Raw genomic sequence first — 57,671 nt, 5'->3', positions numbered from 1 at the left:
TCCCACTTGATGAAGACCGGGAGCGACAGGCCGATCGTCCGGATCACCTCGGTGGGGATGAGGCACATCCACCAGCCGTTGTAGTCCACGTCCGCGCGCCGGTGCAGCCACGAGGTGGCCCGGAGCCCGCTCTCGCGGAAGTCGTGGCCGTTCTCCATGTCCGGGTGCGGGACGCCGGGCTGGATGCGCCACGGCTCGACGATCTCGCCGAAGGTGTGCAGGACCGAGCGGTTGTACATGTCGAACATGTGCCCGCCGACGAGCGTCGGCACCCGCGTGAAGTCCGCGAACGTCACGAGCCGCAGGATGCTCTCCGGCTCGAGGACGATGTCGTCGTCGAGGAGGATCACGTAGTCGCTGCGGCCGGCGGTGACGGTCTCGTACATGGCGCGCGAGAAACCGCCCGAGCCGCCGATGTTGGCCTGCTTGATGATGCGGAGCTGGTCGCCCATCTCCGCCGCCACGTCGGCGAAGCCGTCCTCGTCCTCGACGCGCTGCGACCCCTGGTCGACGATGATCAGCTCGTCGAGGAGCGCACGTACGGAGTCGTTCTCGGCCACGCTGCGGATCGTCTCGAGGCAGAAGTCCGGTCGGTTGAACGTCGTGATGCCGAGCGACGTCCGGCCGTGCCGAGCCGCCTCGTCCTCGACCTCCCACACCGCGCGCTCGAGCACCAGGGGCTCGGTGCCGCCGATGAGGTCGAACCAGTACCACCCGCCGTCACCGAACCGGTCGAGCGGGAGGTCCACCGAGATCGTCTGGCGCCCCTCCACGTGGAACGACTCCACCCGGTGCTGGGCGCCCTTCGCGTTCGAGCGGTAGACCGTGAGGTTCCCGTTGCCCACGAGCTCGGCGGTCAGCCGGACGGAGCGCACCACGGTCCACCGGCGCCAGTACCCGGCGGGGAACGCGTTGAAGTAGCTGCCGAACGAGACGCGGCGCCCGGCCCGGACGCTCATCGACAGACGGCTGCGGATGTCCTGGGCACGGACGGACTCGGAGACGCGGGGGGCCGCGCCCGCGCCCGCGCCCGTCCGGAGCGACTCGAAGTCCGTCTTGGACGGTGCCGGTCGCGCCTCCCCCGCCTCGACGTAGAGGGCCAGGCTGTCGGAGTCGGACTCCACCGGGAAGATGACCCGCTGGACCGTCCGCATGGTCCCGCTCTGCGTCGTCGTCTGCTGCTCCTCGGTCGCCGTCACGCGTCGACCCCTCCGCTCTCGATTCGCGTGCCCCCGCCGAAGTGCGGCGCAAGCTTGTTGTCGACCACGGAGAGCGCTGCTCCGATGGCCATGTGCATGTCGAGGTACTTGTAGGTACCGAGCCGGCCGCCGAAGATCACGTCCGTCTCCCCCGCCGCGAGGTCGCGGTACTTGAGGAGGCGCTCCCGGTCCGCCGGCGTGTTCACCGGGTAGTACGGCTCGTCGGCGCGGTCGGCGAAGCGGGAGAACTCCCGCATGATCACCGTCTTGTCCGTGGGGTAGTCCCGCTCGGGGTGGAAGTGCCGGAACTCGTGGATGCGCGTGTACGGCACGTCCGCGTCGGCGTAGTTCATCACCGGGGTGCCCTGGAAGTCACCGACCGGGAGGACCTCCTCCTCGAAGTCGAGCGTGCGCCACGACAGGTCGCCCTCGGCATAGTCGAAGTAGCGGTCGACCGGCCCCGTGTAGACGACCGGCACGTTCCCCACCACGTTGCCCTTGCTCACCGGCTGGGACTCGTCGAAGAAGTCGACGCCCAGACGCACCTCGATGTTCTTGTGGTCGGCCATGCGCTCGAGCCACGCCGTGTAGCCGTCGACCGGCAGACCCTCGTGCGTGTCGTTGAAGTACCGGTTGTCGTACGTGTACCGCACCGGCAGCCTCGAGATGATCGACGCGGGCAGCTCGCGCGGGTCCGTCTGCCACTGCTTCGCCGTGTACTCGCGGATGAAGGCCTCGTACAGCGGGCGCCCGATGAGCGAGACCCCCTGCTCGTCGAGGTTCTCCGGCTTCTTGCCGCCGAGCTCGGCGGACAGCTCCTTGACGAGCGCGCGCGCGGCGTCGGGGCCGTGCGCCGAACGGAAGAACTGGTTGATCGTGCCGAGGTTGATCGGCATCGGGAAGACCTCGCCACGGTGCGTGGTGTACACGCGGTGCACGTAGCTCGTGAACGCCGTGAAGCGGTTGACGTACTCCCAGACCCGTTCGTTCGACGTGTGGAACAGGTGCGCGCCGTAGCGGTGCACCTCGATCCCGGTCGACTCCTCGGCCTCGCTGTAGGCGTTGCCACCGATGTGGGACCGGCGGTCGATCACGAGGACCTTCCGGTCGAACTCTGCGGCGATCCGCTCCGCGACGGTCAGGCCGAAGAAACCCGAACCGACAACGACAAGGTCGGCGTCCACTCAATCTCCTTAGGTAGCACGCTGGCCGGGACAGCCTACGTGACCGGCACGGCCGGGAATGCCTGCAGCGGGTCGCGGGGAACGGTCAACACGGAACGTTCACGCGCCAGGACTACCCGCAGGACGTGATCGCGTACACCCGCGCCGACCCGCCCTCGTCGACGAGCTCGAGACCGAGCGGCAGGTCCTCGGGGTCGTCGAGAAGAGCCTCGTAGCGGACCTGGTTCTCGTTCTCCGGCCAGTAGGGCCGGGAGTCCGTGTAGAGGTGCGTCACCCCGGTCCGCTCCAGCGCCGCGCAGACGTCGTCGACGTCGCTCCGCGAGTCGAGCTCCGTCGCGAGGAGCAACTCGTCCGGCCCCCAGCTCCCGCTGATGTGCGGGAACACGACGTCGTGACCGGTGAGCCCGTAGACGAACGGCGCGCCGGTGAAGGGGGACCCCAGCACGACCGCGTCGTCCGGCAGCTCGTCCTCGAGGCGGTCGATCATGTCGAGCTCGTCCTGCGTGACCATGCCCCAGCGGCCCTCGGGGTCGGCGTAGTAGAGGTCGTACATCCACTGCCGTCCGTCCGCGCGCAGCCACCCGCTGCCGACGACCACCGCGACGAGGGCGACGGCGGTCACCACCTCGGCCGCGACCGCGGCCCGACCGGCACCGCGGCCGTCCAGGGCGCGGCGGACCGCCTCGCCCGCACCCACCAGACCGAGCGCGGTCAACGGTGCCATCACCACCACGCAGAGCGCCCCGATGCGCAAGGGGTCCGAGTACCACGGGCCGACGACCCACTGGAGCGCGGGCAGCGGCGCGACGGTGAGCGTGTACATGCCCAGCACGATCAGCAGGCTGACCGTGAGCCACCGCCCCCGGCGCAGCAGGAACGTCGTGAGGATCCCCAGGACCACGAGGCCGAGCAGCCACCAGGCGCGGTCCGTGTTCCCGTAGAGCATGGCGCCCTGCTGGGAGTCGGTGACGACGCTGAGGACGGCGTCGAGGCGCCCTTCGAGATGCTCACGCCGGTACGACGACACCGAGCGGACCAGAGGGGAGAACAGGAGGACGACGGCGAGCACGACGACCGCGACGGGGATCCCGACCACGACCGACCGCACCGCCCGGGAAGCCTCGCGGTAGCCGCGTGCGGCACGCCACCACGCCGCCGCCCACAGCGGGGCGCTGAGCACCACGTAGGCGAGCAGCCCGTTGGGGTGGCAGACCGTGACCCCGCCGAGCACGGCCACGAGCCCCGTCAGCACCGCGGGTCTGCTGCCGGGGTCGGCCCCCGGCAGCACGGCACGTCGCATCCCCGTCAGCCGGACGGTCAGGGCGAGCGCGACCGGCACGAGCGCGAAGGCGAGCGCGTTGGGCCAGAGCGTCCCGACCGACTGGATACGAGCGGGGAACGCGATGAACGCACTGCCCAGGCACATCGCCACGACAGGTGCGAGGCGGCTCGTCGGCACGACCGCACCGACCAGGCAGGCCAGCCCCAGCGGCCAGACGACCGCGGCCACCACGATGGCCGTGACGTTCACCGCGGCGGGGATCGAGTCGCCGACGACGAGCGCGACGAGGTCGTGCCACCCGGCCGGGTAGAAGCGCTCGACCTGCGGGTTGCTCGACACCGCGCCGAGGTGGAGCGTCGACCCGTCACCCGTCTCCAGGATCCATCGCACCGCGTTCACGTGGAAGGGCGTGTCCCACGTCTGGGCGGGCATCCCGGGGTCGATCATGCCGCGCTTGATCGGGAGCGCCGCGAGGGGCGCCGACACGACGAGACCCACGAGGGTCCACAGCGTGGAGGGCGGGGAGGCTGCGTCGGTCGGCCAGCGGCTGCCGAGCAGGCGTCGCAGACCCAGCACGCACACCACCGCGACCACCGTGACCACGAGCGCACCGAGCCGGCCCCACGGCATCCCGACGAGATCGAGGAGCACCGCGCCGGCGCCGAGGACGGCGACGCTCGCCGCAGGGGCGACAGCGAGCAACCAGACGCGCCGCAGGCCGAGCGCCGCGCCGACGGCGAGGCCCGGCCCGAACAGGAACAGCAGCGCCCACCCGAGCTCGTCCAGGACGGACCACCAGCTCACCGAGCCCTCGATTCTTCACTCACGACGGGACCTCGCCCGGCGGTTCGCGTGCCGGGCGGGCATCAGCGGCTCCCGTCGGACCGCCACCGCGACCCATGCCCGATACAGGGCACGCCGGACCGGTTCGCCCAGGACACGATATCCGCCCCGGACGAGAACGTTGCGCACGAACTGCGCGAGCGTCGTGAACCCGATCGCCCGCATCCGCCGCTGCAGCTCGATCTCGGACCGCAGGAGCCGGCGTCCGCCGCGCCGTCGGTAGGCCCCGGCGTCGACGCGGTACAGCACGAGGGGGTCGGGGACGTTCGCCACCCGGGCACCGCGCGCGATCATGCGGGCGAAGAGCCAGTAGTCCTCGAGGAGGTCGAGGTGCTCGTAGCCACCGGCCTCACGGACCGCGCTGCGACGGAACACCACGGTCGGGTGGTTGAACGGGGACGCGAACCGGGCCCGTCGCACGATCTCCGCCTGCGTCGTGGGAGGCACGCGGACGAGCCCGTCGCCGGGCCGGCTGTCGTCGAGCTCCTCGATGGCGCTGCCCACGAGGTCGAACCCGCGCTCGAGGAGCGGCAGCTGGGCGGCGAAGCGCTCCGGGCGCGAGACGTCGTCGGCGTCCTGCCGGGCGACGACCTCGTGACGACAGCGCACGAGGCCGGCCTCCAGGGCGCGGGCGAGGCCGACGTTCGCCTCGAGCCGGACATGGTCGACCGGGACGGCGGAGGCGGCGACGAGCGCGAGGACGGCCTCGTCGAGCTCCGGGCCCGTCGGGCCGTCCTGCACCAGCACCACCTCGTCCGGCGGGAGCGTCTGGTCGGCCGTCACAGAGAGGAACGACCTCCGCAGGTGCTCGGGGTCGTCGCTGCGGTAGTACGGGAGAAGGACGGAGAACGGCGTCGTCGTCACGCCGTGGACCGTTCGAGCCGCTCGACCGAGGCGCTGACCGGACCGAGCCCGGCGAGGACCCGGCTGTTGGGCCGCGGGCGGCGGAACACCCCGTCCCGCAGCCCCTTCACCCCGGCCGCCAGGAGCGTGCGCCGGTCCTGCGAGCGCGCGGCGGTGCGCAGCCACCGTCGTGCGCTGGCCCCGGCGTACAGCACCCGCTCCGACGGCGAGAGCGACGACGAGCGGGTGAGCATCCAGATCTTGTTGCGCACCTCGTAGTAGAACCGAGGACCGGGGTCGGCGTCCGTCGCCCCGAAGGTCTTCGTCCGGTGCTCGACGACGCTCCGCGGCACGTGCAGACCGGTCCCCGAGCGCAGCAGGCGGGCGGAGTACTCGAAGTCGTCGTTCCAGATGAAGTAGTCCGCCACGGGCAGCCCGTGGTGCCGGACCGCGCGCGCGTCGACGAGCATCGAGACGAACGAGGAGGACCGTACCGGCACCGCCGCGACCGAGGCCGCGGACCGCACCTCGGCGCCCGCCGCGCCCGGCCGCCGCCGCGGCGTGTTCATCGGGTGGTCGCGGCCGTCGGTCCACACCACGCGGCTCCCCAGGAGCGCGACGGGCCCCCCGTAGCCGTCGCGCGCGGCCAGGAGCTCCTGCAGCGCCCCCGGCGTCGGGATCGTGTCGTCGTCCATGAGCCAGACCAGGTCGGCGGCCATCTCCTCGACCGCGTGCGCGAGGCCGACGGCGAAGCCCCCGGCACCGCCGGTGTTGCGTGCCAGCTCCAGCACGGTCGGCGCCACGCCGTGGGTCGCGGCGACGACCGCCGAGTCGTCCGGCGACGCGTTGTCCACGACGAGCACCGCGTCCACCGGCCGCGTCTGGACGGCGAGCGCGTCGAGCGCCTCCACGAGCAGGTCCCGGCGCGCGTACGCGACGACGACCGCGACGACCCGCGCCGGCGCGCCGTCCGAGGTGGTCACGCCGTCCCGCCCCCGAGCACGATGCGCGGCGTGCCGGACCAGCGCGCGGCGTCGGTGACCCGACGCCCGTCCACGACGAGGCGGACCCCCGGCAGGCGGTCCGGACCCAGCTCCGCGTACTCCGCGTGGTCGGTCTGCACGACGGCGAGGTCGGCGGCGTCGCCGTACGCGTACGGCTCGAGGCCCAGCGACCGCAGCTCGTCGTCGGAGTAGAGCGGGTCATGGACGACGACGGTCGCGCCTCGCTCCTCGAGCGCCCGGGCGGTGGCGAACACGCCGGAGAACGCCGTCTCCTTGACCCCGCCGCGGTACGCGGCCCCGAGGACCACGGCGCGCAGCCCCGAGAGATCGCCCAGCACCTCGGCGGCGCGCTCGACCACGCGGTCCGGCATCGCGGCGTTCACGGCGCGGGCCTCGCGGACGATCGACGCCTTCGGGTCGACCGACAGGTAGAGGCGGGGATACACCGGGATGCAGTGACCCCCGACCGCGATGCCCGGGCGGTGGATGTGGCTGTACGGCTGGGAGTTGCACGCCTCGATCACGGAGTACACGTCGATGGCGTGCTCGTCGGCGAACAGGGCGAACTGGTTCGCGAGGCCGATGTTGACGTCCCGGTAGGTCGTCTCGGCGAGCTTGGCGAGCTCCGCCGCCTCGGCGGACCCCAGGTCCCACACCCCGTTCGGACGGGCGAGGTCGTCGCGCTCGTCGAACGTGAGGACCGCCTCGTAGAACTCCCGGGCCCGCTGCGCACCGGCCTCCGAGAGCCCTCCGACGAGCTTCGGGTAGCGACGCAGGTCCGCGAACACCCGTCCCGTCAGCACGCGCTCCGGCGAGAAGACGAGGTGGAAGTCCTCGCCCTCGCGCAGGCCGGAGACCTCCTCCAGGAGCGGCTTCCAGCGGTTGCGCGTGGTGCCGACGGGCAGCGTCGTCTCGTACGACACGAGGGTCCCGGGGGTCAGGTGCTCCGCCAGCGACCGCGTCGCGGCGTCCATCCAGCCGAAGTCGGGCTGCGCCGTCTCCTCATCGACGAAGAGCGGCACCACCAGCACGACGGCGTCCGCACCCGGCACCGCGTCCCCGTAGTCGGTCGTCGCGCGCAGCCGGCCCGCGGGGACGAGCTCCGTGAGCTTCTCCTGGAGGTGGGCCTCGCCGGGGAACGGCTCCACCCCGGCGTTGACCTTCTCGACGACGGCGGGATTCACGTCGACGCCCACGACGTCGTGCCCCTGGTCGGCGAACTGGACGGCAAGGGGAAGCCCGATCTTGCCCAGTGCGATGACAGCGATGCGCATGGTGATCCTCAGTGGTGCGTCGTCAGGATGGTGGTCCGAGAGAACAATAGGCGTGCTCAGCGCGTCGCCAGAAACGAGGCCGCCATGAGTCGTGGCGGGGCCTCGCGGGCGAGGAGCCGTGTCAGGTCGCGCGGTGCCACCGTGTCCGGTCGCCCGTGCCGACGCCGACCGATCGATGCGGCGATCAAGGCCTCCGCGGCGACGTCGGGCGCGCGCACCGCGTCGAGGAGGCGACGGTCTGCGAAGGAGAGCACACGGTCGAAACCCGGAGCGGCCTCGTGCAGCGCGACGGCGACGGCCCGCAGGTGCCGACGCTCGTCCGTCGTCCAGAACTCGGGGGCTTGCCGGTGGAACACCGCCCCGAAGACATGGATCCTGAGGATCTTGACCGCGACCGACCGACGCGCGGTGAGGTCCAGCGCGGCGAACCACGGCATCGTCAGCAGGTCGCCGACGAACGCGAGCTCGTCCCCGATCGACCGGGGCGCGTACGTCACCCGCTCGACGGCGTCGTCACCGATCACGTACGAGGGCCCACGCCGGTCCAGCGCCACGCGGGCGCCCGCCCACAGCGCGGTCGCGAAGGCGACGTCCTCCCCGACCGGGAGGCCTGCGCGCATCCGCAGGCCCAGGCGGTCGATCGTCGGTCGTGCCATGAGCCCGAGCGGCGCGCTGCGGTACGCGAGACGGTCCTTGACGAGGTCCAGGTCCCGGGCACGGCCGGGCCGTGCGGGCGGTGTCGGCACGCGGCTCCCGCTCGCGTGCCTCAGGCGCGGTACCACCGCCTCCGCCCCGGTCGCCCGCGCGAGCGCGAGCCATGACGCCAGGGCACCCTCCTCGAGCCAGTCGTCCGAGCCCATGATGCCCACGAAGGGTGCTTCGGCGTGGTCGAGACCGAGGTTGAACGGTCCGGCAGGACTCGGGATGCCGTCGTGCAGCTCGAGCAGCCTGACGCGGCCCCCGACCTCGTCGAGGATCCCGCTCCCCAGACCGTCGGCGATGCGCGCGCGGTCGATGTTGTGGCACACGACGGTGAGCCGGACCCGCACGTCCTGGTGATCCAGCACCGACGCGGCGGCCCGGGCCACGGGCCGCCTCGCGTCGTGGACGGCGACGACGACGTCGACCTCGGGAGCAGTCACCGCCGCGTTCCGCCGCGTGTCCGCAGGGCGTCCCGGTACGCCCCCGCGTAGCCGTCCTGCACGGCCTCCGGGCTGAACCTGTCCCCGATGGTGCCCGCGATCTGCGCGGCGTCGAGCACGCGCGTCCGGTCGTCCGTCGCGAGGATGGCGTCGGCGTAGGCCCCGGCGTCCTGGACTCCCACGAGGCTCCCGACCTCCGGCTCGATGTACTCGCCCTGGCCCCCGGTCGCGCCGACCACGACAGGCCGCCCGTGCACCAGCGCCTCAGCCGCCGAGACGCAGAAGTTGTCCGCCCGTGTGGGCAGGAAGAACATGTCGGCGTCCGCGAGGACGCGCGAGACGCCCCGGGCGTCCTGCACGCCGGCCAGGTGGACGCGGTCCGCGACCCCCAGCTCGCGGGCGCGCTCGAGGACGCGGTCGCGGAGCGGGCCCGAACCGACCCAGGTGAGGTCCGCGACGACGTCGCGCTCCCGGAGCGCGGCGATCGTCTCGACCGCGAGGACGGGGTCCTTCCTGTCGATCAGACCGCCCACGGCGGCCAGCCGCAGCGCCTCGGTCCGCGCGGGGCGCCCAGGGAGCGGCCGGGGAGCGGGCACGATGCACGGGACGATCACGGTGCGGCCCGTGCGGACCGCACGGATCGGCCGCGCCAGGTAGTCGCAGACGGCGGTCACGACGTCGGGCCGCGCCAGGAGCGGCCGCAGCGCCGGGAGCGCGACCCGCCATGACGCGGGGAGCGTGGACGGGTTGGTCAGGCCCGACCAGTGCTCGGTGTGGACCCACGGCACGTCCGGACGACCCAGCCCGAACGGGAGGAGCGCGGAGAACGCCATCGTGTGGACGAGATCGGCGCCCCGGAGCAGAGGTCGGAGCTCTCGCGCCGCACGCACGACGTGATCGGGCCTCTGGGTCGACATCACGACGCGTCGCACCGTGACGCCGTTCCGCTCGACGACGGCCTCGCCGTCGTGGTGCGAGGGGGGCACGAGATGGACGACCTCGACCTCGTGGTCACGCGAGAGCACCTCGACGTCCTTCTCGACGAAAGCACCGAGGGAAGGGCTCGACCCGGTCGGATACCACGTGGTCACGGCGACGATCTTCATCACGGAGGACGGTACCAGGGCGACCGGATAGCATCGTCGCCCGTGAAGCTCCTCAGCGTCGTCGGCGCCCGCCCCCAGTTCGTCAAGCTCGCCCCGATCGCTCGCGCCGCGTCCGCGGCGGGTGTCGAGCACGTCATCGTGCACACCGGCCAGCACTACGACCCGATGCTGTCCGACGTGTTCTTCCAGGACCTCGAGATCCCGGACCCCGACGTGCACCTCGGCGTCGGGTCCGGGAGCCACGGCGTCCAGACGGGCGCCATCCTGGGAGCTCTCGACGGCGTCCTCGAGGAGCACCGCCCGGACTGGGTGCTCGCCTACGGAGACACCAACTCGACGCTCGCCGCCGCCGTCGCCGCCGTCAAGCTGCACTTCCGGCTGGCGCACCTCGAGGCAGGTCTGCGGTCCTTCAACCGACGCATGCCCGAGGAGCACAACCGGGTTCTCACCGACCACGCCGCGGACCTGTGCCTCGCACCGACCGAGGTCGCGATGGGGCACCTCGCGGCCGAAGGGCTCGCCGAGCGATCGGTCCTCGTGGGTGACGTCATGACCGACGTCCTGTTCCAGGTCCGCGACGCCGTCTCCGGCCAGCCCGCCGACCTCGTGACGGAGCTCTCCCTCGAGCGGGGCGGGTACTACGTCGCGACGCTCCACCGCGCGGAGAACACCGACGACCCGCAGCGCCTCCGCGCCATCGCCGACGCCCTGTCCTCGTTGGACCGCCCCGTCGTCCTCCTGGCGCACCCTCGTGTCGTCGCCAAGGCCGCGCTCCACGGCGTGACGCTGGACCAGGGCTCCCTGCGGGTGCACGCCCCGCTCGCCTACCCCGACCTCGTCGCCGCCGTGCTGGCGAGCGCCGGTGTCGTGACGGACTCGGGCGGTCTCCAGAAGGAGGCGTTCCTCCTGCGGGTGCCGTGCACCACCGTCCGCACCGAGACCGAGTGGGTGGAGACGGTCGACCTGGGCTGGAACGTCCTCGCGGACACGACCGAGGAGATCGCGGCAGCCGTCGGCCGTCCGGCGCCTCGGCCCACGGAGGCGGCGCCCTACGGCGACGGCGCGGCCGCCCGCCGGGTCCTGGAGGTCCTGGCGTCGGCGTAGCCGCCCGCGCCTCCCCCTAGTCCGGGACGTGCGGGTCGATCCACGCGTCGAGCAGGACGCGGGCGCTCATCTCGCCGTCGTGCACGGCACGGACGAACTCGCGCCCCGCGACCGCGACCTCCGACCGTCGGCTCGCGTCACGCGCGAGGTCCTCGACGACCGCCTCGATCACGTCCGGCGCCGCCTCCACGACCGGGAGCTCACGACCGGCGGCGGCACGCACGGTGGCTCGGACGTCGTCCAGGACGTGCCCGACGACGACGCAGCCCGCCGCCATGGCCTCGCACGCCGCCACGCCGTAGGACCCCAGCCGGAACTGGTCGAGCACGATGTCCGCGTCGGCCCAGAGCGAGGGCATCCGCGACGACGGGACACCGGAGATCTCGCGGTACTCGATGATCCCGCGGTCGTGCAGGCGCTGCATCGCCGGGCGGATCAGCTCCGTCCCCTTGATGCCCGCGTTGCTCGGGACGTGCGCGACGACGGGGACGGATCTCTCGTCACCTCGGGCGACGGACCAGCGGTCCGGCTCGACGACGACCGGTACCCACGCCGCGCGAGGCAGGTCTGCCAGGAGGTCCGGCGTCGAGACGAAGAGCGGTCGGCCCAGCCGGTCCAGCAGGTCGATGTTCCGCCGCGCCTCCGCCTCGTGGCGAGCGACGTACATGTCGGGGTCCAGGTAGGGCGACCAGGGCGTCCGCCGGACGTGCCGAGACGGCAGCCTGACGTCCGTGCCGTGGGCGAGGTAGGCCGTGGACACCCCTGCGGCGGCGAGCTCGGCCCCCTCCGCCTCGACGTCACGCCAGAACAACCGCCCGAACAGCGGTCGCTCCGCCTCGACCAGCGCGTGGGTGAATCGACGCACGGCGGCGAGCTCGGCCTCCTGCCAGGCACGGGACCTGTGGTACACCGCCTCGGGCACCTCCGTGTCGGAACGGAAGGCGAAGCCTCGCGGGACCTCGACGCTCATGTTGCGCGCGCCGACGTCGGGCCGGGCCCGCTCCAGGGCGCGCGCCCACGCGTACCCCTGCTCCGAGTAGTTGACGGGACCGATGTAGACCCGCGTCGGGGTCGGCGGGAGCGAGGTGGGCGGAGGCACCGCGTCGCGACGGACGGTGCCGAAGCGCCACGCGGCGACGCGTCCGGGGAGGCTGCGGGGGTGGTCCGCGACGTAGTCGACGGCCGCGTTGACGCGGGGTGGGAGCTGCGTGCGCGGGGGCAGTCCCTTGCGAGCCCACGCCGCACGGAGCGCGGTCGCCGTCGTGGGCGGGCGACCAGCGCGCGACGGCTCGGGCGACCCCTCGGTACGGGCGCTGCCGGGCGCTCGGACGGTGGCGCGTCGAAGGACGACCGCTCGCCGGCCCGGGCCGTCGACGTCGATCGTGCGCCACGGCGAGCGCGTCAGCGCGCGGTCGACCGGTGAGCCGTCGAGCCACCGGCGGGCAGCCGCCGCGACCACGTCGGCGCGGCGGCTGCGGGCCGCGCGGAGCAGCCGCGCGTCGGCCACGGACACCGCACCGGCCACCCGCGGCGCGAGCCGGACGATCCCCCGCACCACCCGGTCGAGGCACGCCAGGTCGTCGTCCTCCCACGCCTCCCGCTCCGGGCGTCGGGTCATCGCCGGGACGACGTGGAACCGCACGAGCTTGATCGCGACCGCGAGTCGTACGCGCGGGCCCAGCGACGCGACCGTCGAAGTCCCGAGGAGCCTCTCGACGGGCTCGAGCTCGGCGGCGGCCGGACGCGGCTCCAGCGTGACGCGCTCCGGCGCGTCGGCCCCCATGACGTACGCGGGGAGTCCGGGGTCGTGGTCGACGCGACCGCCCCCGGTGAGCAGCGCCAGCCCGAGCTCGATGTCCTCGCCGGTCCGTAGACCGGGCGTGAGCCTGGTCCCCAGCTTCTCCAGGTACGTCCGTCGCACGAGCCCCAACGGGGCGGTGCGGTACACGAGACGGTCACGGACCAGGTCGAGCGGCTCGGTGCGACCGCGGCGCACGAGGGGGTCGTGCGACCGCGCGCCGTCCTGATGCCGGAGAGGGACCAGGAGATAGTCGGTGGAGCGCTCCTCGGCAAGGGCCACCCAGGCGTCGAGGGCGTCCGCCTCGACGAAGTCGTCCGAGCCCATGATGGCGACGTACCGCGCGTCCGCGAGCGCGAGCCCGTGGTTGAACGGACCGGCGGGCGACCTCTGCCCGTCGTGGAGCTCCACGACGCGGAGCCGGTCGTCCTCGGCGACGGCGCCGAGCGCACCGAGCACCTCGTCGGCACGGAGGTGGTGGGCGACGATCGTGAGCCGCATCGGCACGCGAGCAGCCAGCACGGACGCCGCGGCACGGCCGATCTCCCGGCGGAGGTCGTGCACCGCGACGACCACGTCGACGACGGGCGTCATGCGCGCACGCCCCGGGCGATCGCGTCCACGGCACGGACCCACCCGGCCACCTGCGTCTCCGCGGAGAGGTCACGGGCGGCGGCCTGCGACGCCGCCTTGAAGGAGGCGACGCTCTCGGGCGTGAGCCTCCCCACCGCGTCCGCGAGGGCCCCGGCGGTGAAGTCCTCGGTCACCAGCCCCAGACCGCGCGCACGGACGACCTCGGCCATCTCGGGCGTCGGGCCGACCACGAGCGCCAGCCGCGCCTGGACGTAGTCGAAGAACTTGTTCGGCAGGGCGAACCGGTTGTTGAAGTTGACGGGCGGAAGGACGTGCACGCCGACGTCGTACGTGTTGAGGGTCGCGACGAGCCGCTCGTACGGCACGGCGTCGTGCACGCGCGTGCGGCTCCCCGCGGCGGCGAGGGCGCGGAGCTCGTCGAGGTAGGCGGGCTCGTTGGGCGCGAGGTAGAGGTCGAGGGTCACCGGGGCGGCTGCGCCCTCGACCGCCTCGATGAGGAGCCCGAGGTCGCGGTTCCTCAGCGCCGCACCGCTGTGGACGACACGGACCGTCTCCCCCACGGCGCCCGGAGCGAGGTCGGCGTACGGGGTCGCGTTGGTGACGACACCCGGGCGGAAGCCGAAGTCGTCCTCGTACTGCCGGGCGAGCCCCTGACCCACGGTCGTGGTCGACGCGACCCGACGCACGTACCGGCGGCACAGCCAGCGCACGTAGGGCGCCCGCCAGAACACCCAGGCGCGGACGTCGTCGTGCAGCCGCGGGGAGTACTCGTGCAGGTCGGCGTGGACGCGGCCGGGCGGTGCCAGCTCGAGCGCGAGCGGCACCGTCTCCACGTCGTCGGCGAGCACCACGTCGAACGACCGGCCCGCGAGAAGCCGACGCGCCGCACGGACGGCGCCGGTCGACGAGTACGCGGCGCGGTACAGCCGTGCCGCCAGGAGCCGGAAGTTCGTGTCGTCCGCGCGGACGTCGTCCGGGATCCGCAGGTGCTCGACGCCGCCCGGCGCAGGACCGTACCCGCACGTCGTCACCTGGTAGTCGTCCTGGAACGCGTGGACCTGCTTGAGGACCCGCGCGTCCGAGGCGATCGGCGAGAAGGACAGGATGAGAAGACGGGGACGAGACACAGGGCTCCTCGGCTGGTGGCTGCTCGGGTCAGGCGCGGCCGCGCCGGTCGACGATGGCGTCGATCGCCTCCGACCAGACGCCGACGACGTTCTCGGCCGAGTACGTCGTGGCGGCGCCGTCCGCCGCGTCCTTCCACCGCGCCACCTCGTCGGCCCCCAGGTCGTCGAGGACACGGCGCAGGTCTGCGGCCTCGAAGCCGTCGGCGACCGTCCCGGCACCCGTCGTCCTGACCAGGGCCGCCATCTCGGGCGAGGGCCCCACGACGACTCCGAGCCGTGCCTGCAGGAAGTCGAAGATCTTGTTGGGCAGCGCGAAACGGCTGTTCACCGTCTGCGGCTCGAGGAGGTAGACGCCGACGTCGAACCGGTTGAGCGAGCGCACGAGCTCCGGTTGCGGCACCGGGTCGTGCACGGTCACCCGCCCGTCCGTGCCGGCCGCCCGGGCACGGAGCTCGTCCACGTACGCCTTGTTCGTCGGGACGAGGAACAGATCGAGGGTCACGTCGGCCCGCGTCGTCAGCGCCGCCTCGACGAGCTTGTGGATCCCCCGCGAGGGTGCGCCGACCCCCGCGTGCACGAGGCGGAGGGGACGGCCGACGGCGCCGGGCTCGAGCGCGTGGAACGGCGGGACGTTCGGCACCACGGCGGGCTCGAACCCGCAACGGCTCGCGTACTCTCGCGCGATACCGGGCCCGACCGTGGTGGTCGAGGCGGCGCGGCCGGCGAGCCGGGTGCAGACCCAGGCGTTGTAGACGCCGGGAAGTCGCCGACGTCCCCGCAGCGCGGCCCCCTCGAGCGGCCAGAACTCGTGGAGGTCCACGTGGAGACGGTCGAGACCGACGAGGGTCCGAGCGAGGATGACCGTGTCCACGTCGTTCGCCAGCACCACGTCGAAGTCGCGGCCGCGGAGCCTCTGCCGGGCTTCCCGGGCCCAGGCGTTGCGCCAGTAGGCGGCGCGGTACAGACGGACGCTCTTGAGCGCCTCGGTGACGAGCCCTCGCACGCGCGCCCGCCGCGGGTCGGCGGGCACGACCGGGTCGGCGACCTGCACGTGCTCGACGTCGGGGTGGGGCTGCGGTCCGAACCCGCAGGTCGTGACGTCGTAACGCTCGGCGAACAGGCGGACCTGCTTGAGCACCCGGGCGTCGCTCGCGATCGGCGAGAACGAGAGGATGAGGAGGCGCGGCCGCTCAGACATCGGCCACCTCCAGGCCCGCCAGGCGCGCCTGCACCCGGAAGTCCGGGACGACCCGCTGGAGGTCCTCGAAGGAACCCGTGGCGAGGATGCGACCGCTGTCCATGTAGGCGATCGCGTCGAACGACCGGATGGTCGCGAGCCGGTGCGCGACCGCGATGATGGTGACCTCGCCCTGCAGGTTCCGGATGGCCTGCGCCACGGCGTCCTCGGTGCGTCCGTCGAGCGCGCTCGTCGCCTCGTCGAGCACGAGCACGAGCGGGTCGGAGTAGAGCGCCCGCGCGATACCCAGTCGCTGCCGCTGGCCGCCGGAGAGGTTGGCGCCCCGCTCCTCGAGCATCGCGTCGATCCCGCCCTCGCGGGTGTCGAGCAGCTCGTCGAGCTGCGCCCGTCGCAGCGCGCTGACCACGCGCTCGCGGTCGAAGTCGTCTCCCCACGTCAGCGCGACGTTCTGGGCGATCGAGGCGGCGAACACCGCCACGCTCTGCGGGACGTACGCCACCCGGGAACGCCAGCTCCTCTGCGCCTCGGCGATGGGGACGCCGTCGACCTCGACGGTTCCCGCGGTCGGCCTCGAGAGACCGAGGAGGATGTCGACGAGCGTCGACTTGCCGGCGCCGGACGGGCCGGCGATGCCGAGCGTGCTGCCGAACGGGATCGTGAGCGTCAGGTCCTCGAGCACGTCGGTCTGGGTGCCCGGGTACCGGAAACGGACGTCGCGGAGCTCGAGGTTCCGGGGCGCGTCCGGAAGCGTGCGGACGTCGGCCAGCTCGGCCTCTCGCGCGGCCGTCTGGGCGTCGGTGATGTCCGAGACGACGTTGCGGGCGTGGACCTCGTTCGAGCTCGCCTGCGTGAGGCTGGCCTGGACCCCGTTGATCGCCGGCAGCATGCGGAAGCCGGTGAGCGTGAAGAGCGCGATCGCGGCGACCGCCTCGTCCAGCCCTCCGGACGCGTACGAGATCCCGCCCACGATGAGCATGCCCACCATGAGCGCCGCCTCCATCGTGTACTTCGGCACGATCGACAGGAACGAGATGTTCGCGCGGGAGTGTGCGGCGTGCGAGCGGATCTCGCGCACGTGGAGGCGCACCGCGTCCAGCCGCCCGCGGAGCGTGAACTCCTTCAGCGCCTCGACGAGCTCGGTCATGACCCCGGCCGCGCGGTAGGCGTAGGTCCGGTTGGTGCGCCCGGCGGCGGCGACCTTGCGCGAGAGGTACGTCGACATGAAGACGCCGACGAGGACGAGGTAGGCCATCACGGCGAGCGCGCTGACCGGCTGCGCGACCAGCAGGACCGAGGCCACCGCGACGAACGTCAGGGCGTTCGTCGGGATCGTCGAGAGCGGGATGAGGAATCCCATGATCGTGTTGGCGATGCCCGTGTCGGCCACGCGCGTCAGGTCGGACGTGCTGCGCCGCGAACGCTCTTCCCACGTCAACCGGGTGTAGGCCTGGAAGAGGCGGTCACCGACCTCGAGCTCGTACCGGGCGAACCGGCGCGTCGCCCACCACTGCAGCAGCAGGGTCGCGGCGCCCTTCAGGACGATGAGCCCGCACGCGACGACGACGAACCAGACCGCCGCGTCGGGCGGGAACGTCCCCAGGACCGGCAGCTTGATCGGAGAGCCGGTGAGCGTCGGCGTCATCACGACCGCGAAGAGACCCATCGAGAGCACGTCGAGCAGTGCGAGGGCCGTGGAGGCAGAGATGAGTCGCAGGTAGAAGCGGGAGGTCCCTGGCGGGAGGATGCGCAGCACCTGCCGGGCGACGGAGTAGAGCGACAGCAACAAGGCTCCAGGGTCGGCACGGAGACGAGGAGCCACCATCGTCCCACACGACCGGGACGAATCAGGCCACGATCACGACGGCGGATCCACCCCGAGGAAGGGCGCCAACGCTGCGGCCGCGGCGCGCCCGTCGTGGAGTCGACGGACGAGCTCCGGGCCTCGGGACGCCGCGTCCCGGGCCGCGTCACGGTCGTCGAGGAGCCGCAGGAGCACGGCGCGCAACGACCCCGCCTCCGCCTGCACGACGGGCAGGTCCGTACCGGTGCTCCGACGTACCTCGTCGCGCACCTGGTCGGAGACGTGCGACACCACCACGCGCCCCGCCGCCATCGCCTCGCAGGCCGCGACGCCGTAGCTGCCCAACGCGAACTGGTCGAGCACGACGTCCGCCCGCCGGTAGAGCTCCTGCATGCCCGCGCGGTCGAGCCCCTTCGCCTGCCGGTACTCGATCATGCCGGACTCGTCCAGCTCGCGGAGCACCGGCTCGACGAGGTCGGTGCCCTTGAGCGACCCCCTGCTCGGCGCGTGGACGACCACCGGGACCCGGCGCACCATCGGCGCGGCCTCGACCGCCCAGGTGCTCGTGTCGACGCAGACGGGGAGCCACGTCGCCCACGGCACGTCGAGCAGGAGGTCGGGCGTCGACACGAACGCAGGGACGCCCCGGTCTCTCAGCTCCCGCAGCCGGGCCAGGTTGCTCGTCGCCACCGACTCGAGCACCGCGGCGTCGCCGTACGCGCCCCGGAACGGGGAGTGCTCCTCGCGCCGCGCGTGCGCGCTCGGCAGCCGGACCTCGCTGCCGTGGCTCAGCGTGGCCACGGAGACGCCGGCCGCGCGCAGCCGCGCCACCTCGTCCGCCGTTCCGCCCCGGGACAGTCGGGGGAACAGGGGGAGCTGCGCCTCGACGATGACGTGCGTGAACTTCTCGACGGCTGCCCGCTCCGCGCGCTGCCAGCTGCGGGACGTCCGGTAGACGTGGCCCGGCACGTGCTGGTCGGCCTGGAACCCGAACCCTCCGAGCGGAGCCATGTTCCGGGCCCCGACCCCGTCGAGGTGCCGCTCGACCGCACGGGCCCAGGCGTAGCCCTGACCGGCATAGTTGGCGGGCGCGACGTAGAGCCGGACGCGTGCGTCGGGGACGTCGACCGGCGGTGGAGGCGCGACGTACGGGCGGTGCGCGGCCCACGCCGCCAGTCGCTCCTCGACCGCCGGGGGCAGCGCCGACGACGCCCGCCCTGCGAGTCGGCGGAGTCCTCCCGGCGTGCGCTGGTAGATCCGGCCGAGGACGGACGTCAGTCGCACGGCGCGGCCCCCTCGTCCTGTCGGGCGGGAGCGACCGTCACGGCGGGTCGGACGCCGCTCACGGCCGGGCCCCGCGCGACGCCCCGCGGACGACCTCGGCGACCGTGCGCGCCCGAGCCCGTGCCGAGGCGTTCTCCTCGGCCCAGCGCGCGAGCCGCGTCCGCTCCGTCGGCGCCGGTTCCACGGCGAGAAGTTCGGAGAGGGCGCGGGCGACCTCGTCGACGTCGTGGTCCACGGCCGCACCCAGGCGGTCCTGACGGATCACCGTGCGCGCGGCGCCCGGTCCGGCGTAGAGCACCGGCGTGCCGGACGCCAGTCCCGCGTACACCTTCGTCGGGAAGGCGAAGTCGTACCCGAGTCCCGGTCGCAACGAGACGAGTGCCGCGCGCGCACCGCGGAGCCAGGCCGACGCCTCGGCGGGCGGGACGGTGCGGAGCATGCGCACCGCCTCCGCCCCGTCGGGGAGGGACCGCGCGACCCGCTCGATCTCCTCCCAGGCGCTCCCCTGGCCGAGGAAGACGAGAGTCGCGCCGGGGACCGCGGCTCGGACGGCGGGGAGCGCCCGGACGAAGACGTCGGCGCCCTGCCACTCGGAGGTGGTCCCGGCGTAGACGGCGTACGGCCCCGGCGGTCGGGACGCAGCCGGTTCGCCGTCTGGTCGGAACACCTCGGTGTCGATGCCGTTGCGCACGACGGCCACGTCGCGCGCCCCGAGCTCGCGGACCCGGTCCGCGACGCCGTCGGTCACGGCCACCACGCGGGCAGCGCCCCGCAGCACCCACGACTCGACGGCGCGCAGCGCGCGGACCACGGGCCCCGGGGCCGCTCCGCTGGTGTCCGCCGCGTCGGACCAGACGTCGGCGGCGTAGTAGACGTAGGGGATCCGACGCACCGCGCACGCGAGCCGCACCGCGACACCGGTCGTCGGGGGCGGCTCGGCGACGACGACGTCGAGCGACCGCGTCAGGAGGAGCCGGAGGAACAGCGGGACGTCGAAGCTCAGGTACTGGACGTACCCGCGCACGTAGCCCTGTCGATCGCGCAGGACGGGCCAACGACGGACACGCACCCGCTCCCCGACCGGTCCGGGAACCGTGCCCCGCGGTGCGGCGACCGTGAGGACCTGGACGTCGTGACCTTCCTCGGCCAGCGCCTCGGCCAGCGCGCGGAGCCGAAACGCTGCGGCCGCGGGCTCCGGGTCGTAGATCCTGCTGGCAAGCGCGACACGCACGCGGCGTCCTTTCCTCGCTGACGGGGCGGATTCATCCTAGGTGTTCGTGTCGCGCGAACCGGCGATGACGTCGTCGGATGCCTACGCTGGTCTCCGGATCGACAAGGAGCTCACACATGCATCGAAGGTCGCTCGTCGCGAGCGTCGTCACCGCGGCGATGGTCGCCGTCCTGGGCGTGACGTCGGCAGCGGCCGCTGCCGTCGTCACCACGTCCGAGAGGGTCTACCTCCCGCCGGGCGGCGCGGTGACGATCGCCGGGCACGGGTTCGGTCACGGCCGTGGACTGTCCCAGTGGGGTGCGCGCGGTGCGGCCACGCAGGGGGTCGGGTACCAGGACATCCTCGACTTCTACTACCCCGGGACGACGCGCGTCACGCAGAACAACGCGGAGATCCGGGTGCTCGTCTCCGCGGACGACGACAACGAGGTCCGGGTCGTCGCGCAGGACGGCATGACGGCGTCCGACACGCGGAACACGAGACGGCCCATCGGGTTCCCCGGAGAGACCGTGACGCAGTGGCGCATCGTCCGGCAGGCCGAAGGTCTCTTCCTCCACGGGCTCGTCAACGGTGCGTGGCGGCCCTGGTCGCAGGGGGCGTCGTCGTCCTTCCTCGGCATCGAGGCGCCGTCGGGCACCGTGCGGCTGCTCCTGCCGAACGGCACGAGCAAGCTCTACCGCGGTTCCGTCCGAGCTGTCGAGGACGGAGCCGCACCACGCCTGCGGACCGTCAACGCGCTCCCCATGGAGTCCTACCTCCGCTCGGTGGTGCCGTCCGAGTCCCCGTCGAGCTGGCCCGCCGACGCCCTGCGGGCTCAGGCCGTCGCCGCGCGGACGTACGCGTCGTTCGACCGTGCCGCTCGTCCGAGCGCACCGTGGCACACCTGCGACACGACGTCGTGCCAGGTGTACCCCGGGTATCGCACCTACAACAGCGCCGGCGTCGTGACGACGACGCACGAGGCGAGCACGACGGACGCTGCCATCGCGGGTACGGCCAACCAGGTGCGGTACTTCGGCGGCGCCCCTGCCTTCACCCAGTTCAGCTCGTCGAACGGGGGCTGGACCGCGTCGGGGTCGCTGGCCTACCAGGTCGCCAAGCCCGACCCGTGGGACGCGATCGGGAACCCGGTGCACAGCTGGTCGCTCCGCGTCACGACGGAGAGGCTGCGCACCGCGTACCCGCAGGTGGGTACGCCCCGCTACGTCGAGACGTCGCGCAGGACGGGGGACGGCGAGTGGGGCGGCCGGGTCGTGGACGTCGTGATCGCCGGCTCGTCGGGCAGCGTCACCGTGTCGGGGAGCGCGTTCCGTTCCGCCCTCGGGCTCCGGAGCGACTGGTGGAAGCTGACCGGGAGCACCCGCCTGGACTCGGACACCACCGCCGACGGCCGCCCCGATCTCGTGGCCGTGATGAACGACGGGAGCCTCCGGTCGTACGAGGGCACGGGCGACGGCGGGTTCGCGGGCTGGCGCCAGGTCGGCAAGGGCTGGTCGGGCATGCGGCTGGTGGTGCGGGCCAACGATCTGACGAGCGACGGGCGTACGGACGTCCTCGCCGTCGACCAGACGGGCGTCCTGTGGCGCTACGAACCGGACGGCAAGGGCGGGTTCGGCTCGGCCACCAAGGTCGGGCCCGGGTGGGGCGGCTTCCGGATGATCGTCATGCCCGGGGACATCGACGGTGACGGTGCCGTCGACATGCTCGCCATCGACAGCGGCGGGGTCATGTGGCAGTACCCCGGTCGCGGCGACGGCAGCTTCCAGTCCCGGTTCCGGGTCGGTCCGGGCTGGGGAGGCATGACCGCGGTCCTCGGCGGTGGCGACTGGACCGGTGACGGTCGGGTCGACTTCGTCGCCCGAGCGGCGGACGGCCGACTCTTCCTCTACCAGGGCGGCGTGAACGGAGGATTCTCCGGCCGGCAGATCGGCACGGGCTGGTCCGGGATGCGGCTGCTGACGGTGGTCGACGACTGGGACGGCGACACCCGGCCCGACGTCCTCGCGTCCGGCAGCGACGGCGCGCTGCGGATCTACCCGTGGCTGGGCGACCGCTTCGGGTCGCCCCGCGTGATCGGGAGCGCTTGGGACGTGGTCCGCGTCCTGAGCTGAACCCGCCGTGCGTCCCGGCGTCGTCGTGCGGCACGCCGTCGGCGACGCCGGGACGGCTCCAGGCCGCGGGCTCGGCGACGACGGTGCACGACCGCCCTGCCCCGGACGAACCGTCGGCTGTCTACGCGAACCCTGCGGCCCGGGCACCGACCGCCGCGCGGCAGCGCCGTCCCGGGTCGTCCACGACGACCCGGGACGGCGCACCGAGGACGGTCATGACGTCGCGGCGCCCTGGGGCACGCTCCCGAAGGGATAGCTCGCGAGGAAGCCGCCTCGGCCGTCCCCGGGGTAGAGCCGGACCGTGCCGTCAGCCGCCACGAGCGCGATGTCGGGCCGGCCGTCGCGGGTGGCGTCACCGACACCGATGATCGACGCCGCGCCGCCCCAGCCCTGACCGATCCTGCGCGGAGCGCCGAGCTGTCCGGCACCGTTGCCCTCGCGCAGGACGAGCGCGCCGCTCTCGCGCGTCACGACGTCGGGGACGCGGCCGGTCCACGCCCCGACGCTGACGAGCGTGTCGGCACCGGGGGCGGTGCCGATGACGAACGGTCGGCCGAAACCACCTCTGCCGTCGCCCGGGTAGACCCAGATCCGGCCGGAGCCCCGCTCGAGGCTGAGGAGCGCGGGACGGCCGTCCCCGGCGAAGTTGGGAGCGCCGACGATCGACACCATCCCGCTCCATCCGACACCGATCTGCGTGGCGGTCGGCGAGAAGGCGCCGTCGCCCGTGCCGGCGTGCAGGAACAGCCGCCCGTCGGACCCGCGCACCATCAGGTCGGGGCGCCCGTCACCGTTCCAGTCACCGGAGGGGACGACCGAGGCCCCCGCCCCGACACGCACCGAGGTGGGGAGGGTCGTGCCGAACCGGTCGTCCTTCGAGTACGGGTAGCGGCGCAGGTTTCCGGAGCGGTCGACCGGGTACACCTCGATGACGTCCCCCGACCGCGTCCCCACGACCGCGGAGAACGACTGCCAACCGTTCCCGATCTGGGTCCGCGCACCGAACGACCCCTGGCCGTCGCCGGGGTACCTCCACAGGAACCCGTCCCGGTCACGGGCGATCAGGTCGGCGTGCCCGTCACCGGACGCGTCCCCGACGCCGATCAGTGTCGTCATCGCGTTCCACCCCTGGCCCAGGCGCACGGTGCCGTTGAACCCGCCCCGCCCGTCGCCCCGGTAGGTCACGAGGCGGCCGGTCGCGTCGCGCGCGACGAGCGCCGGGCCCGAGCGGAGATTCCCGATCATCGTGATGGCCGACATGCTCTGCCAGCCCCAGCCGATCTGCCGCGGGCTGCCGAAGCCACCGCGTCCGTTGTTGGGGTAGAGCCAGAGGCCTCCGTCGCTCGCTCGTCGCGCGAGCAGGTCGGGATAGCCGTTGCCGTCCCAGTCGAAGCCGCCGACGATCGCGTTCATCACGGACCAGCCCTCGCCGATCTGCCGGGGTGCTGCCCAGCCGTTCGCCGTGCGGGCCAGGAGGAAGAGCCGACCGCTCGCGTCGCGCCAGACGAGATCGCCGCGACCGTCCCGGTCCCAGTCACCGGCCGCGACGAGCGTGCGCCCGGCCCAGCCCGTGCTGACGGTGGTCGGCGCCTCCCACCCCCAGCCGCGGGGTGCCCGGAGCGAGACCGTCCCTCGCTGCTCGACGACGAGCTCGGGCAGGGCGTCGCCCGCGAGGCTCCGCGAGGTCGTCCGGAAGGGTGCCGAACCCTGGAGGGAAGCCGCCTTCGAGCGGAGCTCACCGAGCCGCGGGTACAGGTTCGCGCCCGGGCACGACGTCTGGCCGACGTCCCGGTGGCCGACGACGGCCGACATGGTGCGCCCGTCGATGCTCGCCGTCCCGTTCGCGCTGACGCCGTGGAGCGAGAGCTTCCAGGCGATCAGTCGCGACATCGCGTCCATCGCCGCGGCGGGGACGCCGACCTGGTCGTAGTTCCCCATGAGCGAGAGGCCGAACGTGTGCGAGTTCACGCCTGACGCGTGCGCGCCGACGATCGCGCGCTCCACCCCGCCCGCGCGTCCTTCCCAGATGCGACCGAACTTGTCGACGAGGAAGTTGTAGCCGATGTCGCCCCAGCCGCGGGACTGCGCGTGGTAGGTGTAGATGCCCCGGATGATCGACGGCACCTGCGCCGCGGTGTAGTTGTTGGAGCCGGCGGTGTGGTGCACCACGGCGCCGTTGACGCGGCCGACCTGCGGCGTCCAGGTCATGATCGACTCGTCGGCGCCCCACTGCGCGCGCGTGTTGATCGTCGGACGGGACACGGCGGCCGCCGCGAAGCCGTCGGGTTCGAAGGTGGTGCCGCCGGACGCGGACTCGTCGACGATCGCGGGCGGCGCGACGTCCGGCTCCTCCACGAGCCTCGTCGTCGCCACGGTCGGCTCCGCGTCCGCCTCCCCCGGCTCGATCACGACGAGGCGGATGTCCTGGGGCAGGCTGTCGGCGGCGCCGCGCACCGCGACCTCGACCTCGTCGACGTCCCCGACGAAGGCCGGCTCCGTGCCGTCGCGGAGCACGGTCGCGTCGGACCCGACCTCGTCCTCCGTCCGGTCGTCGGAGACGACCTCCTCCTGGTCGAGGACCGCCCACTCCGACCAGGTCTTGGCCGTGCGCGTCCGCAGCACCACGGTCGCACCGTCGGGTGCGGTGCCCTGCTCCCAGGTGACGCCGACCACCGCGAGGCCCGTCGTCTCGCCGGAGGTCGCGACGACCGTGCCGTCCTGCTCGGGAGCACCTGCCTCCGTGAACGGGGCGTCGGCGTCCGTGGGCGCGTCCAGCGCCTGGGGGCTCTCGTCCACAGCGAGCTCCGCGACGTCGGACTCGATCCCCTCACCGCCCTCCGGCGCCTCGAGCGAGGCGCGAGCGGGTGCCGCGGTGGCTGGTGCCGCCGTGGCGGGCGCGGCGGTCGCTGCCGTGAACGGCAGCGCGAGTACCGCGGCGCCCGCCACGAGGGATCGAAGTGACGTACCGAACCGATGCGACTGCATCGTTCCTCCCCTGTGGTCGAGATGTGTGCCTTGGGCACTCTCTCGTCACCGTACGTTCCCGGGAGAAAGTCCGCAGTGCGGGCGAGCAGGTTCAGAGGGTGATCATCGTGCCCGTACGGGACGAATCGAGCACCGCCTCCGCGACCTCGAGGGTGCGCAGCCCCTCCTCCATGGTCACGACGTCGTGGCGCAGCCCCAGCACCGCGTCGCGGAACGCCTCGTGCTCGACGCGGAGCGGCTCCCGCTTCGCGAAGGCGTACCGCGTGACGTCCCCCTCGGAGACGCCCCGGAAGGCCGAGACGGCCTCCCACTCCGTCGGGATGACCCCGTTGGCGTAGAAGGTGAGGTCGGCGGTCCCCGTGTCGGCGACGAACGCGCCGCGCTCGCCGGTGACGATGGTGACGCGCTCCTTCATCGGCGAGAGCCAGTTGACGACGTGGTTCGTCACGACGCCGTTCTCGAGACGTCCGGTCACCGTGACCATGTCCTCGTGAGGACGGCCGCTGCGGTGGGTCGTCTGCGCCGCGACCGACTGGAACGGGCTCTGGGCGACCCAGGCCGTGAGGTCGATGTCGTGGGTCCCGAGGTCCTTGACGACCCCGACGTCGGCGATGCGCGCGGGGAAGGGGCCCTGGCGGCGGGTCGCGATCTGGTACACCTCGCCGAGCTCGCCCGCCTCCGTGCGGCGGCGGAGCTCCTGGAGCGCGGGGTTGAAGCGCTCGATGTGCCCGACGGCGCCCACCAGGCCGGCCTCCGCGAACGCCTGGGCGACCTTCCGGCCGGCCTCGCTCGTGGCGGCGATGGGCTTCTCGACGAGCGTGTGGATGCCGGCGGCGGCGAGGGCGAGCGCCACGTCCTCGTGGAAGACGGTGGGCACCGCGACGACGGCCATCTGGATCCCGGCGACGATCAGCGCGTCGACGTCGGGGAGGACGTCGAGGTCACCCGACACGCCGTAGGGGTCGCCGCCCGGGTCGGCGACGGCTACGAGGTCGACGCCGTCGATCTCGCGGAGCACCCGGGCGTGGTGCCGACCCATGGCACCGAGGCCGATGAGGCCTGCGCGGAGGTCGGCCATCACGCACCTGCCTTCACGACGGTGTTGACCGCGGTGACGATGCGGTCGAGGTCGGCCTGGGTGAGCGACGGGTGCACCGGCAGGGAGATCACCTGCTGCGCCGCGATCTCGGTCTCGGGCAGGTCGAGGCCCGGCGCGAAGTGCCGCAGGCTCTCGAGACGGTGGTTGGGGATCGGGTAGTAGACGCCCGAGCCCACGCCGTGCTCCTCGCGCAGCGCGGTCACCACGCCGTCGCGGTCGTCGGCGACCCGGATCGTGTACTGGTGGTAGACGTGCACCGCCCCGTCGGCGACGGGCGGCGTGACGACGCCCTCGAGGTTCTCGGTGAGGAACGCCGCGTTGCGCTGACGGTCCGCGGTCCAGCCCTGGACCTTGGTGAGCTGCACCCGGCCGATCGCCGCGTGGACGTCGGTCATGCGGGCGTTGAAGCCGACGACCTCGTTCGCGTACTGGCGCTCCATGCCCTGGTTGCGCAGCAGCCGGACGTTGCGGGCGACCTCGTCGGTCGCGCAGGACACCATGCCGCCCTCGCCCGACGTCATGTTCTTCGTCGGGTAGAGGCTGAACATCGCGAACGTGCCGAACGAGCCGACCGGACGGCCGTCGAGCGTCGCGCCGTGCGCCTGGGCCGCGTCCTCGAAGAGCAGCAGACCGTGCTCCTCGGCGATCGCTCCGAGCGCCGTCATGTCCGCCGGGTGACCGTAGAGGTGCACCGGCATGATCGCCTTCGTGCGCTCGGTGATCGCGGCGCGCACCGCGTCGGGCGACAGGCAGAAGTGGTCCGCCTCGATGTCCGCGAACACCGGCGTCGCGCCGGTCAGCGCGACCGAGTTCGCGGTCGCCGCGAACGTGAACGACGGGACGATCACCTCGTCGCCCGGGCCGATGCCCGCGGCGAGGAGGCCCAGGTGGAGGCCGGAGGTCCCGGAGTTGACCGCGACGCACGTGCGCCCGCCGACGAGCACGTCGGCGAACTCCTGCTCGAAGGCGGCGACCTCCGGGCCCTGGGCGATCATCCCGCTGCGCAGCACGCGGTCCACGGCCGCTCGCTCGTCGTCCCCGACGATCGGCTTCGCCGCGGGGATCAGTGTCTGGCTCATTCGGCCGCAACCTCTCTGATGGTGTCGTCGTTCTCTTCGTAGCGGGCCCCCGTCACCGGGCACACCCAGTGCTCGCCGTCGCGCTCCAACGGTCGGCCTGCTCGTCCGACCCAGCCGACCCGTCGCGCGGGAACCCCGACGACGATGGCGTGGTCCGGGACGTCCTTGGTGACGACGGCGCCGGCGGCCACGGTCGCCCAGGCGCCGATCGTGACGGGGGCGACGCACACGGCGCGCGCACCGATCGCTGCCCCCTCGCCGATCGTCACGCCGACGGCGTGCCAGTCGTCCGCGCTCTTCAGCGTGCCGTCGGGGTTCACGGCGCGCGGGTAGGTGTCGTTCGTCAGCACCACGGCGGGACCGATGAAGACGCCGTCCGCGAGCGTCGCCGGCTCGTACACGAGGGCGTAGTTCTGCACCTTGCAGTTCCGGCCCATCTGCACGCCGGTGCCGATGTAGGCGCCTCGTCCGACGACGCACGACTCCCCCATCGACACCCCCTCGCGCACCTGGGCGAGGTGCCAGATCTGGCTGCCGTCGCCGATCGCGGCACTCTCGGCGACGTCGGCGCTGGGTGCGATGCGCACACTCATGATGGGAGGAGCTCCTCGCTCTCGACAGCAGTGGGCGGGCTCACTCTAACCGCGGCACCGCACCGGCCAGCCTACCGACGCGGTCGGCACGGGACGACTGACCTTCGTCCTGACCTCGCTCCGGATGCTGCAAGAATGAGGGCATGGACTTTTCGGACGCGGCGACGGACGGTCGCGCGCCCACCCGCACCGTCACCGACGACGTCTGGCTCGTGATCCCGCTCTACAACGAGGACGCGGTGGTCGGCGACGTCGTCGCCGAGGCGCGCAAGACCTTCCCGAACGTCGTCTGCGTCGACGACGGCAGCACGGACGACTCCGCGGAGCGCGCCCGCGAGGCGGGCGCCGTCGTGGTCCGCCACGCGGTGAACCTCGGCCAGGGCGCCGCGCTCCAGACCGGCATCGAGTACGCGCGGGCGCAGGAGGGCGCGCGGTACCTCGTGACGTTCGACGCGGACGGCCAGCACCAGGTCGAGGACGCGCTCGCGATGGTGGAGCTCGCGCGCGCCGAGGACGTGGCGATCGTGTTCGGCTCGCGCTTCCTCGACGACCGCACGAGGCCGGGGCTCCTCAAGCGCCTCGTCCTGCGGACGGCGGTGTGGTTCACCAACCAGAGCACCGGGCTGCGGCTCACCGACGCGCACAACGGCCTCCGGGTCATCCGCGTGGACGCGGCGCGGCACGTCGACCTTCGCCAGGACCGGATGGCCCACGCGAGCGAGATCGTCCTCCAGCTCGGCCGGACGCGGCTGCCGTGGCGGGAGCACCCGGTCCACGTCCTGTACACGGACTACTCCAAGGCCAAGGGCCAGTCGCTCTGGAACTCGGTCAACATCCTCGTCGACCTCGTCTTCAAGTAGCAGGGATCGGTCATGCTCATCCAGGTCATCCTCGTCGCCGCGGTCGTCGTGGTGACCGTGCTGCTCACCCGGTCGACCGCGAACGCCCGGCACCAGGCGATCCGTCGTCTGCTGCTCGTCGCGTTCGTCATCGGCGCGGTCCTCGCGATCCTCTTCCCGGAGTGGCTCACCTTCGTCGCCAACCTGCTCGACGTCGGGCGAGGCACCGACCTGCTGCTCTACGCGCTGGTGATCGCGTTCGTCAGCTTCATCGCGACGAGCCACCGGCGCACGAACCAGCTCGAGCGGAAGATCACCGTGCTCACGCGCGAGCTCGGCCTGGCCGAGGCCACGCTCGAGCGCGTCGACGACTCGGTCGGCCAGCTCGAGCACGACGAGTCCGCGCGGACCGCCACGATCGACGACGGCGTGGTGCCCACGCGTCCCCGGTCGGAACCGTAGGTTCCACAACTCCTCCACGCCGCGAGCCCCGTGCACGCGCCAGCGCGTCGCGGCGTCCGCCTATGCTCGATGCCCGTGACCCCACGCTCCCGCGCCCAGAACCGCAGCGCCGCGGCCTCCCGGCCGTCGCGCGGTCCTGCGCACGCGAGGCGGCAGCGCACCCACCGGGTCGCGCGCTCGGTGGGCCTCGTCGCCACGGCCGTCCTCGCGTTCGGCGCGGTCGGCGGCGCCTCGGCGCTGTCGAACATCCAGGGCAACATCACGTCGTCGAGCGCGCTCGACCTGCTCGACGACCGTCCCGCGCAGACCACCCCGGACCCGAGCGACCCGAACGCCGGGAAGCCCCTCAACATCCTCGTGATGGGGTCCGACGCGCGCGGCGGGGAGAACGGCCACGACGTCGAGGGCGTCGAGGGCATGCGCTCGGACACGACGATCCTCGTGCACGTGTCCGCCGACCGCTCGCGCGTGGAGATGATCTCGATCCCGCGCGACTCGCGCGTCGACGTCCCGGCGTGCAACACGACGAGCGGGAAGACGACCGCCCCCGCCAACACCCGCTTCAACGCGGCGTTCGCCAACGGGGCGACCGTCGGCGGCGACGTGGACTCCGCCGCCGCGTGCACCATGCAGACCGTCGAGAGCCTCACCGACGTCTACGTCGACGGTTTCGTCGTCGTCGACTTCGCGGGCTTCCAGAACATGGTGTCCGCGATCGGCGGGGTGCGCATGTGCATCCCCGAGGCGATCGACTCCCCCAAGGCGGACCTGAAGCTCGCCGCGGGGTGGCAGACGCTCGACGGCGCCCAGGCGCTCGGCTTCGCGCGCGCCCGGTACGGGGTGGGCGACGGGTCGGACCTCAGCCGCATCGGCCGGCAGCAGCAGCTCCTCGCCGCGACGGTCAACCAGGTGCTGTCGAAGAACGTGCTCTCGGACCTCGGCCAGATCTACGGCTTCGTCGACGCGGGCACCAGGTCGCTGACGACGAGCGACAACCTCTCGTCGATCCCGAGCCTCGCCGGGCTCGCCTTCAGCCTCCGGGGCGCGACGAGTGGCAACATCACCTTCATGACCGTTCCCAACGCGCCGGACCCGCGGGACCCCGACGCGAAGGTCGTCTGGACCTCGGAGGCCGACGAGCTGTGGGCGAAGGTGCGCGCGGACGAGCCGATCGTGACGCCCGCCCCCGCGGCCGACCAGCCGGCGGTCGACGCCGCGACCGACGCGCCACCGGCGAGCGAGGGCGACGACGCCCCGGTGCCGGACACCGCCTCGGACGAGCCCGCGCCGGTGCAGACGAAGGAAGCCGGCAAGGAGGCGTTCTCCGCCGCCGACGAGACCGCGCAGTGCGGGTGATCCCATGACCGACTCCCGCGATCCCCGGTCGCTGCCCCCGAGCTTCACGCCCCAGGGCGGTCGCTCGCCCCGGCCTACGTCGGCCGACGACGCGATCGCCGTCGGGAACAGCGGTCGCCCCCGTCCGCCGGCCCGGCCCGTGCCCGACGACGCCGTCCGGGCCGAGCCACGCATCCGGCGCCAGTCGTCGCGCGAGATCCCCGTGACCCCGGCCCGCCAGGGCACGCCGCCGCCGGCGCCGCCCGCGGGGCGAGCACGACCTCGGAGCGAGCCCGCGGCCTCGGCGCTGCCCCCGTCCGTCGCGCCGGCGCGGTCGCCCGAGCGCTCGGCTCCCGCTCGCGTCTCGTCGTCCCCGCACGCGAGCGCGCGCGCCGCGACCGCGACCGCGGGACGTCGACCCACCGCGGCACCTCGCCCGCGCCCGGCCGGCCCCGGCGGCCCGGGCAGCGGACGCCCACCCACCGCCACCGGGGCGTCCCGTCCGGGCGGCGGCTTCCGCGTCCGCAAGGGCCGCATCGTCGGGCTCGTCGCCGGCGTCGTCATCGTCGCGCTCCTCGCCTGGCCCGTCGGCCTCCTCCTCTGGGCCAACGGCAAGATCCAGCACGTCGAGGCGCTCTCCGGCGCTCCCGGCACCGCGGGCAACACCTACCTGCTCGCCGGGTCGGACGCGCGGGGGGACGGTATCAGCGAGGACGGCACCGAAGGCGCCCGCACCGACACGATCATGGTCCTCCACGCGCCGCCGAGCGGCCCGGTCGCGCTCATCAGCCTGCCGCGCGACACGTACGCGGAGATTCCGGGCAACGGGTCGAGCAAGCTCAACTCGGCGTACTCCTGGGGCGGCCCGGCGCTGCTCGTGCAGACCGTGGAGCAGCTCACCGGCCTCACGGTCGACCACTACGTCGAGGTCGGGTTCGGCGGTGTCGAGGGGATCGTGGACGCCGTCGGCGGCGTCGAGCTGTGCCTCGACTACGACGTGGACGACCCGAAGAGCGAGCTCGTCTGGACGGCGGGCTGCCACGTGGCCGACGGGCACACCGCGCTCGCGTTCTCGCGCATGCGGTACTCGGACCCGCAGGGCGACATCGGACGGGCCGAGCGTCAGCGCCAGGTCATCGGCGCGATCAGCTCGCAGGCGGCGAACCCCAGCATCCTCTTCCGCCCGGGCGACCAGGTCTCGTTGCTCGACTCCGGGCTGGGTGCCCTCACCGTGGACGAGAAGACCGGCATCGTGGACCTCGGCAAGCTCGCGCTCGCCTTCCGCAAGGCCAACGGGCCGGACGGCATCACCGGCACCCCGCCGATCTCGAACCCCGACTTCCGCCCCGGCGGGAACCTCGGGTCGACCGTGCAGCTCGACCCCGAGACGGTCGGCCAGTTCTGGGTCGACATCCGGGACGGCAACCTCGCGCCCGGTCAGGTGGGCGGCCTCCCGCAACCGACGGGCTGACGCCTCGGCTCAGGCGCCGAAGCCGGTGCGCTGCTCGCCGGCGCGCGACGCGCGCAGCCGGCCACCCTTGGCACGCGCCTGCTCCCCCAGGTCCGCCTGGAAGGCGACCATGCGCTCGCGCAGCCGCGCGGCGTCGTCGTCGGTGCCCGCGGCGAGGATGCGCGCGGCGAGCAGGCCCGCGTTGCGCGCGCCGCCGACCGACACCGTCGCGACGGGGACGCCCGCGGGCATCTGCACGATCGACAGCAGCGAGTCCATGCCGTCGAGGTGGCGCAGCGGCACGGGGACGCCGATGACGGGCAGGGGCGTGACGGCGGCGAGCATGCCCGGCAGGTGGGCCGCTCCCCCGGCGCCCGCGACGATCACGCGCAGGCCGCGCTCCGCGGCGGTGCGGCCGTAGTCGATCATCTCGACGGGCATCCGGTGGGCGGAGACGACGTCGACCTCGACGGGCACGTCGAACTCGGCCAGCGCGTCGGCGGCGGCCTCCATGACGGGCCAGTCGGAGTCCGACCCCATGACGATGCCGACGACAGGGTTCTGGCTCATGCGCGCTCCTCGTTCGGGTCGGTCGCGGGGCGCTCGCCCCGCAGGGTCGCGGCGGCGGCCAGGGCCCGACGCCGGACGTCGTCCAGGTCGTCGCCGCTCACGTTGACGTGGCCGAGCTTGCGCCCGGGACGCACGCCCTTGCCGTAGAGGTTGACCCGGGCGTCGGGGAACGCGGCGAGGACGTCGGGCAGCGCGTCGGTGAGCTCGTCGAGGGTCGAGCCGAGGACGTTCGCCATCACGGTCCAGCGCGCGGTCGCCGCGGTGTCGCCGAGCGGGAGGTCGAGCACGGCGCGCAGGTGCTGCTCGAACTGGCTCGTCACCGCGCCGTCGATCGTCCAGTGGCCGGAGTTGTGGGGGCGCATCGCGAGCTCGTTGACCAGCACGCGCGGGCCCTCCTCCCCCGGGACCTCGAACATCTCGACCGCGAGCACCCCCGTGACGCCGAGCCCCTCGGCGATCCGCACGGCGGCGTCGCGTGCGCGCTCCGCCTCGGCGTCGGTGAGGCCGGGCGCGGGCGCGATCACCTCGGCGCACACGCCGTCGCGCTGGATCGACTCCACGACGGGCCAGGTACGCACCTCGCCCCGCCCGTCCGCGCCGCCGCTCGGGCGCCGGGCGACGAGCACGGCGAGCTCGCGCGTGAACGGGACCTTCTCCTCGACGAGGAGCTCGGGGCCGTCCGTCGCGGCCGACTCGATCCACTCCGCCACCTGCTCGGGGCCGCCCTCCGCGGCCGAGACCACGCGGACGCCCTTGCCGTCGTACCCGCCGCGCGCCGTCTTCACCACGGCCTCGCCCCCGACCTCGGCGAGGAAGTCGGTGAGCGCGGCCCGCGCCGCCGTCGGGTCCGTGGGGAGCGCGGCCCAGCGCGGGCACGGCACGCCGAGCTCGGTGAGCCGGCGGCGCATGACGATCTTGTCCTGGGCGTGGACGAGCGCGTCCGGGCCCGGGCGCACGGGCGTGCCGTGCTCGAGGAGGTCGGTGAGCAGCGCGTTCGGGACGTGCTCGTGCTCGAACGTCAGGACGTCCGCCGGGGCGGCGCCCGCGGGGGCGATGAGGGAGCGCACCGCGGCCTCGTCGGACGCGACGCCGACGGGCGCGTCCACGACGACCTGGGCCGCGGACGAGTCCGCGGCCTCCACGAGCACACGCAGGTGCACGCCGAGCTCTCCGGCCGCGGGGGCCATCATGCGTGCGAGCTGTCCTCCGCCGACCACGGCGATCACTGGGGCTGCCACGTGCACCCACCCTAGTGCCTGGCCGCGGGACGGCCCTCCTTCGACCGCCCGTCGGACGGACGGCGGACGGCACCCGGGCGGGGCCCAGGACCGGCCGGTAGCCTCGAGGGGTGGTGAACGACCTGGACCGGCGAGCGGAGACGTCCGCGACGTCCGGGTCGCGCCGCGAGCGCGTGCTGGCGCGGGTCCGCGAGCTCGCGAAGTTCGGGTCGGTCGGCGCGCTCGCGTACGTCGTCGACCTGGGCCTGTTCAACCTGCTGAGCTTCGGCCCGGGCGAGCTGCTCGGCCACAAGCCGCTCACCGCGAAGATCGTCTCCGTCGCCGTCGCGACGCTCGTGGCGTGGGTCGGCAACCGGTACTGGACGTTCTCGGACCGGCGCACGCAGTCGCGCGGGCGCGAGCTCGCGGCGTTCGTCGTCGTCAACGTGGGCGGCATGCTCATCGCCGTGGGGTGCCTCGCGATCTCGACGTACGCGCTCGGGCTGACGTCGCCGCTCGCCAAGAACGTCTCGGCGAACGTCGTGGGGCTCGCCCTGGGCACGGCTTTCCGCTACGTCGCGTACCGCCACCTCGTCTTCACGGGAGACCGCGCCGACGCCGCGACCCCGGCGAAGGCCGCGGACGGCGCGCCTCGCCCTCCTGCGGACGTGCGGACCGACTGAGCCGCACGCGTCCCGGAGGTGTCAGCCGCGTCGGCGCCGGCGTCGGCCACCGGCCGCGACGGCCGTCCCCGTCGGCAGCACGACGCGCGGGTCGAGGCGCCGCGGCACCCCCGCGAGGAAGAGCGCGAAGACCGCGGGCCGACGCTGCGCCAGCTCCAGGCGGCCGCCGTCGGACGCGGCGAGGTCCCGGGCGAGCGCGAGGCCGAGACCGGTCCCCGCGCCCGAGGTGACCTCACGCTCGAAGATGCGCGGCGCGAGGTCGTCGGGGACGCCCGCGCCCTCGTCGGACACCTCGGTGACGATGGCGCCGCTCGTGCCGGACGGGCGCGCGCGGACCGTCGTCGTGCCGCCGCCGTGCTTGAGCGAGTTCTCGATGAGCGTGGCCAACACCTGAGCGAGCGCGCCGGGCGTCGCGAGCACCTGGTACTCGGGCGGCACGTCGACGACGAGCCGGCGTCCCGCCTTGGCGAACGTCGGCACCCACTCCTCCTCCTGCTGGTGCACGACGTCGAGCAGGCTCACCGCCTCCGTCGTCCCGCCCTGCGCGCGCCGTGACGACGCGAGGAGGTCGTCGACGACCCCGACCAGCCGCTCGACCTGCTCGAGGGAGATCCGCGCCTCCTCCTGGACGGCCGGGTCGTCGGACGCGAGGGAGATCTCCTCGAGCCGCATGCTCAGGGCCGTGAGGGGCGTGCGGAGCTGGTGCGACGCGTCGGCCGCGAACTGACGCTCCGCGGCGAGCCGGCCCGCGAGCCGGTCGGAGCTGCGCGCGAGCTCGGCCGCGACGAGGTCGATCTCCTCGACGCCCGAGGGTTCGAGCCGTGGGCGCACCTGCCCCGAGCCGAGCTGCTCCGCCGACGCCGCGAGGTACACGAGCGGCGCGGCGATGCGGTTCGCCTGCCACACGGCCATCCCGATGCCCGCGGCGAACGCCACGATCGCCGCGGCCACGACGAGCAGCACGACCTGCGCGGCCCGGAGGTAGGCGTCCCAGTAGGAGACGGTGAGGGTCACGAGCGCGCCGGAGTCGGAGTGCAGGGGCTGCTCGATCTCGCGGCCCGTGACCTCGTCGCCCGCCGTGAGCACCGTGCCGTCGGGCAGCGCGACGTAGACGTGCGCCGGAGGGTCGCTCGCGCGGGGCTGGACCGCGTCCTCGATGACGTGGTCCGGGATCTCGTCACCCGTCGCGAGGCGCGCGTCGATGGACCGGGAGAGGCGCTCGACGCGCGAGGAGAGGTCGTCGACCTCGCCCTGGAGCACGAACCGGGCGCCGTAGAAGGCGAGGGGGAACCCGAGGAGGATCACGGCGACGGCCACGGCCGCCACCGTCGCCTGCAGCATCCGACGCCGCACGCTGCTCCTCGCTCCCCGTGTCCCTCGTCCCGTCAGGGGACGGTCAGCTCTCGCCGGTCTCGAAGCGGAAGCCGAGGCCCCGGACGGTCGAGATGTAGCGCGGCGCGTTGGCGTCGTCACCGAGCTTGCGGCGCAGCCACGACACGTGCATGTCGAGCGTCTTCGTCGAGCCGACGGGCTCCGAGCCCCACACGTCGCGCATCAGGGCGTCGCGGACGACGACCGAGCCCGCGCTCGCGACGAGCACGCGCAGCAGCTCGAACTCCTTGGTGGTCAGGTGGAGCTCGCGCTCGCCCTGGAACGCCCGGTGCGCGGAGACGTCGATGCGGACGTCCTGCGCCGCGAGCTCCTCCTCGTCGACCTGCTCGCCGTGCGAGCGCCGCAGGAGCGCCCGGACCCGGGCGAGGAGCTCCGCGAGGCGGAACGGCTTGGTGACGTAGTCGTCGGCGCCCGCGTCGAGCCCCACGACGAGGTCGACCTCGTCGGCGCGCGCGGTGAGCACGAGCACGGGCGTGGTCAGGCCCTTGTGACGGATCTCGCGTGCGACGTCGAGGCCGTCCATGTCCGGAAGGCCCAGATCGAGCACCACGATGTCCGCACCGCTGGCCGAGTCGATCGCCCCTTGACCAGTTCCTTGGACGACGACGTTGTAACCCTCACGTGTCAGTGCGCGCGCCAAAGGTTCGGCAATCGCCGGGTCGTCCTCCGCTAGCAGTACGTGGGTCATTCGCTCATGCTAGGGCATCAGTACGACTTCGGTCCCATCGTGCCCGATGAACTCTGCGACCCTGGTCGGACGCCACGGGAGCGCCCCCTGCCTAGGCTGGACGCATGGGTTGGTACGAGCGCCTCGGGCAGTGGTCCGACGAGCACCGCTTCGGTGTGGACCTCACCGTCACGCTCGTCCTCGCGGTGGTGTTCGTGCCCGCGTCGGCGGCGTTCTCCGCGTCCGGCGCGAGCGGCGTCGGCACGAGCGGCGGCTGGGCCGCGTTCTGGGCCGTGCTGCTCCTCGCCCCGCTCCCCTGGCGACGCTCGCACCCGCTCGCGTCGGCGGTCACGGTGTACTCGGTCGCGCTCGTGCACCTGCTCGCGGGCTACCTCCTCATCTTCCCCGCCGACTTCGCCGTGCTCGTCGCGCTCTACTCGGTCACGGTCTACGGGCCGCGCTGGGCGCACCGCACCGCGATCGTCGCCTCGCTCGTCGGCGCGGTGGTCCTGGGCGTCGCGCTCGGGCTGCTGTCGGGCCGGCTCACCGACCTCGCGCTCATGGTCTTCCTCACGTCCGCGTTCGGCGGGATGACGTTCCTCGCCGTCTGGGCGTTCGGCCTCGTGCGGCGGTCCCGGCGCGAGACGATCGCCGCGCTCGTCGACCGCGCCGAGCGCCTCGAGGTCGAGCGCGACCAGCAGGCCCAGATCGCGACCGCCGCCGAGCGGGCGCGCATCGCCCGCGAGATGCACGACATCGTGGCCCACTCGCTGTCCGTCATCATCGCCCAGGCCGACGGCGGCCGGTACGCCGCCGCCCACGACCCCGACGCCGCGGCCCGCGCGCTCGCGACCGTCTCGGAGACGGGCCGCACCGCCCTGGCCGACATGCGTCGTCTGCTCGGCGTGCTGCGGTCCGAGCCGCCGCGCCCGCCCGCGCCGGGGGCCGCCGTCGGGCCTGCGGGCACCCTGGCGCTGCCCGCGGGGCGCGGCGGCGTCCCCGGCCCGGGCTCGCCGTCCGGACCCGGTGCGGCCACGCAGCAGCTCCCGGGGAACCCCCCGCCGGCCGCGCTCGAGCGCGCGCCGCAGCCCGACGCCGCCGACCTCGAGAGCCTCGTCGCCCAGGTGCGCGACAGCGGGATGCGCGTGTCGTTCGTGCGCGTGGGCGAGGCGCGCACCCTGCCGCCCGGGGCCGGGCTCACGGTCTACCGCGTCTGCCAGGAGGCGCTCACCAACGTCCTCAAGCACGCGGGACCGGACCCGGAGGTCACGGTCGTCGTGCGCTGGGGCGCCACGACCCTCGACCTCGAGGTCGAGGACGACGGCCGCGGCGCCTCCAGCGCGGCGGAGGCCCGGCAGGACGCCCGCTCCGGCGGGTACGGCGTGCTCGGGATGCGCGAGCGGGCCGCGCTCTTCGGCGGGTCCGTCCAGGTGGGGCCGCGCGCGGGCGGCGGCTTCCGCGTGCACCTGCGCCTGCCCGTGCCGCCGGTCCCCGGTCGCTCGCCCGCGCCGCCCGGCCCCGCGCCGTCGGGACCTGTGCCGCCGGGCCCCGCGCCGTCTGGCCCCGTGCCGTCGGGGCCCGCGCTGCCGGGCAGGTCGGGACCGTCGGGCAGGATGGGACCGGGCAGGACGGCCACGGGACCGGCTCCGGGCCTGTTCGCCCCGCCCCCGCCGCCCCCCTGACCCGCGCGCGAGCCCTCCGACCGGACCGACCGACAGGACACCATGACCGACGCCCTCCCCGTGCCCGGCGACGCGTACGCCACCGAGCCGCACGCCCCCGTGCGCATCGCGCTCGTCGACGACCAGCAGCTCGTGCGCGCGGGCTTCCGCATGGTGATCGACTCCCAGCCCGACCTCACGGTCGCCGTCGAGGCGGGCGACGGGCTCCAGGCACTGCGCCTGCTCGCGGACCACCCGGTCGACGTCGTGCTCATGGACGTGCGCATGCCGCACCTCGACGGGCTCCAGACGACGGCCCGCCTCACCGCGGCGGCGGCCGACGGCGCGCACGCCCCCAAGGTCATCGTCCTCACGACGTTCGACCTCGACGAGTACGTGCTCGAGGCGATCCGCTCGGGCGCGAGCGGCTTCCTGCTCAAGGACGCGCCGCCCGAGGAGATGCTGGCCGCGATCCGGACGGTGCACCGCGGCGACGCGGTCATCGCGCCGTCGTCCACGCGGCGCCTGCTCGAGCACCTCGTGACGGCGCTGCCCGCCGAGCAGGTCCAGGACTCGCCCGCGCACGCGGCCGTCGAGGGCCTCACCGAGCGCGAGCGCGAGGTGCTCGTGCTCATGGCGCGCGGCCGCTCCAACACCGAGATCGCGAGCGACCTGTTCGTCGCCGAGGCGACGGTCAAGACGCACGTCGGGCGCATCCTCGCCAAGCTCGGCGCACGCGACCGCGTGCAGGCCGTCGTGACGGCCTACGAGACGGGGCTCGTGCGCCCCGGCGCCTGACCCGCTCCGCCCGCGCCCCACCGGTCCCCGACCGGTGGGGCGTCGTCGTGTCCACCCTGGGCGGGGCACTCCTACGACCAGAGGATGACCCGGCCCGCGGCCATGACCCGACCGTCGCCGGACGCGGCGGGCCGGGCCCTCTCCGTAGCGTCGTCCACGATCCCGACGCACGCCCGTGACCACCGGTCCGCGTGCGGCACGACGAACCAGGAGACGACGTGGACACGACCGTGTACCGACCCACCGACCCGGCCCCCGCCGGCCCGCCCGCGGTGCGGGCCCGCACGCTGCGCAAGACCTACGGCACGGGCGAGGCGGCGGTGCACGCGCTCGACGGCGTCGACGTGGACTTCGAGCGCGGGCACTTCACGGCCATCATGGGGCCGTCGGGCTCGGGCAAGTCGACGCTCATGCACCTGCTCGCGGGCCTCGACACCGCGACGAGCGGGCACGCCTTCATCGGGGACACCGAGGTCACTGGGCTCAACGACAGCGCGCTCACGCAGCTGCGCCGCGACCGCGTGGGCTTCGTGTTCCAGTCGTTCAACCTCCTGCCGATGTTCACGGCGGAGCAGAACATCACGCTCCCCGTGGAGCTCGCGGGCGGCAAGGTGGACCGTGCGTGGTTCGAGACGCTCGTGCGCACGCTCGGCCTCGAGGCGCGCCTGAGCCACCGTCCGAGCGAGCTGTCCGGCGGGCAGCAGCAGCGCGTCGCCATCGCGCGCGCCCTCATCGCCGGCCCGGAGGTCGTGTTCGCCGACGAGCCGACGGGCAACCTCGACTCGCGCTCGGGCGCGGAGGTGCTGAGCTTCCTGCGCCGCTCGGTGCGCGAGCTCGGCCGCACGATCATCATGGTCACGCACGACCCGACGGCCGCGGCCTACGCGGACCGCGTCGTGCTCATCGCCGACGGGCGCATCGCGGGCGACATCACGGACCCGACGCCGGAGTCGGTGCTCGCAGGGCTCGACGCGCTCCGCACGCTCGACGCCGGCACCGACGGCCCCGCCCCGCAGGCGGTGCGCGCCTGATGTTCCGGCTCACCCTGGCGCAGATGCGCCGCAGCATCGGCCGCCTCGTCGCGGCCGGCGTCGCGATCGTCATCGGGACGGCCTTCGTCACGGCGACGCTCATCGCGGGCAACGTCATCACCCAGACCACGAACGACTCGATCGCCGCGCAGTACGCGGACGCCGACCTCGTCGTGTCCGCCCCGGACGACCTCACGGCGCCCGACGTCGAGGCCCTGCGCTCCGTGCCCGGCGTCGAGGCCGTCGACGCCACGGCGTTCACCTACCTCGACCTCTCGCACGGTGCGAAGCGCGTGTTCCAGCTCGGCGTCCCGGCGCCGTCCGACCCGCGCTTCGAGGCGCTCGAGGTCGTCGAGGGCTCGATGCCCACCGCGTCGGGCCAGGTCTCGCTGCCCACCGCCGTGGCCGAGCGCCTCGGCGTCGGGATCGGCGACACCGTCACGAGCTCGCGCAACGTGTGGGACGAGACCGCGCCCGACGGCGGCGACTACACGGAGGTCCGCGACGAGCTGACCGTCGTCGGGACGACCGACGACCCGTACGGCGCGTACGCCCAGATGGGCGGCGCCGTCGTCGTCCCGGCCGAGGACGTCGCCGCCTGGGAGGCCGCACAGGCCACGCCCGACGACCCGGCCCGCACCTACTCGTCGGCGATGGTGGCCCTCGCGCCCGCCACGGACCTCGAGACGGCGCGCGCCGAGCTCGTCGCCGCCTCGCCGGACGGGGCGAAGGCCGTCACGCCGGACGAGCACGCGCAGGAGCAGGCGCGCAAGATGACCGGCGACCAGGACGTCTTCACGTACGTCATCCTCTCGTTCGCCGCCGTCGCGCTGCTCGTCGCCGCGCTCGTCATCGCGAACACGTTCCAGGTCCTCGTCGCGCAGCGCACGCGCACCCTCGCGCTCCTGCGGGCGGTCGGCGCGAACAAGTCGCAGCTCGCCCGGTCCGTCCTCACCGAGGCGACGATCCTCGGCGTCGTGTCGTCGCTCGCCGGCATCGTCCTGGGCGGCCTGCTCACGCAGATCGCGCTCCTCGTGGCGCGCGGCGCCGACCTGGGCGTCCCGGTCCCCGCGACCATCACGGTCACGCCCGTGGTGGTGCTCGTGCCGCTCGTGGTCGGCACGCTCGTGACGGTCGTCGCGTCGCTCGCCCCCGCTCGCGCCGCGACCCGCGTCGCCCCGCTCGAGGCGCTGCGCCCGGCCGACGCGCCGAGCATCCTGCGCGGCGGCGGCCGCGTGCGGCTCGTCATCGCGTCCCTGCTCACGCTGGGCGGCGTCGCCGTCCTCGCGGGCGGGATCTGGCTCGGGCTCACCGACAAGCCCGAGATCGGGCTCCTCGCCGGGGTCGCCGGCGGCGCGCTGTCGTTCGTGGGCGTCCTCGTCGGAGCGGTCTACTGGTTGCCCGCCGTCGTGTCGTTCGTCGGCCGGCTGCTCGCGGGCGCCGGGTCGACGGCGCGCCTCGCCACCGCGAACACGCTGCGCAACCCGCGCCGCACCACCGCGACGAGCACCGCGCTGCTCATCGGCGTCACGCTCGTCGCGATGATGTCGACCGGCGCCGCGAGCGCGCGCACCTCGCTCGACGCCGCGCTCGACGACCAGTACCCCGTCGACGTCATGGTCGCGACGGACGCGTACGGGTCGACCGGTGAGCCCGTGCCGTCCGACGTCGTGCGCGCCGTGTCCGGCACCGAGGGCGTGTCCCGCGTCGTCGAGCTGTACGCCGCGACGGTGACCATGCCGGACGGCACCGAGACGTCGTTCCACGGCGCCGACCCCGACGCCGCGCGCTCCGTGGTGCGGACGCCGGACGACCTCGCGGCCTTCGGGCCCGGGACGCTTCTCCTCTCGGAGGGCGAGGCGGAGAACTACGGCCTCGCGGACGGCGAGACCGCCGAGCTCACGGGCCCGACGGGCGAGACGCTCGACCTGACGGTCCGCACCGGGGGGATCGGCTCCGGCGGGCTGCTCACCGTCGACGACGCGCGTGCCGTCGACCCGACGAGCCTCATGTCCCGGCTGTGGGTCGGCCTCGACGACACCGGCGCCGCCGCGCAGGTGGTCCCTGCGATCCAGGACGCCGTCGTGGAGTCGGACACGCCCGTGGAGGTCGCCGGGATCGCCGTCGAGCGCGCGGCGATGCAGAGCGTCATCGACACGATCCTCGGGGTCATCATCGGGCTGCTCGCGGTCGCGGTCGTCATCGCGCTCATCGGCGTGGCGAACACGCTGTCGCTCTCGGTCATCGAGCGGCGACGCGAGTCCGCGACGCTCCGGGCGATCGGCCTGAGCCGCTCCCAGCTGCGCTGGATGCTCGCGATCGAGGGCATGCTCATCGCGGGCGTCGGGGCCGTCCTCGGGATCGTGCTGGGCGTCCTCTACGGGTGGGCCGGAGCGGCCACGGCGCTGAGCGTCATGGGCGACGTGTCGCTCGCCGTGCCGTGGCGCGACATCGCGCTCGTGCTCGTGGTCGCGCTCGTCGCGGGGCTCGTCGCCTCCGTCGTCCCCGGCCGCACCGCGGCCCGGACGTCGCCCGTCGCGGCGCTCGCCGTGGACTGAGCGAGACGCCCCACCGGCCGTCGGCCGACGCGCGCCCCTGTGGACGGATCCCCGTCCACAGGGGCGCGGTCGTGCCCGGCCCGTGCGGACCGCCGTCGGGCACGATCGCCGGGTGCTCTCCCCCGCCCCGCCCCTCGCTCCCGGTGCACCGCCGGGCGGCACTCCCGCGCCCCCGTCCGACGGCGGGGTGTGGGTGCGCGTGACGGTCCACCCGGGCACGGACGTCCTGCTCGCCGCGGGCACGCGCCTGGGCGACGCGCGACCCGCTCTCGCCGACCTCGGGTGCCGCCCCGAGCTGCGCACGGCACCGCTCGCCGTGGACGGCGTCCCCGTCGACGACGACCAGCGCTGCGGCACGCGCCCGCTGCTCCCCGGGGCGACGGTCACGGTCGTGCGGGCGGGGTCGGACCCGCGCGGTCGCGACGACGGGCCGGGTCCGGAGGGCGTGCTCGCGGCGCCCCGGCACGTCGCGGTCCTGGGCGGCCCGGACGCCGGGCGGCTCGTCGCCGTCGGGCACGGCGACCGGGGACGCACCCGCGTCGACCGGCTCGACGTCCGCTGGCGCACCACGCGGCGCGGGCCCCGGGTGCGGGTCCGCGTTCCGCGCGGCACGCGCCGAGTGCCCGACGACGCTGCCGTCCTTCGTACGCGCCCGGCCCGGGCCGGTCGGCGGGTGGGCTCGTGGCGCGCGGTGCGCTGGCGCGTCGGCCGCGCCCTGGTGACGCCCGACGGCGCGTACGCCCTGCGCGCGCGGCCCGCGCTCGTGCACGGTCCCCGGTCGGGACCGGCCGTGGGTCCGGACCGTCCCACCGAGGCCGGCCGCCTCGGGACGGCGCAGCTCGCGACCGCGCTCGTGCCGGCCGTCGCGTCGGTCGGGCTCGCGGTGGCGCTGCGCCAGCCGCTCCTCGCGCTGCTCGCGCTCGTGGGGCCGCTCGCGGTCCTCGGTCCCGCGATCGCCGAGGCGCGCCGCCGCCGCGTCGCGCAGCGCGCCGCGCCGTCCGAGGCCGCGGCGGACGTCGGCACCGCCCCCGGCACCGTGCCGGTGGACCCGCTGGGCCCCCGGCCCGCCGACGTCCTGCTCTGGGCGACGATCGCCCGGCTCGCCCCGGGCGCCGACCTGGCGCGGACGGGAGCAGCGGGGGCGGGGGCGGCGGGCGCTCCCTCGGCGCACGCCGGGTCGTCAGGGGCGGCGCCGGGAACGACGGTCGGCACGACGTCGGGCGGGTCCGTGGGCGCGACCGGTGGCGGGGCGTCGCTCGCGGCGTCGGGTGGGACGAGCCCGTCGCGGGTCCGGCTGCCGGACGGGTGCGTGGCCGTCGTCGGGCCCCGGGACGTCGCGCTCGCCGCGGCCCGGGCCCTGCTCGTGCAGGTACTCGCCTCGGGGGCGCCACTGACGGTGCGGCCCGCGGCGCAGGACGCGACCGCGTGGTCGTGGTGCCGCTGGCTGCCGCACGCCCGCGCCGTCCGGACGCTCGACGCCGTGGCCGCCGCCGACCCGCCCGGCCTCGTCGTCGTCGACGGCCCGGTGCCTGCGGGCGAGCTCGCCCGGGCGTGGGAGCGGTGCGCACCCGTGGGCACGGACGTGCTGCTGGTGCTCGGGGACCGGGCGCAGGTCCCGGCGTGGTGCCGGACGCTCGTCGACGTCTCGGGAGCCGTCGCCGTCGTCACGGGTCCCGACGGCGCCCGGACGCCGCGCGAGCACGTCGGCGTGAGCGCCGGGTGGGCGCTCGGCCTCGCGCGGCGGCTCGCCGCGGCCGAGCACCTCGGCCGGCTGGGCACCGGGGACGGGGACCGTGCGGGTGAGCCCGACCCGGGCGACCCCACGGCGCGGTCGCTGCCGTCGGCGGTCGCGCTCGGTCCCCTGCTGGGCGCACCGCGAGCGCCGGACCGGCTCGCGACGTGGGTCGCCGAGCGCTGGCAGGACGCGGCCCGCCGGGACGGGCACGGCCTGCGGACCGTGCTCGGCGTCGGGCCCGGGGGCGCGCCCGTCGCCGTCGACCTCGTCCGCGAGGGGCCGCACGCGCTCGTCGCCGGCACGACGGGCGCCGGGAAGTCCGAGCTCCTGCAGTCCCTGGTCGCCGGGCTCGCGCTCGGACGCTCGCCCGACGAGCTGTCGTTCGCGCTCGTCGACTTCAAGGGTGGCGCGAGCTTCGGGGCGTGCGGCCGGCTGCCGCACGTCGTGGGCCAGGTGACCGACCTCGACCCGGGGCTCGCGGGACGGGCGCTGGCCGGGCTCCGGGCCGAGCTGCACCGGCGCGAGCGGATCCTCGCCGCGGCGGAGGTCGCGAGCATCGACGCCCTCCCCCGGGGACGGCTCGCGCGGCTCGTGGTCGTGGTGGACGAGTTCCGCGCGCTCGCCGACGACCTGCCCGACCTCGTGCCCGGGCTGCTGCGTGTTGCCGCGCAGGGCCGATCGCTCGGCGTGCACCTGGTCCTCGCGACGCAGCGGCCCGCAGGCGCCGTCAGCGCCGACGTGCGGGCGAACGTCACGCTGCGGATCGCGCTCCGGGTCGTGGACGTCGCCGACTCGCGCGACGTCGTCGACTCGCCGCACGCGGCCCGCGTCCCGGCATCGACGCCCGGGCGCCTGGTCCTGCGCCGCGGCGCAGAGCCACCGGTGGCCGTGCAGTGCGCACGAGCCGGGGGGCCGCTCGCCCTGCCGGAGGTCCGCGTCCGGCTCGCCGACCCGTGGGGCCCGCACCGCAGCCCGGACGGGCCCGCGCCCGGGTCCGCGGACGACCACCTGCCGCTCCTCGTCGCGGCAGCACGCGAGGTCGCGGCGCGCTCGGGACTGCGCCCCCACCCCGCGCCATGGCTACCCGCCCTCCCCACCCGCGTCGGACCCGACGAGCTCGCCAGGTTCGACGGGATCGACGGGATCGCCAGGGTCGACGGCGAGGCGGTGCGCTCCGACGACCGCGCGCTGCCCGTCGCACTCGGTGACCTGCCGGCCCTGCAGCGCCGCACGGTGGTCCGCTGGGACCCGCGCGACGGTCATCTCGCGGTCCAGGGCCGGCCCCGGTCGGGCCGCACCACGGCCCTGCGCACCGTCGGGCTGGCCGCGCTCGACCGCGGCTGGGCGGTCCACGCGATCGGGCCGGGACTCGCGGACCTCGCGGCGCACCCCGGTACCGGCACGGTCGTGGACCGGAGCGACCCGCGCCGCGTCGTCCGCCTCCTCCGGCTCCTGGCCGGTCACGACGACGGTCAGTCCCGACCCGCGGGGCTCGACCGCACGACCGGACGCACCCTCCTCCTCGTGGACGACGTCGAGGCCGTGCGCGGCGTGCTCGCCGGCGTCGCGGGCGGAGCCGGCGCCGACGCCCTCGCGGACGTGCTCGCCGACTCCCCCACGGCGGTCGCCGTGAGCGCGAGCGGGCCGACGGTCGGCGGCCTGGCGTCGCTCGTCGGCGTCAGAGCGGTGCTGGCCTCGCGCGACCGCCACGACGACGTGTCGCTGGGCGTGCCAGCAGCGCTCGCCGGGCAGGGCGGACCGTCCGGCCGGGCGGTGTGGCTCGGGCCGGGCGACCCGCTCATGTGCCAGGTCGTGCTGCCACCGACCGTCGCGCGAGGACGATCAGGGCGCCCGGCGCCACCCCGCCGGGGCGCCTTCCGGCTGCACCCGCTGCCCGACGACGTCGACTCCGCCGATCTCGACGTGGCCGGGCACGCGCCGGGCGGTGTCGACCCGCGCCCGGCCGTCGTCGTGACGGACCCCGGCCCTGCGGTCGCCTCGGATGACGGTGACGACACGGACGTCGCGCCCAGCCCGGGACCCACCTGCGGCCCGGTCGGTCCATGCGCCGCGGACGGCGCGGTCGACGGTGCCGTCGCAGACACCGCAGACACCGCGGACGTCGCGGCCAGCCGTGCCGTCGCGGCCGTCGCGGTCGGCCGGGGCGGCGACGACGGCCGGACGCTGTGGATGGACGTTGCGCGGGGCGCGCTCGTCGTCGGGCCGCCCGGGAGCGGCCGCACGAGCACGCTCGCGCTGCTCGCCCGGCACGCGGCCGCCACCGGTTCGCTCCGCGCGGTCGTGAGCCGCGACCACGTGCTGGCGAGCGCGGCGATGCCTGCCCCCGGGCGCACCGCGCGCACCACCGGCCGGGCCAGTAGCGGGAACGGGAACGGCACGAAAGATGGGAGGGCGAGCAGCAACAGCCATGGCAACCGGGACGGGAGCGGCACGACCGACTGGCGAGCGAGCGGCAGCAGCAACGGGAACCAGAGCGGGAACGAGAACGGGACCGGGGCGATCGTCGTGCGGCGGTACGCTCCCGCGGACGTCGCGCGCCTCCTCGACACGCTGGAGGCAGGTCAGGGCGCTGCGACGTTCCCGAGCAGGGCGACGGCGCCGCGGGTCGTGGTGGTCGACGACCTGGACGCGCTGACCCAGCTCTGCGTGCTGGAGGCCGACCGGCTCGCGGCGCTGTGCCGGGACGGGCTCGTGCTGCTCGCGTCGGCGACCACGGGCGCCGCGGCCTCGGCGTTGCGCGGTCCGCTCGCGGACCTGCGCGGGGCGCGCAGCGGGATCGTCCTCGCGCCGCGGGAACGCGGGAGCGCCGAGGTGTTCGGGCACGGGTTGGAGTGGCTCACCGAACCCGGCCGACCCCGACCGGGCCGAGGGGTGCTGGTCCAGGGCGCGCGGCTGGCGCCGCTCCAGGTCGCCCGCCCGTGACGGACGAGAGCCGCGCCTGGCGCAGCGTCGGCCACGGCGGGGGGGCAGGGCCGGCCCTTCGGGGCCGTCAGGCGAACAGGCCGGGCCGCAGGCGTGCGCGCCGGAAATCGAGCAGCGCGCCGGGAGTCAGGCAGCCGGGCGGACGTCGCGCGTGGTCGCCTCGACGACGGGACGCAGCATGAGGAGGACGAGCACCACGACGGCGAGCACGAGCGCGACGACGACCCACGGGGTCACGCCCACCTGGAGCGAGCTGACCGCGACGACCCCCTGGAGGATCTGCCAGGTCGCGACGGGCGACCGCGCCCAGCGCTGCCCGCGCAGCAGCCCGCGCACGCTCGCGGCGAGCACGGCCCCCACGCCGAGGGCGAAGACGACGAGGAAGACGCTCACCCCGAACGACTGCGAACCACCGCGGAGGAGCTCGACGAGGATCAGCACGGCGCCCACCGTGAGCGCGGCGATCTCGATGCCGACCCCGGCGACGAGCGCCGTCAGCGCGGGCGGCCGCGACCCCCCGTCGGACGACGGTCCCGGGGGCGTCGGGCGGGGCTCGGGCGGGGTTCCGGAGGGCTCGCGGGAGGGCACGATCACCCAGCGTACGCGCCGACCTGCGGCTTCACACCCGTGTGACGAAGGCCTCACGATTCATGCGACGGAAACTTTCTCGTAACCCCTTGTGCTGTGCTTCACGAGGTGTGAACCTGGTTCAAGCATCAATCACCCCCGCCTCGAGCCCTTGGCCCGGGCAGCCCCCTGCCGGGTCGCCCAGCGACGAGTCATCACCTCGCGACCAGGCTCCCCTCTGCCCGAAGGAGACGACGAACATGGACTGGCGCCACCGCGCAGCCTGCCTCGACGAAGACCCCGAGCTGTTCTTCCCCATCGGGAACACCGGCCCTGCGCTCCTCCAGATCGAGGAGGCGAAGGCCGTCTGCCGCCGCTGCGACGTCGTCGACACGTGCCTCAAGTGGGCCATCGAGTCCGGCCAGGACGCCGGCGTCTGGGGCGGTCTCTCCGAGGACGAGCGCCGCGCCCTCAAGCGCCGCACCGCGCGCGCACGCCGCGCCGGCTGACACGCCGCTCCGCCTCCGGGCGTCGAGCAGCACGACGGGCCGTCACCCCCCGGGGTGGCGGCCCGTCGTCGTGCGGTGCCTCCGCTCCGCGACCCGTGCCGTGCGCGCCTCCGCGCGGCGGCCCCGGTCGTGCCGGCCGGTCAGCCCTGGCGGTTGCCGTCGCGCAGCACGAGCGCGAGCACGACCTGGGTGCCCCCGCCGGGCCGCGGCGACCACTCGATGGTGCCGCCGAGCTCGTTCGTCACGAGGGTCTGCACGATCTGCGAGCCCAGTCCGCTCTTGGCGGCCTTGCCCGCTCGCGCGACGTCGCCGTCGGGCATGCCGACGCCGTCGTCCGACACGACGATCCGCAGGGCCGAGCCGTCGCGCTCGACCGCGACCTCGACCGTGCCGGTCTCCTGCTTCGCGAGGCCGTGCTCGACGGCGTTCGTGACGAGCTCGGTGAGGATGAGCGCGAGGGGGGTCGCGTCCTCCGCGGGCACGAGCCCGAAGCTCCCCGTGCGGACGGTGCGCACGCTCGTGTCGGCGGAGGCGACGTCGGCCGCGAGGCGCAGCGCGCGACCGACCATGTCGTCGAACTCCACCTCCTCGTCGAGCGTCTGCGACAGGCTCTCGTGCACGAGCGCGATCGTCGCGACGCGGCGCATCGCCTCCTCCAGCGCCGCGCGCGCCTCGGGGACGTCCATGCGCCGGGCCTGGAGCCGCAGGAGCGCCGCGACGGTCTGGAGGTTGTTCTTCACGCGGTGGTGGATCTCGCGGATCGTCGCGTCCTTGGTGATGAGCTCGCGCTCCCGGCGGCGCAGCTCCGAGACGTCGCGGCACAGCAGGACGGCGCCGATGCGCTGGCCGGACTCGGTGAGCGGGAGCGCGCGCAGCGACAGCGCGACGCGCTGCGCCTCGATCTCGGTGCGCCAGGGCGCGCGGCCCATGACGACGAGCGGGAGCGACTCGTCCACGGGGGTCTGGTGCTCGATGAGGTCGGCCGTCACCTCGGCGAGCGACCGCCCGACGAGCGGGCCGATGACCCCCAGGCGGTGGAAGCAGCTCAGCGCGTTGGGGCTCGCGTAGAGGACCTCGCCCTCGGAGTTCAGCCGGATGAGGCCGTCGCCGACGCGCGGCGCGCCGCGACGCGGACCGGTCGCGGCGTTCGGGAAGGGGAACTCCCCGCGCGAGATCATCGCGATGAGGTCGTCCGCGGCCTCGACGTAGTTGAGCTCGAGGCGGCTGGGCGTGCGCCCGCTCCCGAGGTTGGTCTGCCGCGCGACGACGGCGATCGCCTTCCCGGAGTGCAGGACCGGGATGGCCTCCTCGCGCACGGCGTACGCGCCGAACCAGCGTGGCTCGCGCGAGCGCTGCGACCGCACCTCGGTGAGCGCGCGCTCGAGCTGCGGGCGCTGGCCCTCCGGGGCGAACGACCCGACGATGTCGTCGTAGTGGACGGTCGCGCCCGTCGACGGCCGGCACTGGGAGACGGCGACGAAGTTGCCGTCGCTCGTGGGCAGCCACAGCACGAGGTCGGCGAACGCGAGGTCGGAGATCACCTGCCAGTCGCCCACGAGCAGGTGCAACCACTCGTTGTCCGCCGGGCTGAGGTCGGCGTGGCGGGAGATGAGGTCACTCATGGCAGACACGGACCCCAGCGTAGAGGGGCGCGACCGGTAGAGTCCCCTCAGCGCCCGCGTGCGCGGTCGCCCGAACCGTCAGCCGTCCCGTCGGCCGGTCCGTCACGGGCCGGCGCAGGGCCCGAGGAGGTCCCGTGCACCTGAGCGTCGAGCTCCGCTACCCCGCCCCCGTCCACGCCGTCGGGGCGATGCTCGCGGACGAGGAGTTCGTCCGCTGGCGCGCCGCCCGCTCGGGCGGCGAGGGCGCCCACGTCGAGCAGGTCGACGTCACCGGCGGGCCGGACGAGGGGTTCACCGTCACGGTGCGGCGGACGCTGCCCACGGACCAGATCCCGGCGCACGTCCGCTCGTTCGTCGGGGGTCGTCTCGAGATCCGGCAGGCGGAGGCCTGGGAGCCGGAGCGCGACGGCGAGCGGTCGGGCACGGTGTCGCTCGAGATCACGGGCGCACCGGTGCGCCTCACGGGCACCGTGACGCTCTCCCCGGAGGGGGACGGCACCGTAGAGCGCTACGACGGCGAGGTCAAGGCCAACGTGCCGCTCTTCGGCGGGGCGATCGAGCAGGCCGCGGCCGAGGCCGTGCGGACGGCCCTCGCCGCGGAGGAGTCCGCCGGCCTCGCGTGGCTGTCGCGCTGACCACCGACCGAGCGGCGCCCGGCCGGACCTGACCGGCGACCCGGCGACGCCCGCCCGGCGACCGGTCTCGAACCGGTAACGATTTCCACAGAACCCGACCAACTGGTAGGTCGCTGCAACGCCCTGACCTGCGGCGATACCTGGGTGGGAGCGCGACCACACCCGTGCGGACCCGACCCAGGCTTGACACGGGTTCGGGCGGGAACGCACGATCAGGCCGTTGTGTGGAAGCGCTACCACATTGGAGGTGGGAGCGCTGCCACGACCCGCCCCACCGACAAGGGAGTCACCGTGCTGAGCAGCACCCGTACGACCCGCCGGCCCCGCAAGGCGATCGCCGCCGTCGCAGGCCTCGCGGCCATCACCCTCACCCTGACCGCGTGCTCGAGCGGCTCCGGCTCGGACGACGACGCGACGGGCTCCGGCGACGGAGACAAGATCACGCTCACCGTCGCGACGTTCAACGACTTCGGCTACACGGACGAGCTCCTCGCCGCGTACACCGCGGAGCACCCGAACGTCACCGTCAAGCAGACGAAGGCCGCCAAGTCCGAGGACGCGCGGACCAACCTCACCACGAAGCTCGCCGCCGGCGGCGAGGGCCTCGCGGACATCGAGGCCATCGAGGTCGACTGGCTCCCGGAGCTCATGCAGTACCCCGACCTCTTCACCGACCTCACCGACTCGTCGCTCGACGGCCGCTGGGTGGACTGGAAGGTCCAGCAGGCGACGACGACCGACGGCAAGCTCATCGGCTACGGCACCGACATCGGCCCGAGCGCGATCTGCTACCGCCAGGACCTCTTCGAGGCCGCGGGCCTCCCGAGCGACCCGGCCGGCGTGGCGGAGCTCCTCGGTGGCGAGGACGCCACGTGGGACGACTACTTCGCCGCGGGCAAGACCTTCGTCGCTGCGAGCGACGCGGCCTGGTACGACTCCGCGATGTCCATCTCGCAGGCGATGGTCAACCAGATCGACAACGCCTACGAGGAGTCCGACGGCACGCCCAAGGACCTCGCGTCCAACCAGCCGATCATCGACATCTACGACACGGTGCTCGAGCAGTCGACGACGAACGAGCTCTCCGCCGGCCTCGAGCAGTGGTCGGGCGACTGGGACGCCGCGTTCCAGAACGACGGCTTCGCGACGATGATCTGCCCCGCGTGGATGACCGGCCCGGTCGAGGAGCGCTCGGGCGGCGTCACCGGCTGGAACGTCGCGGACGTCTTCCCCGGCGGCGGCCTCAACTGGGGCGGCTCGTTCCTCACGGTGCCGGCCTCCGGCCCGAACGCCGAGGCGGCCAAGGAGCTCGCCGCGTGGCTGACCGACCCGGCGCAGCAGACGACGGCCTTCGAGAACGCGGGCACGTTCCCGTCGCAGCTCGAGGCGCAGGAGTCCGACGCCGTGCAGTCCTTCACGAACGACTTCTTCAACGACGCCCCGGTCGGCACGATCTTCGTCAACCGTGCGCTCGCGATCGACAGCGCGCCGTTCAAGGGCGCGAACTACTTCTCGATCCACACGACCGTCCAGGACGGCATCAAGCGCGTGGACGTCGAGAAGACGGACGACGCCGCCTCCTCGTGGCAGAAGACGCTCCAGTCCTTCCAGGACCTGGGCCTGTGACCTGACGGGGCCGGGGGCGGCACGATCTGCCGCCCCCGGCCCCGCGCGCGTCCGCCCGCGGACGACGCCCCGCACCCGCAGCCACCCAGCGCCACCGAGCAGCCCAGGAATCCCACATGGCCGTCCTCACGCCCACCCAGCCCTCGCCGGGGCTCAGCGGGCCGCCGCCGCGCACGCCGCGCCGCGTCGGCTTCTCCCAGCGCCTCAGCCGCTGGGACGTCAAGGTCTCGCCCTACCTCTACATCTCGCCCTTCTTCATCCTGTTCGCGATCACGGGGCTCTTCCCGCTCGTGTACACCGCCGTGGTGTCGGTCTACGACTGGAACCTGCTCGGCGGCCAGGGCGACTTCGTCGGTCTCCAGAACTACACGGACGTCCTCGCGCAGCCGACGTTCTGGAAGTCCCTGCGCAACACCGTCTCGATCTTCGTGCTCTCGTCCGTGCCGCAGGTCATCGCCGCGATCGCGATCGCGGCCCTGCTCGACCAGAACCTGCGCGCCGCGACGTTCTGGCGCATGGGCGTCCTGCTGCCGTACGTCGTCGCGCCCGTCGCGGTCTCGATGATCTTCGGCCGCCTGTTCGCCGACCAGTACGGGCTCATCAACGAGCTGCTCGGCCTCGTCGGCGTCGACCCGATCCGCTGGCACGCCGACGCCCTCGCGAGCCACGTCGCCATCGCGTCGATGGTGAACTTCCGCTGGACCGGCTACAACGCGCTGATCTTCCTCGCCGCGATGCAGGCCGTGCCGCGCGAGCTCTACGAGGCCGCGATCATCGACGGCGCCGGGCGCGTGCGCCAGTTCTTCTCCGTGACCGTCCCCCAGATCCGCGCCACGATCATCTTCGTCGTCATCACGTCGACGATCGGCGGCCTGCAGATCTTCGACGAGCCGCGCATGTTCGACGCGCAGGGCCTCGGCGGCGCCGACCGGCAGTGGATGACGACCGTGCTCTACCTCTACGACGTCGCGTGGGGCAACCAGAAGAACTTCGGCCGTGCGGCCGCCGTCGCGTGGCTGCTGTTCTTGCTCATCATCCTCGTGGGCATCGTCAACTTCCTCGTCACCCGGCGGATCGCCACGTCGAACGCGCAGCCGCGCCCGCCACGCTGGGTGCGTCGCCGCCAGGAGGCGCGCAAGCGCCTGCGCGCCGAGGACGCCATGTCCGCGCAGCGTTCCGCCGCGGGGACCGAGGCGTCCGTCCCGACCGCCGCCAGCCCGACCGACCGGAGGAAGCGATGAGCTCCGTCCCCGTCATCGCCCAGACCGCCGGCCCGGGCGCGGCCCGCGCCGCGTCCCGCCGCCGGAGCGCCGGGAAGAACGTCGGCGGCACGCAGCGCCGCCCGCGCTGGGTCACGTACACCATCCTCGGGATCGTCCTGCTGATCTCGGTGTTCCCGCTGTACTTCACGCTGATCCTCGGCTCCTCGACGCCCGAGGAGATCTCGCGCAGCGCGCTGCCCCAGCTCCTGCCCGACGCGAGCCTGTTCGACCGGTTCGCCGACGTCATGAGCTCGGACGCGATCAACTTCTGGAAGGCCGCCTGGAACTCCGTGGTCGTCGCGGTGCTCACGTCCCTCTCGGTCGTGCTGTTCTCGACCCTCGCCGGCTTCTCGTTCGCGAAGCTCCGGTTCCGTGGCCGCGGCCCGCTGCTCGTGTTCGTCATCGCGACGATGGCGGTGCCCACGCAGCTCGGCGTCATCCCGATGTACATCCTCATGTCGGACCTCGGGTGGATCGGCAAGCTCCAGGCCGTCATCGTCCCCGCGCTCGTCACGGCGTTCGGCGTCTTCTGGATGACGCAGTACCTCGGCGAGGCGCTCCCGTACGAGCTCATCGAGGCGGCCCGGGTCGACGGCGCGTCCATGATCCGCACCTTCTGGTCCATCGCGCTGCCGGCGGCCCGCCCGGCCGCCGCCATGCTGGGCCTGTTCACGTTCGTGCAGCAGTGGACGAACTTCTTCTGGCCGTCCATCGTGCTCAACCAGAACAACCCGACGCTGCCGCTCGTGGTGCGGTCCCTGCAGTCGAACTTCTTCGTCGACTACTCGCTCGTCATGGCCGGGATCTTCCTCGTCACGCTGCCGCTCATCGTCATCTTCATCTTCACCGGCCGCCAGCTCGTGGCGGGCATCATGCAGGGCGCCGTCAAGGGCTGACGCCCGGCGCCCCGCGCCGCACGACCCGCCCACCACCCGGTGGGCGCGGTCCGTGCTGCGCGCCGACCGTCGCGCGGGCGGGCCCGACCGGCCCGCCCGCGTGCCATCCCGCGACTTCTCGAAGGACAATCGACCATGACCAGCTTCGTCCCGTCCGCGCCCCTCCCCCCGAACCCGGCGACCGCGACCGGACGCGTCGAGATGCCCCCGGGCTTCCTCTGGGGCGCCGCGACGGCCGCGTTCCAGATCGAGGGCGCGGGGCACACCGACGGGCGCACGGACTCCGTGTGGGACGCGTTCGCCCGCGTGCCGGGCGCCGTCGTGAACGGTGACGACGGCATGGTCGCGTGCGACCACTACCACCGGTACCGCGAGGACGTCGCGCTCCTGCGCGACCTCGACCTGGGGACGTACCGGTTCTCGACGTCGTGGGCCCGCGTGCGCCCCGACGGCGGCGCGGTCAACCCCGCCGGGCTCGCGTTCTACGACCGCCTCGTGGACGAGCTGCTCGCCGCGGACGTCCTGCCGTGGCTCACGCTCTACCACTGGGACCTCCCCCAGGCGCTCGAGGAGAAGGGCGGCTGGACGTCGCGCGACACGGCGTACCTCTTCGCCGAGTACGCGGTGACGATGCACGAGGCGCTGGGCGACCGCGTCGGCGTGTGGACGACGCTCAACGAGCCGTGGTGCTCCGCGTTCCTCGGCTACACCGCGGGCGTGCACGCGCCCGGCCGGCAGTCGCGCGAGGACGGCCTCGCGGCCGCGCACCACCTGCTGCTCGGGCACGGCCTCGCCGTCCAGGCGCTGCGCGAGCGCGCGCCGGAGGCGAACCTCGGGCTCACGCTGAACTTCACGGTGTCCGACCCGGTCGACCCGCAGGACCCGGCCGACGTCGACGCCGCGCGCCGGATCGACGGCCAGTTCAACCGGATCTTCCTCGACCCCGTCTTCCACGGCGAGTACCCGGCCGACGTCCTCGAGGACGTCGCGCCCTACGGTCTGCTCGACCACGTCAAGGACGGGGACCTCGAGATCATCTCCACCCCGATCGACACGCTCGGGGTCAACTACTACAACGGCGGGGCGGTCTCGGCCCGCCCGCAGACGACGGCGCCCGGCACCGGGGGCGACGGCGGCGGTGGCACGCGCCCCGAGGGCGTCCGCGACGAGGAGGCCGACGCCGCGCCGGTGCGCCCGACGTCGTCCCCCTACCCCGCCGCGGACGGCGTGCACGCCCACTCGCGCGGCCTGCCGCGCACGGACATGGGCTGGGAGGTTCAGCCCGAGGGGCTGACGCGCCTCCTCACGCGCCTGCAGCGCGACTTCACCGGCCCACGCGGCGTCGCGATGTACATCACCGAGAACGGCGCCGCCTACCCGGACCAGGTGGGCCCGGACGGCTCGGTCGACGACCAGGACCGGCTCGAGTTCCTCGACGCGCACCTGCGCGCGACGCGCGACGCGATCGACGCGGGGGCGGACGTGCGCGGCTACTTCGCGTGGTCCCTCATGGACAACTTCGAGTGGGCGCTCGGCTACACGAAGCGCTTCGGCATCGTCCGCGTCGACTACGAGACGCAGGAGCGCACCGTCAAGGCGAGCGGCGCCTGGTACGCCCAGGTCGCGCGCGACAACGCGATCCCGGCGCGCGAGACGCCGGCCGCGGACGCCGCCCCGGCCGAGTGACGGCGACGGTGAGGGCACGGTGAGCGGGGCGGTGCGGACCGGGGAGCGCGCGCGCCATACTGTCCCGATGAACAGCCTGCGCTCCGCGCCGACCCTGGACGAGGTGGCCCAGACGGCGGGTGTCTCGCGCTCGACGGCGTCGCGCGCCATCAACGGCGGCCTGCGGGTGTCGCCCGAGGCGCAGGCGGCGGTCGACGCCGCCGTCGCGCAGCTCGGCTACACGCCCAACCGCGCCGCCCGCTCGCTCGTGACGCGCCGCACGGACTCGATCGCCCTCGTGGTCCCCGAGCCCGACGAGCGCATCCTCACCGACCCGTTCCTCGCGGGCACGATGCGCGGCGTGAGCGCCGCGCTCGGCGGCACGGACCTGCAGCTCGTGCTGCTGTTCGCGCGCCCCGACGAGCAGCCGGGCCGCATCGTGCGGTACCTCAGCAGCGGCCACGTCGACGGCGCGATCGTCGCGTCGCACCACCGCGACGACGACCTCGAAGAAGCGCTCCTCGCGGCGCGCCTGCCCGCCGTGTTCGTGGGGCGGCCGTTCCACCCGACGCCGGACCTCCTGTACGTCGACGTGGACAACGTCGAGGGCGGCCGCCTCGCGGCGCGGCGTCTCGTCGAGGCGGGCCGGCGCCGTATCGCGACGATCGCCGGCCCGCAGGACATGACGGCGGGCGTGGACCGGCTCACGGGGTTCCGCGAGGTGCTGCGCGACGCCGGCCTGCCGGACGACGCGGTCGAGATCGGCGACTTCGCCGTCGCGGGCGGCGCGGCGGCCATGGAGCGCCTCCTCGCCGCGCACCCGGACCTCGACGGCCTGTTCGTCGCGTCCGACCTCATGGCCGAGGGCGCGCTGCGCGTGCTCGCGGCCCACGGCCGCGACGTGCCGCGCGACGTGTCCGTCGTCGGCTTCGACAACCTCGCCACCGCCGCCACGACGTCGCCCCCGCTCACCACGGTCCAGAACCCCATGGTCGAGATGGTGCGCGGCGCGACCGACCTTCTGCTCGACCTCGTGGGGGGCCGCGGCGACGAGATCGCGTCGCAGGTCCTCGCGCCGGAGCTCGTCGAGCGCGACTCCGTCTGACCCCGCGCCGTCCGCGGCGCCGCGCGGCACCCGAGGCGTGGGGAGCCGAGACGCTGTGGGCGGTCGCTCGTAATCTGGCGTCGTGCACCCGTCCACGGAACCGGTGGTGGCCACGCTCTCGCGGGCCGACGTCCTCGCCGCGCGCTGGCACGCCCACGAGCTCGACCGGGCGCCGGGCGCGGCGGCCGCGCTGACGGACGTCGCCGTCCTCGACCTGGGCGTCCAGGACACGGGGTCCGACGGCGCCGCGTGGGCGCTCGCCGTCCGGGGCGCCCCGGACGTCGCGCCGGGCACCCTGCCGCCCGACCTCGCGCTCGCGTGGACGCTGCGCGGCGCCCCGCACGTCTACCGCCGCGCGGACCTCGCCGACGTCGCGACCGCGACGGCGCCGTTCTCCGAGGCCGACGCCGCCAAGCGGGTCTACGACGCGAGCCGACCGCTCCGCGCGGCGGGTGTCGCCGTGCTCGACGCCCTGCGCACCGAGGCGCGGCTCGAGCGCGAGCTCGTCGAGACCCCGACCGTCAAGGGCGACCTCTCGACGCGGCTCACCGCGCGGCTCCCG

44 protein-coding genes (2 of these 44 only partly in view) are annotated in these 57,671 nt (G+C 74.1%); 20 read left to right on the top strand and 24 right to left on the bottom strand.

Features of this window, described 5'->3' with window-relative positions:
* The 8 genes from B8281_RS08850 to B8281_RS08815 all read right to left on the bottom strand — a co-directional run.
* Positions 1 to 1,199, bottom strand: the 5' portion of a protein-coding gene (locus tag B8281_RS08850; protein WP_034650571.1) for a glycosyltransferase. Its footprint begins 799 nt before the window's first position; the window shows 1,199 of its 1,998 coding nt (coding positions 1-1,199); its start codon is at positions 1,197 to 1,199; its stop codon lies off the left edge, out of view.
* Positions 1,196 to 2,383 (bottom strand): UDP-galactopyranose mutase, encoded by a 1,188-nt coding sequence (glf, locus tag B8281_RS08845; protein ID WP_034650576.1) that lies wholly within the window; start codon positions 2,381 to 2,383, stop codon positions 1,196 to 1,198. Before glf ends, B8281_RS08850 begins: the two co-directional genes overlap by 4 nt.
* A 112-nt stretch (positions 2,384 to 2,495) precedes the next feature.
* Complete coding sequence (locus B8281_RS08840) at positions 2,496 to 4,469, bottom strand: DUF6541 family protein (protein ID WP_043652143.1); 1,974 nt, start codon at positions 4,467 to 4,469, stop codon at positions 2,496 to 2,498.
* 15 nt (positions 4,470 to 4,484) lie between these two features.
* Positions 4,485 to 5,372: a glycosyltransferase gene (locus B8281_RS08835; RefSeq protein ID WP_051027626.1), complete on the bottom strand. Its 888-nt coding sequence runs from the start codon at positions 5,370 to 5,372 to the stop codon at positions 4,485 to 4,487.
* Complete coding sequence (locus B8281_RS08830; RefSeq protein ID WP_085387520.1) at positions 5,369 to 6,334, bottom strand: glycosyltransferase; 966 nt, start codon at positions 6,332 to 6,334, stop codon at positions 5,369 to 5,371. Before B8281_RS08830 ends, B8281_RS08835 begins: the two co-directional genes overlap by 4 nt.
* Positions 6,331 to 7,629, bottom strand: a complete 1,299-nt coding sequence (locus tag B8281_RS08825) for a nucleotide sugar dehydrogenase (protein WP_043652141.1) — start codon at positions 7,627 to 7,629, stop codon at positions 6,331 to 6,333. The genes B8281_RS08830 and B8281_RS08825 overlap by 4 nt, the downstream gene beginning before the upstream one ends.
* Positions 7,630 to 7,685: 56 nt before the next feature.
* The gene (locus tag B8281_RS08820; protein WP_034650588.1) at positions 7,686 to 8,771 is read right to left on the bottom strand and encodes a hypothetical protein; all 1,086 of its coding nucleotides are present in this window, start codon (positions 8,769 to 8,771) and stop codon (positions 7,686 to 7,688) included.
* A complete protein-coding gene (locus B8281_RS08815; RefSeq protein ID WP_085387519.1) occupies positions 8,768 to 9,877 on the bottom strand; it encodes a glycosyltransferase in 1,110 nt (369 codons plus the stop codon). Before B8281_RS08815 ends, B8281_RS08820 begins: the two co-directional genes overlap by 4 nt.
* 42 nt (positions 9,878 to 9,919) lie before the next feature.
* Between B8281_RS08815 and wecB the strand changes: the two genes are divergently transcribed.
* Positions 9,920 to 10,981: a non-hydrolyzing UDP-N-acetylglucosamine 2-epimerase gene (gene wecB, locus B8281_RS08810; RefSeq protein WP_085387518.1), complete on the top strand. Its 1,062-nt coding sequence runs from the start codon at positions 9,920 to 9,922 to the stop codon at positions 10,979 to 10,981.
* A gap of 16 nt (positions 10,982 to 10,997) precedes the next feature.
* On the opposite strand, the gene B8281_RS08805 is transcribed toward wecB, so the two are convergent.
* The 6 genes from B8281_RS08805 to B8281_RS08780 form a co-directional block, all read right to left on the bottom strand.
* On the bottom strand, positions 10,998 to 13,373 hold the full coding sequence (locus tag B8281_RS08805) for a glycosyltransferase (protein ID WP_085387517.1): 2,376 nt from the start codon (positions 13,371 to 13,373) through the stop codon (positions 10,998 to 11,000).
* Positions 13,370 to 14,500 carry a glycosyltransferase gene (locus B8281_RS08800; RefSeq protein ID WP_085387516.1) on the bottom strand — a complete coding sequence of 377 codons (1,131 nt, stop codon included), beginning with the start codon at positions 14,498 to 14,500 and terminating at the stop codon, positions 13,370 to 13,372. The genes B8281_RS08805 and B8281_RS08800 overlap by 4 nt, the downstream gene beginning before the upstream one ends.
* A 28-nt stretch (positions 14,501 to 14,528) precedes the next feature.
* Positions 14,529 to 15,698 (bottom strand): hypothetical protein, encoded by a 1,170-nt coding sequence (locus tag B8281_RS08795; RefSeq protein ID WP_043652132.1) that lies wholly within the window; start codon positions 15,696 to 15,698, stop codon positions 14,529 to 14,531.
* Positions 15,691 to 17,484 carry an ABC transporter ATP-binding protein gene (locus B8281_RS08790; RefSeq protein ID WP_232322740.1) on the bottom strand — a complete coding sequence of 598 codons (1,794 nt, stop codon included), beginning with the start codon at positions 17,482 to 17,484 and terminating at the stop codon, positions 15,691 to 15,693. The genes B8281_RS08795 and B8281_RS08790 overlap by 8 nt, the downstream gene beginning before the upstream one ends.
* 69 nt (positions 17,485 to 17,553) lie before the next feature.
* Positions 17,554 to 18,783: a hypothetical protein gene (locus B8281_RS08785; RefSeq protein ID WP_051027622.1), complete on the bottom strand. Its 1,230-nt coding sequence runs from the start codon at positions 18,781 to 18,783 to the stop codon at positions 17,554 to 17,556.
* A gap of 58 nt (positions 18,784 to 18,841) precedes the next feature.
* Positions 18,842 to 20,014 (bottom strand): glycosyltransferase family 4 protein, encoded by a 1,173-nt coding sequence (locus B8281_RS08780; protein WP_081895710.1) that lies wholly within the window; start codon positions 20,012 to 20,014, stop codon positions 18,842 to 18,844.
* Between the two features lie 116 nt (positions 20,015 to 20,130).
* Between B8281_RS08780 and B8281_RS08775 the strand changes: the two genes are divergently transcribed.
* A complete protein-coding gene (locus tag B8281_RS08775; RefSeq protein WP_051876376.1) occupies positions 20,131 to 22,125 on the top strand; it encodes a SpoIID/LytB domain-containing protein in 1,995 nt (664 codons plus the stop codon).
* Positions 22,126 to 22,338: 213 nt separating this feature from the next.
* Here B8281_RS08775 and B8281_RS08770 read toward each other — a convergent pair whose 3' ends face one another.
* The 4 genes from B8281_RS08770 to B8281_RS08755 all read right to left on the bottom strand — a co-directional run bounded on the left by B8281_RS08770 (position 22,339) and on the right by B8281_RS08755 (position 27,881).
* The gene (locus B8281_RS08770) at positions 22,339 to 25,110 is read right to left on the bottom strand and encodes an FG-GAP-like repeat-containing protein (protein WP_157446608.1); all 2,772 of its coding nucleotides are present in this window, start codon (positions 25,108 to 25,110) and stop codon (positions 22,339 to 22,341) included.
* 91 nt (positions 25,111 to 25,201) lie between these two features.
* The gene (locus B8281_RS08765; RefSeq protein ID WP_085387514.1) at positions 25,202 to 26,188 is read right to left on the bottom strand and encodes a Gfo/Idh/MocA family protein; all 987 of its coding nucleotides are present in this window, start codon (positions 26,186 to 26,188) and stop codon (positions 25,202 to 25,204) included.
* Positions 26,188 to 27,288: a DegT/DnrJ/EryC1/StrS aminotransferase family protein gene (locus tag B8281_RS08760; protein WP_085387513.1), complete on the bottom strand. Its 1,101-nt coding sequence runs from the start codon at positions 27,286 to 27,288 to the stop codon at positions 26,188 to 26,190. Before B8281_RS08760 ends, B8281_RS08765 begins: the two co-directional genes overlap by 1 nt.
* Positions 27,285 to 27,881 carry an acyltransferase gene (locus tag B8281_RS08755; RefSeq protein WP_085387512.1) on the bottom strand — a complete coding sequence of 199 codons (597 nt, stop codon included), beginning with the start codon at positions 27,879 to 27,881 and terminating at the stop codon, positions 27,285 to 27,287. Before B8281_RS08755 ends, B8281_RS08760 begins: the two co-directional genes overlap by 4 nt.
* Before the next feature lie 143 nt (positions 27,882 to 28,024).
* Between B8281_RS08755 and B8281_RS08750 the strand changes: the two genes are divergently transcribed.
* The 4 genes from B8281_RS08750 (at position 28,025) to B8281_RS08735 (ending at position 31,988) form a co-directional block, all read left to right on the top strand.
* Entirely contained in the window at positions 28,025 to 28,741 is a 717-nt protein-coding gene (locus tag B8281_RS08750) for a glycosyltransferase family 2 protein (protein ID WP_034650615.1), read from the top strand.
* A 12-nt stretch (positions 28,742 to 28,753) separates the two neighbouring features.
* Positions 28,754 to 29,182, top strand: a complete 429-nt coding sequence (locus tag B8281_RS08745; protein WP_051027616.1) for a DUF2304 domain-containing protein — start codon at positions 28,754 to 28,756, stop codon at positions 29,180 to 29,182.
* A gap of 69 nt (positions 29,183 to 29,251) precedes the next feature.
* Positions 29,252 to 30,538: an LCP family protein gene (locus tag B8281_RS08740; RefSeq protein WP_085387511.1), complete on the top strand. Its 1,287-nt coding sequence runs from the start codon at positions 29,252 to 29,254 to the stop codon at positions 30,536 to 30,538.
* Between the two features lie 4 nt (positions 30,539 to 30,542).
* Complete coding sequence (locus B8281_RS08735; RefSeq protein ID WP_085387510.1) at positions 30,543 to 31,988, top strand: LCP family protein; 1,446 nt, start codon at positions 30,543 to 30,545, stop codon at positions 31,986 to 31,988.
* A 9-nt stretch (positions 31,989 to 31,997) separates the two neighbouring features.
* Here the strand turns inward: B8281_RS08735 and purE are convergent, their stop codons facing one another.
* Together purE and B8281_RS08725 are read right to left on the bottom strand one after the other, a co-directional pair.
* On the bottom strand, positions 31,998 to 32,537 hold the full coding sequence (gene purE, locus B8281_RS08730) for a 5-(carboxyamino)imidazole ribonucleotide mutase (protein ID WP_085387509.1): 540 nt from the start codon (positions 32,535 to 32,537) through the stop codon (positions 31,998 to 32,000).
* Positions 32,534 to 33,775 (bottom strand): 5-(carboxyamino)imidazole ribonucleotide synthase, encoded by a 1,242-nt coding sequence (locus tag B8281_RS08725; protein ID WP_085387508.1) that lies wholly within the window; start codon positions 33,773 to 33,775, stop codon positions 32,534 to 32,536. Before B8281_RS08725 ends, purE begins: the two co-directional genes overlap by 4 nt.
* Before the next feature lie 110 nt (positions 33,776 to 33,885).
* Between B8281_RS08725 and B8281_RS08720 the strand changes: the two genes are divergently transcribed.
* On the top strand, positions 33,886 to 34,437 hold the full coding sequence (locus B8281_RS08720; RefSeq protein ID WP_085387507.1) for a GtrA family protein: 552 nt from the start codon (positions 33,886 to 33,888) through the stop codon (positions 34,435 to 34,437).
* A gap of 21 nt (positions 34,438 to 34,458) precedes the next feature.
* Here B8281_RS08720 and B8281_RS08715 read toward each other — a convergent pair whose 3' ends face one another.
* Together B8281_RS08715 and B8281_RS08710 are read right to left on the bottom strand one after the other, a co-directional pair.
* Positions 34,459 to 35,790, bottom strand: a complete 1,332-nt coding sequence (locus B8281_RS08715; protein WP_085387506.1) for an ATP-binding protein — start codon at positions 35,788 to 35,790, stop codon at positions 34,459 to 34,461.
* Positions 35,791 to 35,833: 43 nt separating this feature from the next.
* Complete coding sequence (locus B8281_RS08710) at positions 35,834 to 36,517, bottom strand: response regulator transcription factor (RefSeq protein ID WP_031316534.1); 684 nt, start codon at positions 36,515 to 36,517, stop codon at positions 35,834 to 35,836.
* A gap of 104 nt (positions 36,518 to 36,621) precedes the next feature.
* Here B8281_RS08710 and B8281_RS08705 point away from each other — a divergent pair, with 104 nt between their 5' ends.
* The 5 genes from B8281_RS08705 (at position 36,622) to B8281_RS08685 (ending at position 47,222) form a co-directional block, all read left to right on the top strand.
* Positions 36,622 to 38,178: a sensor histidine kinase gene (locus tag B8281_RS08705; RefSeq protein ID WP_085387505.1), complete on the top strand. Its 1,557-nt coding sequence runs from the start codon at positions 36,622 to 36,624 to the stop codon at positions 38,176 to 38,178.
* A gap of 42 nt (positions 38,179 to 38,220) precedes the next feature.
* A complete protein-coding gene (locus tag B8281_RS08700) occupies positions 38,221 to 38,955 on the top strand; it encodes a response regulator transcription factor (protein ID WP_051876517.1) in 735 nt (244 codons plus the stop codon).
* 218 nt (positions 38,956 to 39,173) lie between these two features.
* Entirely contained in the window at positions 39,174 to 39,986 is an 813-nt protein-coding gene (locus B8281_RS08695; RefSeq protein ID WP_085387504.1) for an ABC transporter ATP-binding protein, read from the top strand.
* A gap of 23 nt (positions 39,987 to 40,009) precedes the next feature.
* Positions 40,010 to 42,544, top strand: a complete 2,535-nt coding sequence (locus B8281_RS08690; RefSeq protein ID WP_232322738.1) for an ABC transporter permease — start codon at positions 40,010 to 40,012, stop codon at positions 42,542 to 42,544.
* Between the two features lie 112 nt (positions 42,545 to 42,656).
* The gene (locus B8281_RS08685) at positions 42,657 to 47,222 is read left to right on the top strand and encodes an FtsK/SpoIIIE domain-containing protein (protein WP_157446607.1); all 4,566 of its coding nucleotides are present in this window, start codon (positions 42,657 to 42,659) and stop codon (positions 47,220 to 47,222) included.
* A gap of 126 nt (positions 47,223 to 47,348) precedes the next feature.
* On the opposite strand, the gene B8281_RS08680 is transcribed toward B8281_RS08685, so the two are convergent.
* Positions 47,349 to 47,810 (bottom strand): hypothetical protein, encoded by a 462-nt coding sequence (locus tag B8281_RS08680; protein WP_137281170.1) that lies wholly within the window; start codon positions 47,808 to 47,810, stop codon positions 47,349 to 47,351.
* 239 nt (positions 47,811 to 48,049) lie between these two features.
* On the opposite strand from B8281_RS08680, the gene B8281_RS08675 reads away from it, so the two are divergent.
* Positions 48,050 to 48,298: a WhiB family transcriptional regulator gene (locus B8281_RS08675; RefSeq protein ID WP_021481972.1), complete on the top strand. Its 249-nt coding sequence runs from the start codon at positions 48,050 to 48,052 to the stop codon at positions 48,296 to 48,298.
* Between the two features lie 140 nt (positions 48,299 to 48,438).
* Here the strand turns inward: B8281_RS08675 and B8281_RS08670 are convergent, their stop codons facing one another.
* Positions 48,439 to 49,920 carry a sensor histidine kinase gene (locus B8281_RS08670; protein WP_085387501.1) on the bottom strand — a complete coding sequence of 494 codons (1,482 nt, stop codon included), beginning with the start codon at positions 49,918 to 49,920 and terminating at the stop codon, positions 48,439 to 48,441.
* 134 nt (positions 49,921 to 50,054) lie between these two features.
* Between B8281_RS08670 and B8281_RS08665 the strand changes: the two genes are divergently transcribed.
* The 7 genes from B8281_RS08665 to B8281_RS08635 all read left to right on the top strand — a co-directional run.
* The gene (locus B8281_RS08665; protein WP_021481970.1) at positions 50,055 to 50,555 is read left to right on the top strand and encodes a DUF2505 domain-containing protein; all 501 of its coding nucleotides are present in this window, start codon (positions 50,055 to 50,057) and stop codon (positions 50,553 to 50,555) included.
* A 291-nt stretch (positions 50,556 to 50,846) separates the two neighbouring features.
* Positions 50,847 to 52,181 (top strand): ABC transporter substrate-binding protein, encoded by a 1,335-nt coding sequence (locus B8281_RS08660; RefSeq protein WP_034651856.1) that lies wholly within the window; start codon positions 50,847 to 50,849, stop codon positions 52,179 to 52,181.
* Between the two features lie 116 nt (positions 52,182 to 52,297).
* Positions 52,298 to 53,422, top strand: a complete 1,125-nt coding sequence (locus B8281_RS08655; RefSeq protein ID WP_051027891.1) for a carbohydrate ABC transporter permease — start codon at positions 52,298 to 52,300, stop codon at positions 53,420 to 53,422.
* Positions 53,419 to 54,339, top strand: coding sequence for a carbohydrate ABC transporter permease (locus B8281_RS08650; protein WP_034651858.1), 921 nt, complete (start codon positions 53,419 to 53,421; stop codon positions 54,337 to 54,339). The genes B8281_RS08655 and B8281_RS08650 overlap by 4 nt, the downstream gene beginning before the upstream one ends.
* Before the next feature lie 135 nt (positions 54,340 to 54,474).
* Positions 54,475 to 56,025 carry a glycoside hydrolase family 1 protein gene (locus B8281_RS08645; RefSeq protein WP_051027889.1) on the top strand — a complete coding sequence of 517 codons (1,551 nt, stop codon included), beginning with the start codon at positions 54,475 to 54,477 and terminating at the stop codon, positions 56,023 to 56,025.
* A gap of 67 nt (positions 56,026 to 56,092) precedes the next feature.
* Positions 56,093 to 57,109 (top strand): LacI family DNA-binding transcriptional regulator, encoded by a 1,017-nt coding sequence (locus B8281_RS08640; protein WP_061267473.1) that lies wholly within the window; start codon positions 56,093 to 56,095, stop codon positions 57,107 to 57,109.
* 82 nt (positions 57,110 to 57,191) lie between these two features.
* A protein-coding gene (locus tag B8281_RS08635; protein ID WP_232322737.1) for a DNA glycosylase AlkZ-like family protein crosses the window boundary here: on the top strand, positions 57,192 to 57,671 show its start. Its footprint extends 738 nt past the window's final position; 480 of the gene's 1,218 nt are visible here — the first part of the coding sequence; its start codon is at positions 57,192 to 57,194; its stop codon lies beyond the right edge, outside the window.

It is taken from the genome of Cellulosimicrobium sp. TH-20, from assembly GCF_002105775.1.
Classification (GTDB): Bacteria; Actinomycetota; Actinomycetes; order Actinomycetales; family Cellulomonadaceae; genus Cellulosimicrobium; species Cellulosimicrobium funkei.
The sequence above is the reverse complement of the archived record's forward strand: the minus strand, read 5'-3'. Positions and strand labels throughout refer to the sequence as shown.

What these genes read in the sequence shown, in the direction of transcription:
- B8281_RS08670 (WP_085387501.1), bottom strand. Translation starts at nt 49,920, where the DNA reads ATGAGTGACCTCATCTCCCGCCACGCCGACCTCAGCCCGGCGGACAAC.
- B8281_RS08690 (WP_232322738.1), top strand. Translation starts at nt 40,010, where the DNA reads ATGCGCCGCAGCATCGGCCGCCTCGTCGCGGCCGGCGTCGCGATCGTC.
- B8281_RS08795 (WP_043652132.1), bottom strand. Translation starts at nt 15,698, where the DNA reads ATGTCTGAGCGGCCGCGCCTCCTCATCCTCTCGTTCTCGCCGATCGCG.
- B8281_RS08735 (WP_085387510.1), top strand. Translation starts at nt 30,543, where the DNA reads ATGACCGACTCCCGCGATCCCCGGTCGCTGCCCCCGAGCTTCACGCCC.
- B8281_RS08825 (WP_043652141.1), bottom strand. Translation starts at nt 7,629, where the DNA reads ATGCGCATCGCTGTCATCGCACTGGGCAAGATCGGGCTTCCCCTTGCC.
- B8281_RS08775 (WP_051876376.1), top strand. Translation starts at nt 20,131, where the DNA reads ATGCATCGAAGGTCGCTCGTCGCGAGCGTCGTCACCGCGGCGATGGTC.
- B8281_RS08815 (WP_085387519.1), bottom strand. Translation starts at nt 9,877, where the DNA reads ATGAAGATCGTCGCCGTGACCACGTGGTATCCGACCGGGTCGAGCCCT.
- B8281_RS08765 (WP_085387514.1), bottom strand. Translation starts at nt 26,188, where the DNA reads ATGGCCGACCTCCGCGCAGGCCTCATCGGCCTCGGTGCCATGGGTCGG.
- B8281_RS08645 (WP_051027889.1), top strand. Translation starts at nt 54,475, where the DNA reads ATGACCAGCTTCGTCCCGTCCGCGCCCCTCCCCCCGAACCCGGCGACC.
- B8281_RS08705 (WP_085387505.1), top strand. Translation starts at nt 36,622, where the DNA reads ATGGGTTGGTACGAGCGCCTCGGGCAGTGGTCCGACGAGCACCGCTTC.
- B8281_RS08770 (WP_157446608.1), bottom strand. Translation starts at nt 25,110, where the DNA reads ATGCAGTCGCATCGGTTCGGTACGTCACTTCGATCCCTCGTGGCGGGC.
- B8281_RS08745 (WP_051027616.1), top strand. Translation starts at nt 28,754, where the DNA reads ATGCTCATCCAGGTCATCCTCGTCGCCGCGGTCGTCGTGGTGACCGTG.
- B8281_RS08655 (WP_051027891.1), top strand. Translation starts at nt 52,298, where the DNA reads ATGGCCGTCCTCACGCCCACCCAGCCCTCGCCGGGGCTCAGCGGGCCG.
- purE (WP_085387509.1), bottom strand. Translation starts at nt 32,537, where the DNA reads ATGAGCCAGAACCCTGTCGTCGGCATCGTCATGGGGTCGGACTCCGAC.
- B8281_RS08755 (WP_085387512.1), bottom strand. Translation starts at nt 27,881, where the DNA reads ATGAGTGTGCGCATCGCACCCAGCGCCGACGTCGCCGAGAGTGCCGCG.
- B8281_RS08740 (WP_085387511.1), top strand. Translation starts at nt 29,252, where the DNA reads ATGCCCGTGACCCCACGCTCCCGCGCCCAGAACCGCAGCGCCGCGGCC.
- B8281_RS08650 (WP_034651858.1), top strand. Translation starts at nt 53,419, where the DNA reads ATGAGCTCCGTCCCCGTCATCGCCCAGACCGCCGGCCCGGGCGCGGCC.
- B8281_RS08700 (WP_051876517.1), top strand. Translation starts at nt 38,221, where the DNA reads ATGACCGACGCCCTCCCCGTGCCCGGCGACGCGTACGCCACCGAGCCG.
- B8281_RS08805 (WP_085387517.1), bottom strand. Translation starts at nt 13,373, where the DNA reads ATGACGCCCGTCGTCGACGTGGTCGTCGCGGTGCACGACCTCCGCCGG.
- B8281_RS08640 (WP_061267473.1), top strand. Translation starts at nt 56,093, where the DNA reads ATGAACAGCCTGCGCTCCGCGCCGACCCTGGACGAGGTGGCCCAGACG.
- B8281_RS08760 (WP_085387513.1), bottom strand. Translation starts at nt 27,288, where the DNA reads ATGAGCCAGACACTGATCCCCGCGGCGAAGCCGATCGTCGGGGACGAC.
- B8281_RS08750 (WP_034650615.1), top strand. Translation starts at nt 28,025, where the DNA reads ATGGACTTTTCGGACGCGGCGACGGACGGTCGCGCGCCCACCCGCACC.
- B8281_RS08675 (WP_021481972.1), top strand. Translation starts at nt 48,050, where the DNA reads ATGGACTGGCGCCACCGCGCAGCCTGCCTCGACGAAGACCCCGAGCTG.
- B8281_RS08710 (WP_031316534.1), bottom strand. Translation starts at nt 36,517, where the DNA reads ATGACCCACGTACTGCTAGCGGAGGACGACCCGGCGATTGCCGAACCT.